General features: G+C 63.6%; 55 protein-coding genes and 3 pseudogenes (2 of these 58 only partly in view). 30 read left to right on the top strand and 28 right to left on the bottom strand.

The window, feature by feature from the left end; translation table 11 throughout:
* From lptG to NL528_RS20180, 9 genes are all read left to right on the top strand, one after another.
* On the top strand, positions 1-330 hold the end of the coding sequence (lptG, locus tag NL528_RS20220; RefSeq protein WP_309184423.1) for an LPS export ABC transporter permease LptG. Its footprint begins 768 nt before the window's first position; 330 of the gene's 1,098 nt are visible here — the last part of the coding sequence; its start codon lies beyond the left edge, outside the window; its stop codon occupies positions 328-330.
* 98 nt (positions 331-428) lie between these two features.
* Positions 429-2,825: an LPS-assembly protein LptD gene (locus tag NL528_RS20215; RefSeq protein WP_309184422.1), complete on the top strand. Its 2,397-nt coding sequence runs from the start codon at positions 429-431 to the stop codon at positions 2,823-2,825.
* Positions 2,826-2,894: 69 nt separating this feature from the next.
* Entirely contained in the window at positions 2,895-3,836 is a 942-nt protein-coding gene (locus NL528_RS20210; RefSeq protein WP_309184988.1) for a SurA N-terminal domain-containing protein, read from the top strand.
* 3 nt (positions 3,837-3,839) lie between these two features.
* Positions 3,840-4,844 carry a 4-hydroxythreonine-4-phosphate dehydrogenase PdxA gene (gene pdxA / locus NL528_RS20205; RefSeq protein ID WP_309184421.1) on the top strand — a complete coding sequence of 335 codons (1,005 nt, stop codon included), beginning with the start codon at positions 3,840-3,842 and terminating at the stop codon, positions 4,842-4,844.
* Positions 4,841-5,719 carry a 16S rRNA (adenine(1518)-N(6)/adenine(1519)-N(6))-dimethyltransferase RsmA gene (gene rsmA / locus NL528_RS20200; RefSeq protein WP_309184420.1) on the top strand — a complete coding sequence of 293 codons (879 nt, stop codon included), beginning with the start codon at positions 4,841-4,843 and terminating at the stop codon, positions 5,717-5,719. The genes pdxA and rsmA overlap by 4 nt, the downstream gene beginning before the upstream one ends.
* 12 nt (positions 5,720-5,731) lie before the next feature.
* A complete protein-coding gene (locus tag NL528_RS20195; RefSeq protein WP_309184419.1) occupies positions 5,732-6,136 on the top strand; it encodes a hypothetical protein in 405 nt (134 codons plus the stop codon).
* Positions 6,137-6,244: 108 nt separating this feature from the next.
* The gene (locus NL528_RS20190; RefSeq protein ID WP_309184418.1) at positions 6,245-7,303 is read left to right on the top strand and encodes an alcohol dehydrogenase; all 1,059 of its coding nucleotides are present in this window, start codon (positions 6,245-6,247) and stop codon (positions 7,301-7,303) included.
* 66 nt (positions 7,304-7,369) lie between these two features.
* Positions 7,370-8,584, top strand: a complete 1,215-nt coding sequence (locus NL528_RS20185; protein WP_309184417.1) for an ABC transporter substrate-binding protein — start codon at positions 7,370-7,372, stop codon at positions 8,582-8,584.
* Positions 8,585-8,774: 190 nt separating this feature from the next.
* The gene (locus NL528_RS20180; protein WP_309184416.1) at positions 8,775-9,722 is read left to right on the top strand and encodes a hypothetical protein; all 948 of its coding nucleotides are present in this window, start codon (positions 8,775-8,777) and stop codon (positions 9,720-9,722) included.
* Between the two features lie 22 nt (positions 9,723-9,744).
* Here NL528_RS20180 and gmk read toward each other — a convergent pair whose 3' ends face one another.
* The 7 genes from gmk to fabD form a co-directional block, all read right to left on the bottom strand.
* The gene (gmk, locus tag NL528_RS20175) at positions 9,745-10,398 is read right to left on the bottom strand and encodes a guanylate kinase (protein WP_309184415.1); all 654 of its coding nucleotides are present in this window, start codon (positions 10,396-10,398) and stop codon (positions 9,745-9,747) included.
* Between the two features lie 4 nt (positions 10,399-10,402).
* Positions 10,403-11,290, bottom strand: coding sequence for a YicC/YloC family endoribonuclease (locus NL528_RS20170; protein ID WP_309184414.1), 888 nt, complete (start codon positions 11,288-11,290; stop codon positions 10,403-10,405).
* 94 nt (positions 11,291-11,384) lie between these two features.
* Positions 11,385-12,650, bottom strand: coding sequence for an endolytic transglycosylase MltG (gene mltG, locus NL528_RS20165; RefSeq protein WP_309184413.1), 1,266 nt, complete (start codon positions 12,648-12,650; stop codon positions 11,385-11,387).
* A 236-nt stretch (positions 12,651-12,886) separates the two neighbouring features.
* On the bottom strand, positions 12,887-14,152 hold the full coding sequence (gene fabF, locus NL528_RS20160; protein ID WP_309184412.1) for a beta-ketoacyl-ACP synthase II: 1,266 nt from the start codon (positions 14,150-14,152) through the stop codon (positions 12,887-12,889).
* A 97-nt stretch (positions 14,153-14,249) separates the two neighbouring features.
* Positions 14,250-14,489 carry an acyl carrier protein gene (locus NL528_RS20155; RefSeq protein ID WP_027536714.1) on the bottom strand — a complete coding sequence of 80 codons (240 nt, stop codon included), beginning with the start codon at positions 14,487-14,489 and terminating at the stop codon, positions 14,250-14,252.
* Between the two features lie 306 nt (positions 14,490-14,795).
* Positions 14,796-15,533 (bottom strand): 3-oxoacyl-[acyl-carrier-protein] reductase, encoded by a 738-nt coding sequence (gene fabG / locus NL528_RS20150; RefSeq protein WP_309184411.1) that lies wholly within the window; start codon positions 15,531-15,533, stop codon positions 14,796-14,798.
* Between the two features lie 10 nt (positions 15,534-15,543).
* Positions 15,544-16,503, bottom strand: coding sequence for an ACP S-malonyltransferase (gene fabD, locus NL528_RS20145; protein ID WP_309184410.1), 960 nt, complete (start codon positions 16,501-16,503; stop codon positions 15,544-15,546).
* Between the two features lie 176 nt (positions 16,504-16,679).
* Between fabD and NL528_RS20140 the strand changes: the two genes are divergently transcribed.
* Positions 16,680-17,537 (top strand): hypothetical protein, encoded by an 858-nt coding sequence (locus NL528_RS20140; RefSeq protein ID WP_309184409.1) that lies wholly within the window; start codon positions 16,680-16,682, stop codon positions 17,535-17,537.
* On the opposite strand, the gene NL528_RS20135 is transcribed toward NL528_RS20140, so the two are convergent.
* Positions 17,534-18,559 (bottom strand): fatty acid desaturase family protein, encoded by a 1,026-nt coding sequence (locus NL528_RS20135; RefSeq protein ID WP_309184408.1) that lies wholly within the window; start codon positions 18,557-18,559, stop codon positions 17,534-17,536. The two genes, NL528_RS20140 and NL528_RS20135, sit on opposite strands and share 4 nt — an antisense overlap.
* Before the next feature lie 114 nt (positions 18,560-18,673).
* On the opposite strand from NL528_RS20135, the pseudogene NL528_RS20130 reads away from it, so the two are divergent.
* Positions 18,674-19,789, top strand: a pseudogene (locus NL528_RS20130) (integrase core domain-containing protein); the annotation flags it as partial.
* A 148-nt stretch (positions 19,790-19,937) separates the two neighbouring features.
* Here the strand turns inward: NL528_RS20130 and NL528_RS20125 are convergent.
* Positions 19,938-20,654, bottom strand: coding sequence for a TetR/AcrR family transcriptional regulator C-terminal domain-containing protein (locus tag NL528_RS20125; RefSeq protein ID WP_309184407.1), 717 nt, complete (start codon positions 20,652-20,654; stop codon positions 19,938-19,940).
* Positions 20,655-20,952: 298 nt separating this feature from the next.
* Between NL528_RS20125 and rpsF the strand changes: the two genes are divergently transcribed.
* The 4 genes from rpsF to rplI all read left to right on the top strand — a co-directional run bounded on the left by rpsF (position 20,953) and on the right by rplI (position 23,454).
* Complete coding sequence (gene rpsF, locus NL528_RS20120) at positions 20,953-21,450, top strand: 30S ribosomal protein S6 (RefSeq protein ID WP_309184987.1); 498 nt, start codon at positions 20,953-20,955, stop codon at positions 21,448-21,450.
* 5 nt (positions 21,451-21,455) lie between these two features.
* On the top strand, positions 21,456-21,695 hold the full coding sequence (gene rpsR, locus NL528_RS20115) for a 30S ribosomal protein S18 (RefSeq protein ID WP_002711478.1): 240 nt from the start codon (positions 21,456-21,458) through the stop codon (positions 21,693-21,695).
* A 124-nt stretch (positions 21,696-21,819) separates the two neighbouring features.
* Positions 21,820-22,791, top strand: a complete 972-nt coding sequence (locus tag NL528_RS20110) for a DUF2232 domain-containing protein (RefSeq protein WP_309184406.1) — start codon at positions 21,820-21,822, stop codon at positions 22,789-22,791.
* 63 nt (positions 22,792-22,854) lie between these two features.
* Positions 22,855-23,454, top strand: a complete 600-nt coding sequence (gene rplI, locus NL528_RS20105; RefSeq protein ID WP_309184405.1) for a 50S ribosomal protein L9 — start codon at positions 22,855-22,857, stop codon at positions 23,452-23,454.
* 133 nt (positions 23,455-23,587) lie between these two features.
* Here rplI and NL528_RS20100 read toward each other — a convergent pair whose 3' ends face one another.
* From NL528_RS20100 to NL528_RS20090, 3 genes are all read right to left on the bottom strand, one after another.
* On the bottom strand, positions 23,588-24,052 hold the full coding sequence (locus NL528_RS20100; protein ID WP_309184404.1) for a PaaI family thioesterase: 465 nt from the start codon (positions 24,050-24,052) through the stop codon (positions 23,588-23,590).
* Positions 24,049-24,657, bottom strand: coding sequence for a TetR/AcrR family transcriptional regulator (locus tag NL528_RS20095; protein ID WP_309184403.1), 609 nt, complete (start codon positions 24,655-24,657; stop codon positions 24,049-24,051). The genes NL528_RS20100 and NL528_RS20095 overlap by 4 nt, the downstream gene beginning before the upstream one ends.
* A gap of 89 nt (positions 24,658-24,746) precedes the next feature.
* Positions 24,747-25,772 carry a hypothetical protein gene (locus NL528_RS20090; RefSeq protein WP_309184402.1) on the bottom strand — a complete coding sequence of 342 codons (1,026 nt, stop codon included), beginning with the start codon at positions 25,770-25,772 and terminating at the stop codon, positions 24,747-24,749.
* Between the two features lie 252 nt (positions 25,773-26,024).
* Between NL528_RS20090 and NL528_RS20085 the strand changes: the two genes are divergently transcribed.
* Positions 26,025-27,275, top strand: coding sequence for a cyclopropane-fatty-acyl-phospholipid synthase family protein (locus tag NL528_RS20085; protein ID WP_309184401.1), 1,251 nt, complete (start codon positions 26,025-26,027; stop codon positions 27,273-27,275).
* A gap of 9 nt (positions 27,276-27,284) precedes the next feature.
* Here the strand turns inward: NL528_RS20085 and NL528_RS20080 are convergent, their stop codons facing one another.
* A complete protein-coding gene (locus NL528_RS20080; protein WP_309184400.1) occupies positions 27,285-27,494 on the bottom strand; it encodes a transcriptional regulator in 210 nt (69 codons plus the stop codon).
* Between the two features lie 134 nt (positions 27,495-27,628).
* Between NL528_RS20080 and NL528_RS20075 the strand changes: the two genes are divergently transcribed.
* From NL528_RS20075 to NL528_RS20060, 4 genes are all read left to right on the top strand, one after another.
* A complete protein-coding gene (locus NL528_RS20075; RefSeq protein WP_309184399.1) occupies positions 27,629-27,751 on the top strand; it encodes a hypothetical protein in 123 nt (40 codons plus the stop codon).
* A gap of 313 nt (positions 27,752-28,064) precedes the next feature.
* Positions 28,065-29,564, top strand: coding sequence for a replicative DNA helicase (locus tag NL528_RS20070; RefSeq protein WP_309184398.1), 1,500 nt, complete (start codon positions 28,065-28,067; stop codon positions 29,562-29,564).
* A gap of 45 nt (positions 29,565-29,609) precedes the next feature.
* The gene (alr, locus tag NL528_RS20065; RefSeq protein WP_375144030.1) at positions 29,610-30,863 is read left to right on the top strand and encodes an alanine racemase; all 1,254 of its coding nucleotides are present in this window, start codon (positions 29,610-29,612) and stop codon (positions 30,861-30,863) included.
* Between the two features lie 16 nt (positions 30,864-30,879).
* Positions 30,880-31,650 (top strand): exodeoxyribonuclease III, encoded by a 771-nt coding sequence (locus NL528_RS20060; RefSeq protein ID WP_309184397.1) that lies wholly within the window; start codon positions 30,880-30,882, stop codon positions 31,648-31,650.
* A 3-nt stretch (positions 31,651-31,653) separates the two neighbouring features.
* On the opposite strand, the gene NL528_RS20055 is transcribed toward NL528_RS20060, so the two are convergent.
* On the bottom strand, positions 31,654-32,022 hold the full coding sequence (locus NL528_RS20055; RefSeq protein WP_309184396.1) for a GFA family protein: 369 nt from the start codon (positions 32,020-32,022) through the stop codon (positions 31,654-31,656).
* A gap of 216 nt (positions 32,023-32,238) precedes the next feature.
* On the opposite strand from NL528_RS20055, the gene NL528_RS20050 reads away from it, so the two are divergent.
* The 10 genes and pseudogenes from NL528_RS20050 to NL528_RS20005 all read left to right on the top strand — a co-directional run.
* Positions 32,239-32,964 (top strand): sulfite exporter TauE/SafE family protein, encoded by a 726-nt coding sequence (locus NL528_RS20050; RefSeq protein ID WP_309184395.1) that lies wholly within the window; start codon positions 32,239-32,241, stop codon positions 32,962-32,964.
* Positions 32,965-33,106: 142 nt separating this feature from the next.
* A complete protein-coding gene (locus tag NL528_RS20045) occupies positions 33,107-33,991 on the top strand; it encodes a prohibitin family protein (protein WP_074277395.1) in 885 nt (294 codons plus the stop codon).
* A gap of 159 nt (positions 33,992-34,150) precedes the next feature.
* Positions 34,151-35,312 (top strand): annotated as a pseudogene (locus NL528_RS20040) (pyridoxal-phosphate dependent enzyme).
* Positions 35,313-36,111: 799 nt separating this feature from the next.
* The gene (locus tag NL528_RS20035) at positions 36,112-36,774 is read left to right on the top strand and encodes a hypothetical protein (RefSeq protein ID WP_309184394.1); all 663 of its coding nucleotides are present in this window, start codon (positions 36,112-36,114) and stop codon (positions 36,772-36,774) included.
* Between the two features lie 550 nt (positions 36,775-37,324).
* Complete coding sequence (locus NL528_RS20030; protein ID WP_309184393.1) at positions 37,325-37,675, top strand: hypothetical protein; 351 nt, start codon at positions 37,325-37,327, stop codon at positions 37,673-37,675.
* A 304-nt stretch (positions 37,676-37,979) separates the two neighbouring features.
* Positions 37,980-39,443 carry a DNA repair protein RadA gene (gene radA / locus NL528_RS20025; protein WP_309184392.1) on the top strand — a complete coding sequence of 488 codons (1,464 nt, stop codon included), beginning with the start codon at positions 37,980-37,982 and terminating at the stop codon, positions 39,441-39,443.
* Between the two features lie 157 nt (positions 39,444-39,600).
* Positions 39,601-40,230: a CvpA family protein gene (locus NL528_RS20020; protein ID WP_309184391.1), complete on the top strand. Its 630-nt coding sequence runs from the start codon at positions 39,601-39,603 to the stop codon at positions 40,228-40,230.
* 21 nt (positions 40,231-40,251) lie between these two features.
* Entirely contained in the window at positions 40,252-41,769 is a 1,518-nt protein-coding gene (gene purF, locus NL528_RS20015; RefSeq protein WP_375144029.1) for an amidophosphoribosyltransferase, read from the top strand.
* A gap of 164 nt (positions 41,770-41,933) precedes the next feature.
* Entirely contained in the window at positions 41,934-42,677 is a 744-nt protein-coding gene (locus tag NL528_RS20010; RefSeq protein ID WP_309184390.1) for an SDR family NAD(P)-dependent oxidoreductase, read from the top strand.
* 221 nt (positions 42,678-42,898) lie between these two features.
* Positions 42,899-43,528: pseudogene (locus NL528_RS20005) on the top strand (hypothetical protein); the annotation flags it as partial.
* A 197-nt stretch (positions 43,529-43,725) separates the two neighbouring features.
* On the opposite strand, the gene NL528_RS20000 reads toward NL528_RS20005, so the two are convergent.
* The 14 genes from NL528_RS20000 to NL528_RS19935 form a co-directional block, all read right to left on the bottom strand.
* Positions 43,726-44,973, bottom strand: a complete 1,248-nt coding sequence (locus NL528_RS20000; RefSeq protein ID WP_309184389.1) for a TCR/Tet family MFS transporter — start codon at positions 44,971-44,973, stop codon at positions 43,726-43,728.
* On the bottom strand, positions 44,970-46,355 hold the full coding sequence (gene der, locus NL528_RS19995; RefSeq protein ID WP_309184388.1) for a ribosome biogenesis GTPase Der: 1,386 nt from the start codon (positions 46,353-46,355) through the stop codon (positions 44,970-44,972). Before der ends, NL528_RS20000 begins: the two co-directional genes overlap by 4 nt.
* Before the next feature lie 53 nt (positions 46,356-46,408).
* Positions 46,409-46,999, bottom strand: a complete 591-nt coding sequence (locus tag NL528_RS19990) for a hypothetical protein (RefSeq protein ID WP_309184387.1) — start codon at positions 46,997-46,999, stop codon at positions 46,409-46,411.
* 29 nt (positions 47,000-47,028) lie between these two features.
* Entirely contained in the window at positions 47,029-47,682 is a 654-nt protein-coding gene (locus tag NL528_RS19985; protein WP_309184386.1) for a tetratricopeptide repeat protein, read from the bottom strand.
* Between the two features lie 170 nt (positions 47,683-47,852).
* Positions 47,853-49,463, bottom strand: coding sequence for a class I adenylate-forming enzyme family protein (locus NL528_RS19980; RefSeq protein ID WP_309184385.1), 1,611 nt, complete (start codon positions 49,461-49,463; stop codon positions 47,853-47,855).
* A gap of 11 nt (positions 49,464-49,474) precedes the next feature.
* Positions 49,475-50,314 (bottom strand): 3-methyl-2-oxobutanoate hydroxymethyltransferase, encoded by an 840-nt coding sequence (panB, locus tag NL528_RS19975; protein ID WP_309184384.1) that lies wholly within the window; start codon positions 50,312-50,314, stop codon positions 49,475-49,477.
* 3 nt (positions 50,315-50,317) lie between these two features.
* Positions 50,318-50,902: an NnrU family protein gene (locus NL528_RS19970; protein ID WP_309184383.1), complete on the bottom strand. Its 585-nt coding sequence runs from the start codon at positions 50,900-50,902 to the stop codon at positions 50,318-50,320.
* Positions 50,903-51,103: 201 nt separating this feature from the next.
* Positions 51,104-51,715, bottom strand: coding sequence for a hypothetical protein (locus tag NL528_RS19965; RefSeq protein WP_309184984.1), 612 nt, complete (start codon positions 51,713-51,715; stop codon positions 51,104-51,106).
* A gap of 64 nt (positions 51,716-51,779) precedes the next feature.
* Entirely contained in the window at positions 51,780-51,914 is a 135-nt protein-coding gene (locus tag NL528_RS19960; protein WP_309184382.1) for a hypothetical protein, read from the bottom strand.
* 159 nt (positions 51,915-52,073) lie between these two features.
* Positions 52,074-53,693 carry a peptide chain release factor 3 gene (locus NL528_RS19955; protein WP_309184381.1) on the bottom strand — a complete coding sequence of 540 codons (1,620 nt, stop codon included), beginning with the start codon at positions 53,691-53,693 and terminating at the stop codon, positions 52,074-52,076.
* A gap of 99 nt (positions 53,694-53,792) precedes the next feature.
* Entirely contained in the window at positions 53,793-54,797 is a 1,005-nt protein-coding gene (locus NL528_RS19950) for an anion permease (protein WP_309184380.1), read from the bottom strand.
* 11 nt (positions 54,798-54,808) lie between these two features.
* On the bottom strand, positions 54,809-55,453 hold the full coding sequence (locus NL528_RS19945; protein ID WP_074278755.1) for a DUF47 domain-containing protein: 645 nt from the start codon (positions 55,451-55,453) through the stop codon (positions 54,809-54,811).
* Positions 55,454-55,606: 153 nt separating this feature from the next.
* Entirely contained in the window at positions 55,607-56,575 is a 969-nt protein-coding gene (locus NL528_RS19940) for a branched-chain amino acid ABC transporter permease (protein ID WP_309184379.1), read from the bottom strand.
* 1 nt (position 56,576) lies between these two features.
* Positions 56,577-57,134 carry the 3' portion of a branched-chain amino acid ABC transporter permease gene (locus tag NL528_RS19935; RefSeq protein WP_309184378.1) on the bottom strand. The gene runs 336 nt beyond the window's last position, so 558 of the gene's 894 nt are visible here — the last part of the coding sequence; its start codon lies beyond the right edge, outside the window — the gene reads right to left on this strand; the stop codon is at positions 56,577-56,579.

Below are 57,134 nucleotides of genomic sequence, written 5' to 3'. Positions count from 1 at the left end.
CTCCCGAGCTATATCCGGTCTTCCGAAAGCTCGGGCTTTGCGACCGCAGGCTACCGGCTGCAGTACCATAAGCTCATCGCACAGCCGTTTTTGCTGGCTGCGATGGTGATGCTGGCCGCTTCCGTCAGCCTTCGCTTCTTCCGGTTCGGCGGCGTGCAAAAGATGGTTTTGAGTGGCGTGGGTGCAGGCTTTCTGCTCTACGTTCTGTCGAAAGTTACTGAGGATTTGAGCAAGGCTGAGTTGATGCATCCCATCGCTGCCGCGTGGTTGCCCGTGTGCGTGGGCGGCCTCACCGGCTTTTTGGCCTTGCTGTACCAGGAGGACGGGTAGTGGCCGTTGTCGCCGCCCTCCAGAGTCTGACGCCTGCGTTCAGGCGGCGCACACGCGTGCGCCGCTATCGGAACCGCTTGGGCGCGGTCAGCGGGCCCATGATCGCCCTGCTCCTCGGGTTCGCGGTCGCGGGCGCGATCGGCGTTGCCGCGACGACGCCTGCCGGCGCGCAAAGCTTCACCTACAACCCGCGACCGCCCAAGCCGACGCCACCGCCAGCCAAGAACGACGGGCAGATGCTCGTGCAGGCCGTCGAGGTGGACTACGACTACAACAATTCGCGCGTGTCGGCGGTCGGCAACGTGCAGATGTTCTACAACGGCACCAGCGTCGAGGCCGACAAAGTCATCTACGACCAGAAGACCAAGCGGCTGCATGCCGAGGGCAACATTCGCATGACCGATGCGGAAGGCAAGGTCACCTACGCCAACATCATAGATCTGAGCGACGACTACCGTGACGGTTTCGTCGATTCGCTCAGGGTCGACACCGCGGACGCGACCCGAATGGCGGCGACGCGCGCCGACCGCACCAGCGGCAATTACACCGTGTTCGAAAACGGCGTCTATACTGCTTGCGCGCCCTGCAAGGACGATCCGAAAAAGCCGCCTTTGTGGCAGGTCAAGGGTGCGCGCATCATCCACGACCAGACCGACAAGATGCTGTACTTCGAGAACGCACAGCTCGAGTTCTTCGGCGTGCCGATGGCGTATCTGCCCTATTTCTCGACGCCCGATCCGACCGTGAAGCGCAAGACCGGGTTCCTGATGCCGGCGATCAGCACGTACACGGCGTTCGGCTACGGTGTCGAAACCCCGTTCTACTGGGCGATCGCGCCGGACTACGACGCCACCTTCAGTCCGCGCTTCACGACCCGGCAGGGTGTGCTGTTCCAGGGCGAGTTCCGCCAGCGTCTTTTGGACGGCGCGTATCAGATCCGCGCCTATGGCATCGATCAGCTCGATAAGAACGCGTTCGTCGGCCAGCCCGGCGACCGCCAGTTCCGCGGCGGCGTCGAAAGCAAGGGCCAGTTCGCGCTGAACGACAAATGGACCTGGGGCTGGGACGGCGTGCTGCTGTCCGACTACTACTTCATGTCCGACTATCGCCTCGCCCAGTACAAGGATCCGCTCGGATCGTTCCTGAGCCTGCCGACGGAAGCGATCTCGCAGCTTTATCTGACCGGGGTCGGCAATCGCAGTTTCTTCGACGCGCGCACGATCTACTATTTGAGCTTCTCCGGTAACCAGCAAAACGTTCCGGTGATCCATCCGGTCATCGACTACTCCAACGTGATCAACAGCCCGATCTTCGGCGGCGAGTTCAGCTACAAGACCAATTTCACCAGCCTGACCCGCGAAACCGCGGTGTTCGACCCGATCACGACATTGGCCAACACCGCCAGCCTGTGCACGACGACGTCCGCCGATCCACTGGCACGGACGCCATCGCAATGTCTGTTGCGCGGCTTCCCCGGTACCTACACGCGCCTCTCTGCCGAGGCACAATGGCGGAAGTCGTTCACCGATCCCTTCGGCGAGATCTGGACGCCGTTTGCGATCGTGCGCGCCGACGCCATCGATTCCTCGGTTTCGAATCAGCCGGGTGTTTCGAATTTCCTCCCCGTCGGCGACACCCAGGCGCTGCGCGTGATGCCGACGGTGGGCCTCGAATACCGTTATCCCTTCATCAATGTTCAGCCCTGGGGCACCACCACGATCGAGCCGATCGCACAGGTCATCATTCGTCCCAACGAAACCTATGCCGGCAAGCTTCCGAACGAGGACGCGCAGAGCCTGGTGTTCGACGCCAGCAACCTGTTCTCGGTCGACAAATTCTCCGGCTATGACCGCGTCGAAGGCGGCGGCCGCGCCAATGTCGGCGTGCAGGCGACCACGCAGTTCGATCGCGGCGGCAGCGTCAACGTGCTGTTCGGACAATCCTACCAGCTGTTCGGCCTGAATTCGTTCGCGGTCGCCGACGTCACCAATACCGGCGTCGATTCCGGCCTGCAGAACTCGCAGTCCGACTATGTCGCCCGCGTCAATTATTCGCCCAACCGCACCTATACGTTCAGCGTGCGCGCCCGCATGGATGAGGCGACCTGGCAGGTCAACCGCTTCGAAGCCGAGGGCCGCGCTTCATTCGACCGCTGGTCGGTCAGCATGATCTACGGCGATTATGCCGCGCAGCCGCAACTCGGCTACCTGACCCGCCGCGAAGGCATCCTTAGCAGCGCCTCGGTCAAGGTGGCGTCGAACTGGGTGGTGTCGGGCTCGGCGCGCTGGGATCTTGAAGCCAACAAGATCAACCAATACGTCGTCGGAGCGGGCTATGTGGACGACTGTTTCGTGCTGGCCGCCAACTATGTCACCTCCTACAGCTACTCCGCCGGCTCCACGCCGCCGGTGCTCAGTCACGCGTTCATGCTGCAGATCGGCCTGCGGACCATTGCCACTTCGTCCTCAACGGCCGGCAGCACCGGCATTCAGTAACGCGCGTTGACCTTGCTGGAAAATACCCGCGGCATCGCGGATGGAATGGGTTGATCGGCTGACATGACCATGACGACCTCCAAGCTCCGACCTCATCGCCTTCGGTCCCTGATCGCCGGCTGCGCGACCGCGCTTGCCGTTCTGACCTGCGGCGGCTCGCCCCTGCGGGCGCAGTCGGTCGCCGTCATGGTCAACGGCGACCCCATCACCAATTACGATATCGAGCAGCGCACCAAGCTGAACTTCCTGACCACCCACAAGCAGATGCCCCGGGAGGAAGTGGTCAACGAACTGATCGACGAGAAGGTGAAGATCAAGGAAGGCAAGAAATTCGGCGTCGATCCCACCGCCACCGACATCGACCAATCCTACGGCCAGATGGCTTCTCGGATGCGGATTGCGCCCGACCAGCTCACAAAATCGCTCGAGAGCCAGGGCATCCGCCCGGACACCCTCAAGGCCCGCATCAAGGCCGAGATGGTCTGGACCAGCCTGGTGCGCGGCCGTTTCAAGGAAAGTCTCCAGGTCGGCGAGAAGGACGTCGCCGCCGCGGCCCAGGAGGGCGGCGACGGCGCCCAGGTCGAGGCTTTCGAATACAAGATGCAGCCGATCGTCCTGATTGTGCCGCACGGGTCCGCGCCCGCCGTCATCGAATCGCGCCGCAAGGAAGCCGATGCGCTGCGCGAACGCGTGCAGACCTGTGACGAGGCCAATTCCTACTTCAAGTCGATGCAGAACGCCGCGATCAGGGAAACCGTAACGCGGACCTCGGCGGATATTCCGGGCCCGCTTCGCGAGGTGCTCGACAAGACGCCGATCGGTCATCTGACCGCGCCCGAGATCACCAAGCAGGGCGTCGAGATGGTCGCGCTGTGCGGACGCAAGCCGACCACGATCGATTCGCCGAAGAAGAAGGAAATCCGGGAGAAGATGTACGCCCAGAAATATGAGGCGAAGTCGAAAGCCTATCTGCAGGAAGTCCGCAAAGCCGCGATGATCGAACATCGTTGATGCATGGCAAAGCCCCTCGCGCTGACATCCGGCGAGCCCGCGGGCATCGGCCCCGACATCGCCATCGCAGCGTGGCTGCGGCGCAATGAACTGGGGCTTCCGCCGTTCTACCTGCGCGGCGATCGCGATTTTCTCGCCGAACGGGCAAAAATTCTCGGACTGAAAGTCGAACTCGCCGACAGCAGCCCCGAGGATTCGCTCGCGGCGTTTTCGAGCGCATTGCCGGTGGTCGCGACCGGTGAGCCCGCGACCGCCCGCCCGGGCCAGCCCGACGCCACCAGCGCGAACGCCGCTCTCGCCTCCATTCGCCAGGCCGTCGGCGACGTCATGGCCGGCCGAGCCGGCGCGGTCGTCACCAATCCGATTGCCAAAAGCGTGCTCTACCGCGCCGGATTCCTTCATCCCGGCCACACCGAATTTCTGGCCGAGCTTGCGGCCAATGGCGGCCGGGCGCCGCAGCCGGTGATGATGTTGTGGTCGCCGGCGCTTGCCGTCGTACCGGTGACGATCCATGTTTCGCTGCATGAGGCGCTCGCACAGCTCTCGAGCGATCTGATCGTCAGAACGGCGCGCATCGCGGTCACCGATCTGAAGGCCCGCTTCGGCCTTTTCCGTCCGCGTCTGGCCATCTCGGGACTGAACCCGCATGCCGGCGAAGACGGCTCGCTCGGCACCGAAGACATCGAGATCGTCGCGCCGGCCGTCGAAATCCTGTGCGGCGAAGGCATCGACGCCAGGGGGCCGCTGCCGGCCGACACCATGTTCCACGCCGCGGCGCGCCAAAGCTACGACTGCGCGATCTGCATGTACCACGATCAGGCGCTGATCCCGATCAAGACGATCGCCTTCGAGGATGCCGTCAACGTCACGCTCGGATTGCCGTTCATCCGCACCTCGCCGGATCACGGCACGGCCTTCGACATTGCCGGCACCGGCAAGGCCAATCCGTCGAGCCTCGCCGCGGCGCTGCGGCTTGCTGCGCGCATGGCGGCGGCGCGACCGGCATGACCGCGATCGACGATCTGCCGCCGCTTCGCGATGTCATTCGCGAGCACGGATTGTCGGCGCGCAAATCGCTGGGTCAGAATTTTCTGCTTGATCTCAATCTCACGGCGCGGATCGCCCGCAGCGCGGGCCCGCTCGAGGACGCCACCATCATCGAGGTCGGACCAGGCCCGGGCGGCCTGACGCGCGCGTTGCTGGCGCTCGGTGCGCGGCGCGTCATCGCGGTCGAGCGCGACGAGCGCGCGTTGGGGCCGCTGCAGGCGATCGCGAGGCGATATCCGGGCCGGCTGGAAATCGTCCTCGCCGATGCGCAGCGGTTCGATCCCCGTCCCATGCTCGGCGGCGAACGGGCCAAGATCGTCGCCAACCTGCCCTACAACATCGCCACCGCATTGCTGGTCGACTGGCTGTCGATCGAACCGTGGCCGCCCTGGTACGACATGATGGTGCTGATGTTTCAGCGCGAGGTGGCCGAGCGGATCGTCGCCCGGGAGAACGACGAGGCCTACGGACGCCTCGCGGTGCTCGCCAACTGGCGCGCCGAGACCAAAATCTTGTTCGACATTTCGCCCGCCGCTTTCGTGCCGCAGCCAAAAGTCACCTCTTCGGTCGTGCGATTGACACCGCGCAGCGCGCCCGAACCGTGCGAGCGCCGGGCGCTGGAACAGGTGGCCGCCGCGGCATTCGGTCAGCGCCGGAAGATGCTGCGGCAAAGCCTCAAATCGCTGTCGATCGACCCGGCGCGGCTCGCCGCCGCCGCGGCTGTCGATGCCACCCGGCGCGCCGAGACCATTCCGGTCTCCGGCTTTGTTGCCATGGCCCGTGAATTGACCGATATACGAAGCACAAAATTGAACGGGTCCCGGGGAGAAATGTGAGCCGAGGTCAAAATGGTGACAATCCAGCGGCAAACTCGCGTCGTAATGATCGCAGCGGCTGCTGTCTGCGCGGTCTATTTTCCAACCGCATCGATCGTCGGAAGATCTTACGCGCCCCGCCCGGTCCCACCGGGCGCGGTGAAGGGAATTTTCGGATTCGAAAGATTGTCGGCCAACGGTTTTGCATATCTGTGCCGACAGCCGAATTTCAGCCTGCTTCCCGAGGTCGTCATTTATGAGAACGACAAGCCGCTGCCGGGACCGGGTAACGCCACGATGCGCGACATCGACGGCATCGGCCTCGGAAGATATTCGCAGGAGAACGGCAAGGGTTTCGTGATCTCGGCCAGCGACAACAGCAATCCCCGCGGCAATGGCAACGACTATTGGATTGTGATCCCGCCACAGCGTCGCTAGACCGCGATGCTGCGACCGCCCGAAGTGAGGTTCGAATTGAGAGAGCGCCCGCTGAACGAGTGATGAACTGCCCTAATCAAGTGCCCATAATCAAAGGAAGCCGTTTCCATGCCGCTGATGCGCCGCCAGTCCCTGGTCAAATTCGATGCGCCGTTGTGCGAAACCATCGTCGACACGCCGAAGCCGCACGGCAGAGAAGTGCTCGTCCGCATCGAGCGTTGCGGGCTGTGCCATTCCGACCTGCATATCCAGGACGGCTATGCCGATCTCGGCGGCGGCAAGCGGCTCGACACCACGCGCGGCATGACGCTGCCGTTCACGCTCGGCCATGAGATCGCAGGCATCGTCGAGGAAGTCGGCGCGGACGCCCCGAAGGAGCTGATCGGAAAAAAGCAGGCGGTGTTCCCGTGGATCGGCTGTGGCCAGTGCCGCGATTGCCAGAACGGCGACGAGAACCTCTGCGTCAAGCAGCGCTTTCTCGGTGTCTCGATCGACGGCGGCTTTGCCAGCCACGTGCTGGTGCCCGACGCGAAATATCTCCTGGATTACGATCCGCTGCCGGTCAATCAGGCCGCAACCCTGATGTGCTCGGGCGTCACCGCCTATGGTGCACTGAAGCGGCTGGTCGAACGTCCGCGGCAGCGCAACCTGCTGCTGATCGGGCTTGGCGGCGTCGGCATGATGGGGCTTTCGTTCGCGCAGGCGATGTTCAAGCAGAACATCGCGGTGGCGGATCTGAGCCCCGCCGCGCGCGAAAGCGCCCTGAAAAACGGCGCGGCGGTGGCCTACGATCCCAGCGAACCCGACGTGGTCAAGCGCATGATCAAGGAGACCGAAGGCGGTTTCGATGGCGTGGTCGATTTTGCCGGCAACGAAAAATCCATGGCCTTTGCGGTTTCTGCGGTGGCGCGCGGCGGCAAGATCGTGGTCTCCGGCCTGATGGGCGGCAATTTCAGCCTGCCCATGGTACAGTGGGTCTACAAGCGGATGACCATCGAAGGTTTTATGGTGGGAACGCTGGCGGAGGCCAAGGAATTGATGGCGCTGGCACGCACCGGCAAGATCAAGCCGACGCCGATGAAGGAAGAGCCGATGGCCGACGTCCAGAAATGGATCGAGGAATTGCGGGCCGGAAAAGTCGTGGGACGTATCGTACTGAAAAACTGAGGCTGAGCATCTTATAAGCCTCGCCAACAGGGGCAGTGCCATCCTCGCTTAACAGGAAGGACACTTATGGCCTGGAGAAAGAGCTCAACATTGGTCGCCTTGGCGACGGTGGCATTTGCCGTTGCCACCTCGCCTGCCATCGCGCAGAAAAAATATGGTCCGGGCGTTACCGACACCGAAATAAGAATCGGCACCACGACCCCCTATAGCGGCCCGGCGTCGGCCTACTCGGCCGGCGCCGTGTCCGCGACCGCCTATTTTGCGATGATGAACGAACAGGGCGGCGTGAACGGCCGCAAGATCAATTTCATCAGCCTCGATGACGCCTACAGTCCGCCGAAGACCGTCGAGCAGATCCGGCGCCTGATCGAGAGCGACGAAGTATCGTTTCTGGTGAACCCGGTCGGCACCGCGACCAACATGGCGGTGTTCAAATACATCAACCAGAAAGGGGTGCCGCATCTTTTCATCGGCACCGGCGCCACGGTTTTCAACGACCCCGAGCACTATCCCTGGACGATGAGCTGGACGCCGCATTACGCCTCCGAAGGCGAGATCTACGCCCGCTACATTCTGTCGGCCAAACCCGACGCCAAGATCGGCATCCTGGCGCAGAACGACGACCTCGGCCGCGACTATCTGATGGGCTTCAAGCGCGGACTTGGCGACAGGGCCGCTGCGATGATCGTGTCGACGCAGGCCTACAACACCACCGATCCGACCGTCGACTCCCAGGTGGTTTCGCTGAAGTCTTCGGGCGCCGACGTCTTCGTCATCATCACGATCCCCAAATTCTCCGCCCAGGCGATCCGCAAAGCCTACGACATCGACTGGCACCCGCAGGAATTCGTCGTCAGCGTCGGTTCGTCGATTGCCGGTGCGATCAGGCCGGCCGGTTTTGAAGCGGCAAAGGGCATCATCTCGGCGGCCTATCAAAAGGACCCTGCCGATCCGCAGTGGCAGGACGATCCGGTTATGAAGGCCTGGAATGTGTGGATGGACAAGTACAACCCGCGCATCAACAGGAGCGACTACTACGCGCCCTATGGCTACAATATCGGCTACGCGGTCGTGCAGCTGCTCAAGCAGTGCGGCGACGATTTGACGCGCGAGAACATCATGAAGCAGGCCTCCCATCTCGACATGGAGTTGCCGCTGCTGCTGCCGGGCATCCGCCTGAGGACCACCCCGGCCGATCTGCGCCCGATCAAGCAGATGCGGCTGGTCCGCTTCAATGGCGAGCGCTACGTGCTGTTTAGCGACGTGATCGAGAGCAACTAGGCGGGGCGACGCGGCGCACTTTGCCAGACGTCGCGCATATGCCTGTTTTCTAGGCTGCCGGCCGCCCAATGTGAGGCGGCCGCCGAGCCCGAATTAAGCCCCATCCTCTCCGGAATTGCGGCCCATTGCGACCCAAGTCTTTAACGAGATTTAGGGTTTGAAGCGTCGCGTATCAGCACTGGGGAAAGCCATGTCAAACCGTACAGCGAAATTCGTCTCGGCAATATTCGCCAGCGTTTTGGCAGGCGCCAACTTCGCCGCCGTTGCGGAGAATGCGGCAAAGCCGGCGGACAGCTGCCTGTCCGGACCGAAAGGTGCGGTGCCCGCGGGCAGCCATTGGTATTACCGCGTCGATCGCGCCACCAAGCGTCACTGCTGGTACGTCGGCGAAGAGAAAGACAAGACGGCGGCGGCCGCCCCGCAGGATGCCGCGGCATCCGCCGCAGCCCCGGCGGCGGCTCCGGCTCCGCCAACAGATCTCGTTCCACCGCAGGCGAAGGCAGGCGTGCGCAAATCTGTCGCCGACGCTCGCGCCGAACTGCCCTCCCCGCAGGCGCGTGCCGACCAGGATGCCGGTGTCAACGTTCAACCAGGGAACAGCGCCGCTGCGGCGGTGCCGGCAATCCAGAATAGCCAGGACGCCGTCGCGCCGGATGCCGGCGCACCGCCATCGATCGTGACGTCGCGCTGGCCCGATTCTTCGGGCGTAAGTTCGTTGAACAATCCTCAGGTTGCCGCGGCGGATCCGCCGGCAAGCGCGCCGGCGAATGCCAGGCCGGCGCCGCAGCCCGCAGCTTCCCCGATCGCCCTGGCGGCTGCGGATTCCACTTTGCAAAAACAATCCGGCTCGACGCAGATGCTGTTGATGGTCATGGCCGGCGCGCTCGCGCTGGCGGGCATCACGGCCAGCCTGGTTTTCAGGTTCGCGCGCAGACGGGTCGTTGAGCCCGAAGTCTGGAGCGACCGGCGCGCGATCTGGGATTCGGTCGATACCGGCCGCTCGTCGCCATCGCTGTTCCCGAACGAGACCGTGCCGAGATGGCGCGACAACGTTACACGCGATCCGCGCGCGCCCGACGATCCGGAGCGGCGCGTCCAGGAAATGCTGGCGCGGTTGGCAAGGAGTGCGGCTAACTGACGTTGAGTGCGGCGAGCTGACGTTATTTTTCCAGCTGGCGCTGCAAGCCGCGAACGAACTCGGTCAGCCCCGTGCGGCGTTCGCGCTTGAGCCGTTCGGCTTTTAGGACCGACTGCACTTCGGCAAACGCGTCATCGACGTTCTGGTTGACGACGATGTAGTCGTATTCCGCCCAATGGCTGAGTTCATGGGTCGCGCGGCTCATTCGCCCGCGAATGACCTCATCCGAATCCTGGGCGCGGGTGTGCAGCCGTTTTTCGAGGTCGCCGGCCGACGGCGGCAGGATGAACACGCTGACCACATCGGCGCGGGCCTTTTCCCGCAATTGCTGGGTCCCCTGCCAGTCGATGTCGAACAGCACATCCTGCCCGGCCGACAGCGCGGTTTCGACCGGCGCCCGCGGCGTGCCATAGCGGTTGTCGAACACGGTGGCCCATTCGAGCAGTTCGCCCTGAGTAGCCATGGCTTCGAAGCGGCTTTTGTCGACGAAGAAATAGTCGCGGCCGTCGACCTCGCCGGGCCGCATCGGCCGCGTGGTGGCGGACACCGACATCTTCAGACCCGGCGTCCGTTCAATCAGCATGCGCGACAGCGTGGTCTTGCCCGCGCCCGACGGCGACGACAGCACGAACATCAGCCCGCGCCGCTCAACTCCGTCGAAACCGCCAATCGCCATTCGATCACTCCAGATTCTGGACCTGCTCGCGGAACTGCTCGACCACGTTCTTCATCTCGAGCCCGGTATTGGTCAATTCGAGATCGTTCGACTTCGAACAGCAGGTGTTGACCTCGCGGTTGAATTCCTGCGCCAGGAAATCGAGCCGCCGTCCGACCGGGCCGCCCTTGCCGATCATCTCGCGGGCCTGCGCTACGTGCGAGGCGATCCGGTCGAGCTCCTCGCGGATATCGGCCTTGGCCGCGATCAGGAGCGCTTCCTGGTTGAGGCGATCGGGGTCGAAACGATCAGAGGTATCAAGTAACGCCGCGACCTGTTCGGCCAACCGAGCCTTGATCGCCTCGGGCTTGCGGCCGGGCGCGGCCTCGGCCCTCTTCGCCAGTTTTTCGATTTCATCCATCCGCTGGGAGAGGATCTGTCCGAGCGTGACGCCCTCGCGGCGGCGCATCTCGACCAGATGGCCGAGCGCCTGCTCGAACGCCGCAGCCGCAGCGTCCCGCGCAGCCTTGTCTTCCTCGTCGTTGCTTTCGGGCTCGACGACTTCGATCACGCCCTTGATGCTCAGCAGCCCGTCGATGCTCGGCGCCACCGCATCGATCTTGCCGGCGAGGACGCCTGCGACCTTCACGATCGACGACAGCACGTCCTCATTGATGCGGATGGTCGAGACCGCGTTGGCGCGCTTGACGTTGAGATTGGCGTACACGGTTCCCCGCGACAGCACTTCGCCGGCGCGCTTCTTGGCAAAGGCCTCGAGCTCATCCCATCCGGGCGGCAGCCGCAGCCGCAGGTCAAAGCCCTTGGCATTGACCGATTTCAATTCCCATTCGAACGTATACGGGCCGCTGGCGCCGTGGCTCCGGGCAAAACCGGTCATGCTCGATAGCGCCATCGCGTAAAACTCTCTGACAGGGGGATGTGAGACTCGCAAGCGAACTGCGCGACCTTAAAACGAATTCCGTGAAAGTGGAATCACGTTCCGGGCTTCAGCGCTGAACCACCGGCGGCGTGGTGGTGGATTGCGCCGCGCCCTGGCGGGCACCGGCGGGGGCTGCAGGACGCGCAGGCTTTTTCGGCGCCGCAGGCTTTGTCGTCGCGGTCGGATTGGTGTCGGCCGGTGCGGCGGCGGCCGGCGGCGGCGCGTCGTCGGCCGGCTCAACCGTGTCGTTCTGGATCTGCTTTTCCATCGAGCGCAGCTTGGCGACGTTCTTCTGATGCTGGTCGTAGGTTTCGGTAAAGGCGTGGCCGCCGGTACCGTCGGCGACGAAGAACAGGTCGCGGGTGCGCGCCGGATTGGCGGCCGCCTCCAGCGAAGCGCGCCCGGGATTGGCGATCGGCCCCGGCGGCAGGCCATCGATCACATAGGTGTTGTAAGGCGACGGCTGCTGAATCTCGGAGCGCTTGATCGGCCGGCCGAGCGTCCCCTTGCCGCCGACCAGCCCGTAGATGATGGTCGGGTCGGACTGCAGCTTGATCTTCTGCCGCAGCCGATTGACGAACACCGCAGCGACCCGGCTGCGCTCGTCGGCCTTGCCGGTTTCCTTCTCGACGATCGAGGCCAGCACGACGAGCTGCTCGGGCGACTTGATCGGAACGTCCGGATTGCGGCGTTCCCAGATTTCCGCAAGCACGCGCTTCTGGGCCTGCTGCATGCGCTGGATCACCTGGTCGCGCGTGGTGCCGCGCGGGAATTTGTAGGTCTCCGGCAGCAGCGTGCCTTCGCGCGGCATTTCCCGCACCGAGCCCGCGAAAATGTCGTTGTCGGTGAGCCGCGCCACGATCTGCTCGGAGGTCAGGCCTTCGGGAATGGTGACGGCGTGCTGCACCACCTTGCCTTCGACGATGGTGCCGATGACGTCGCGCAGGCTGGCATTCTTCTGAAAAGCGTATTCGCCGGGCTTGAGCTCCGAGCGCGCCTTCAGGGCGAACACCGCGCCGATGAACGCCCAGCGATTATTGTCGATCACGCCTTCACGCTGCAGGATATCGGAAATGTCGGTCATTCCCGCCCGCGCCGGAATATTGACGATCTTGTCTTCCGTCAGCGGACCGGGCGCCTCCAGCTTCTGCCTGCCGTAGTAATATCCGCCCCCCGCGCCGATCATCAACACGATGAGAATGGTGATGATCGCATTGCCGACCACGACGAACGGATTGCGGGCGCGCTCCGACCGCTTCGGCGGCGGCGGGACCTGCTCCGGCTCCAGCGCGGCGCGCGGACTGCGTGGTGAAATGGGCGGCCTCTCACTCATCGATGCAACCTGAATCCTGCCGGTTCAATCGTGGCCTGACAAACCCCTGCCCGGCCAATAGCATACGCCCACGCTTCGCGCATGATCCGCCAAAGTGTTGGCGGTTTGGCGACAAGATCATGCGCCTCTTATAGTTCGGAGCGCGATCGGACGCAAAACCGGTTCCCACTTTTGCTGATCGCGCTCCGGAGTCATCGCCGAATACGGCAAAACGGTGGAGACGCTCTTAACACCCGCTAACCAGTCACGCGCTGAACGATCACGGAAGCGTTGGTGCCCCCGAAACCGAAGGAATTCGACAGCGCGATATTGATCTCGCGTTTACGCGCCGATTGCGGCACCAGATCGATCGTCGTTTCCACCGACGGATTTTCGAGATTGATGGTCGGTGGCGCGATGTTATCGCGAATCGCAAGAATGCTGAAAATCGCCTCGATCGCGCCGGCCGCGCCCAGCAGATGCCCGGTCGACGATTTGGTCGACGACATCGACACCTTCGAGGTTGCGTTGCCGAGCAGCCGCTCTACCGCACCGAGCTCGATCTCGTCGCCGATCTGCGTCGAGGTGCCGTGCGCATTGATGTAGTCGATATCGGAAGCCGTGATTCCGGCGCGCTTCAGCGCCGCACTCATGCTGCGGAAACCGCCGTCGCCGTCCGGCGCCGGCGAGGTGATGTGATAGGCGTCGCCGGACAGTCCGTAGCCGGTCACCTCGGCGTAAATCTTCGCACCGCGCTTCTTGGCGTGCTCGTATTCCTCGAGCACCACGATGCCGGCGCCCTCGCCCATGACAAAGCCGTCGCGATCCTTGTCGTAGGGACGCGAGGCCCTTTGCGGCGTTTCGTTGAAACCGGTCGACAGCGCCCGCGCCGCGCAAAATCCCGCCATCGCCAGCCGGCAAATCGGCGATTCCGTTCCGCCCGCCACCATCACCTCGGCATCGCCGAGCGAAATCAGCCGGCTCGCGTCGCCGATCGCGTGCGCCCCGGTCGAACACGCGGTCACCACCGAATGATTGGGGCCCTTGAGGCCGTGCTCGATCGAAACATAGCCGGAAGCCAGATTGATCAGACGCCCCGGAATGAAGAACGGCGAGACCTTGCGCGGTCCACGCTCCTTGAGCAGCAGGGCGGTATCGGCAATGCCGGACAGGCCGCCGATCCCCGAGCCGATCAGGGTGCCGGTCGCGCACTTGTCCTCTTCGGTGGAGGGATGCCAATCGGCATCATCGAGCGCCTGGCGCGCAGCGCACATCGCGAAGATGATGAAATCGTCGACCTTGCGCTGGTCCTTCGGCTCCATCCACTGGTCGGGATTGAAGCTGCCGTCAGAGCCGTCGCCACGCGGAATCACGCAGGCAATCCGGCTGGAGAGATCGGCGACCTCGAAAGTCTCGATCTTCCTGGCGCCGCTCTGGCCGTTCAGGATACGCTTCCAGGTTGCGTCGACGCCGCAGCCGAGAGGCGTAACCATGCCCAGCCCAGTGACGACGACCCGCCTCATATCAAAAACTCCAGCCCGCAAAAGGCCGCCCATAACAAGAAACCGGGGGACCGTTCGACCACGGCCCGTCCGGCTTCAATGCGCACCGCGCGGGGCGTCAGCTTTTTGCGTTCTTTTCGAGAAACTTCGTCGCGTCGCCGACGGTCAAAATCGTCTCTGCGGCGTCGTCGGGAATTTCGCAACCGAACTCTTCTTCAAATGCCATTACAAGCTCGACGGTGTCGAGACTGTCGGCGCCGAGGTCGTCGATGAAACTTGCAGCGTCAACCACCTTGTCTGGTTCGACACCGAGGTGCTCGACCACAATCTTCTTAACCCGCTCGCCAATCTCACTCATCGTTCAACCTCGTGCTTGTTCCATTGGACCCGACCCCAAGACGCCACTAGAGACGATACGAGCCATCGTGGTCGTTAAACTTCCTTCGCAATCGCGCATAGACTTGATTCGGCCCGGTGGTAGCCGACAAAGGCCCGGCGAACGGCAGGTGTCGCCACGCCAATATACAGGGATTCAAATTCCTGCAATGGCCTTGTTTGCCCATCCGCTGATGGTTCGGTTATCATACTTCCCTGACCTTGACTACACGCCTCGCTCGGTTGCCCGAAACGGCCGTTCGACGGATCGAAGCGGCCGGTAACCGGCTCAAAACATGGCCATTCCGCCATTGACGTGGATCGTCTGCCCGGTCACGTAGGCTGCCTCATTGGAGGCGAGATAGACCGCCGCCGCGGCGATATCCTCCGGCGTCCCCAGCCGCGCTGCAGGAACCTTCGAGAGGATGGTTTCGCGCTGCTTGTCGTTGAGCGCGTCCGTCATCGGCGTCTTGATGAATCCCGGCGCAATGCAATTGGCGGTGACGTTGCGCTTGGCGTATTCGGCGCCCAGCGTCTTGATCAGGCCGATGATGCCGGCCTTGGAGGCGGTGTAATTGGCCTGCCCCGGATTGCCGGTCACGCCAACGATCGAGGTGATCGCGATGATGCGGCCGAACCGCTTGCGCATCATCAATTTGGTCGCCGCGCGAGCGAGGCGAAAGGTCGCGGTCAGATTGACCCTGATGACGTCGTCCCAATCCTCATCGCGCAACTGCACGAACAGATTGTCTTTGGTGATTCCGGCATTGGCGACGAGAATATCGACCTGCCCCATCGCCGCTTCGGCTGCGGGCACCAGGGCCTCGACCTCGGCACTGTCGGAGAGATTGCACGGCAGCACGTGGACGCGCTCGCCAAGCTTGCCGGCGAACGTATCCAGCACCTCGCGGCGCGTGCCCGAGATCGCCACCGTCGCGCCCTGCGCATGCAACGATTGCGCGATGGCGCCGCCGATGCCGCCGGTCGCGCCCGTCACCAGCGCCGTCCTGCCCGTCAAATCGAACATCAATGTCTCCTTATGCGGAATGCGCCGCCGCCAGCGCATCCTTTGCCGCGGCAATATCGTTCGGGCCGCCGACCGACACGCCCACCGCGCCGTCGGCGATGCGCTTGACCAGCCCGCTCAGCACCTTGCCGGCACCGATTTCCAGGAATCGCGTGACGCCGTGGGCGGCCATATAGGCAACCGACTCGCGCCAGCGCACCGTGCCCGTGACCTGCTCGACCAGGCGGCGGCGAATCTCGTCGGGATCGGTGATCGCTGAAGCCAGCACGTTCGACACCAGCGGGGCTGCCGGCGGCTTGATCGTCACATCCGCCAGCGCCTTCGCCATCGCATCGGCGGCGGGCTGCATCAGCCTGCAATGGAATGGCGCCGACACCGGCAGCAGCATCGCGCGCTTGGCGCCCTTGGTCTTGGCAATCTCGAGCGCGCGTTCGACGGCTGCCTTGTCGCCGGACACTACGACCTGCCCGCCGCCATTGTCGTTGGCGGCCTGGCAGACCTGCCCCTGGGCCGCTTCGTCAGCGACCGCCACCGCCGCCTCATAATCGAGCCCGAGAAGGGCGGCCATGGCTCCGGCGCCGACCGGCACCGCTTTCTGCATGGCCAGCCCGCGGATACGCAGCAGCCGCGCGGTATCGCTGACGCTGAGGCTGCCGGCCGCGGCCAATGCGGAATATTCGCCGAGCGAATGCCCGGCGACGTAGGCGGCATCGCGCCCGACCGAAAAACCGGCCTCCGTCTCCAGCACGCGCAGGGTCGCGATCGAGACCGCCATCAGGGCCGGCTGGGCGTTTTCGGTGAGCTGCAGGGTCTCGGCCGGGCCATCCCAGATGATCGCCGTCAGCTTCTCGCCCAGTGCCGCATCGACCTCGTCGAACACGGCCCGCGCGGCCGGATAGGCCTCCGCCAGAGCCTTGCCCATGCCGACGGCCTGCGACCCCTGGCCCGGAAAAGTAAATGCTGCCGTCATTTTTGCTGAAAACTCCCTCAAGTGCAGCCGTAAGACACCGGCTTTCGCCGCGCTGTCAAGCCGGACGGACGGTGCAATCGCACAAGCAATCGCCTTGCAGGCAGAATGTTTACGCTGTCCGGAACTTCGCCGTTGCGCTTAAGCGGTCTTAAATACCGGATGCCGAAACTGGGACAATGGCGTCTGTAGTCCCACCGACATCGACAGCTTCCGTTCCTGCCGCGCAACCGCAGCGGCTTTGGTTTCAATTGCAAGGCTGCGTCGACTGGTTGCTCGCCGGCCCGCTTCCGCTGCCCGACGATATCCGCAACGAGTTGCTCCAACAAAGGACGAACAAGACCAGGACGTTCGTGCTGGCCGTGCTGGCATCCTTGCTGATCGCATCGATTGCCGCCGCATTGACCGGCGCCGCATGGGCCTATGCCTGGATGCTGGCGGAGCTCGTTCTGGGCAGCACCCGAATCTACCTGATGATGAAAGCCCTCGCGCAGGCGAAAGCCGACCGGCGGATCGCGCCGAACATCACGCCGATCTGGGCCGGGCTGACATCGGTCATCCTGATTTCCGCCGGCTGTTATCAATGTGTCGGATCGGGGATCTTGCCGCTGGCCTTGATGGCAGGCATCGGACTTGCGAATTTGGTCGGCGGAATTGCCTCGCGCAACGCCGGAACGCCGCGCTACGGAATTCTCCTGATTTGCATCCTGACACTTCCCTTTGCCATGGCCACGATCCTGTCGCCGGTCCCGTTCCTGTTTCTCATCGGCTTGCAAACTCCGGTCTACACCGCGGGGATGATTTTCCTGCTGCTGGAAAATCACAAGATCCTGCTCGACCTCCACCACTCCGAGCGGAGCATCGGCCTCGCGTCTGCGCCACGTGACGGGATTACCGCCGACGAATTGCTGAGCGCCGCCGACCGCGCGATGTACGAGGCCAAACGCCGCGGCAAGGGCGGTTTCGTGATCCACACTTCCGGCGTCGAATTGGTGACTCTTGCCCCCATGGCGAAGGCTCCGGCGCTGGCTTGCTAGAATCCGCCCGCCTTTTGATCCCCGCCAACCTCGGCGCCGGCGCGTGCGCGGCGCACGCTGCTAGCCAATTCTCCCGGCCGATCCTCGTGGTCGGGCTTGGCGGTCGCCAGCCGCAGCACGGCAGCGTAGTTGGGCTGCACCTCCATCCGGTCCGCGTACCGGCTTTCGCTGAGAATCCGGTGGACGCGCGGCAGGTTGTAGCAGGGCACATAGAACAGCAGATGATGCTCAAGGTGATAATTGACGTAATACGGCGCGATGAACAGCCGCTCCAGGAAATTCGCGTGCGTGGTGCGCGTATTGCGTAAGGGATCGGCCGAGTCTGGAACGACGGCATGTTCGGCGATGTTGCGGATGCGGGTGATGACCATCTGCCAGGTAAGCAGCGGCAAAAGCCATAACAGCGGATAGGCCCACCACACGCCGGCGGCCGCGAGGCCTGCGAAGAGCACGGCGTTGACGGCAAACTGCGGACCAAGCTTCTCGCGGAAATGCGCGGCGCGCTGCGTGATCGGCCATTCCTTCGGCCCGAGCGCATTCAACAACTGCGCCTTGCGCTGCTGGTAGCCGGTCTGCCCGGTGATATCGCGGACGAACTTGCGGCGATAGCTCATCCCGGTGATCGGAAACGGCGCCGACAGTACGAGATCCGGATCGTCATCCTGCTGCGTGCGCGCATGGTGCTGCAGGTGATAGCGGCGATAGGCGCGGGTCTCGGCAAAGATCGGATAGGCGCAGAACCATTGGCTCAGCGTCAGGTTGACCTTCTCGTCCGCCGACAGACAGCCATGCGCGCCGTCATGCATCAGGATCGCGAGCCCGAGCTGGCGCGAGCCAATGATGCCCACCGCCAGCAGAAAGGTCAGCGGATTGGGCCACCACGCCACCAGCGCGATCGAGCCCAATATCAACGCCCACGCATGCGCGATCAGGGCTGCGCCCTTCCACGTCACGCGCCGGCGGACGGCGATCAATTGATCCTCGTTCAGAAAGTCGCGGGCCCGCATGCGAAGCGCGGTCATGATGATCTCTCCCCGTCGGGTGAATCTGAATCGGTCCAAACCGGCTACATAGGTAACACAATAGACCGGCGACATGGGTAACAGGTCAAGTGATCGGCAGGGAGGGCCTTGCCGATGGTTTGGATGGAGACCTGTGCGGTGGACGAGCGGATGCGCTTTGTGATTGCGGCGGAGGAGCACGAGGAGTCGTTTGCGGCGGTATGCCGGCGGTTCGGCGTGAGCCGAAGGGTCGGATACAAGTGGCTTGAGCGTTATCAGGAAGCCGGTGTTGAGGGTCTGTGGGACCGCCCACGTGCGCCGCTGCATCATCCCCAGGCGATTGGCGAGGAGATCGCCGAACGCTGCCTTGCGGTGCGGCGGGCGCATCCGAGTTGGGGACCCCGGAAGGTTCTGGCTTTTCTGGAACGTCGGGCGCCGGCGCTCGAATGGCCTGCGGCGAGCACGATCGGAGCCTTGTTCGACCGCCAGGGATTGACGGTAAAGCGGAAGCTGCGCCGCCGCAGCCCGCCCTCGAGCGCACCGTTTGCGGAATGCACGGCAGCCAACGAGGTGTGGTGCATCGACTTCAAGGGCTGGTTCATGACGGGGGACGGCAAATGCTGCGAACCGCTGACGCTGACCGATGCCCATAGCCGGTATCTGCTGCGCTGCCAGGCGATGACGCGTACCGATACCGCGCACGTCTGGCCGGTCGTGGAGGCCGCCTTCCGCGAGTTCGGCCTGCCGCATCGGCTGCGTTCCGACAACGGTCCGCCCTTTGCGTCGCGCGGTGCCGGCGGGCTTTCGCAACTGTCGGTCAAGGTGATCAAGGCGGGCGTGCTGCCGGAGCGGATTGCGCCCGGCAAACCGCAGCAGAATGGCCGCCACGAGCGGATGCATCTGACGCTGTTGCAGGACACCGCCAGTCCACCGGCGCACAGCCTGCGCGAGCAGCTCAAGCGCTTGCGGAACTTCCAGCGCATCTACAACGAACAGCGTCCGCACGAGTCGCTCGACGATGACACGCCGGCCGATCACTATACCTCCTCGCCGCGCCGCTTCGACGGCGTCTTGCGCGAGCCGGAATACGGTGACTGCGAAGTGCGGCGGGTGCGTCATAACGGCGAGATCAAATGGCAGGGCCAAACGATCTACATCAGCGGGGCCTTGATCGGCGAGCCGGTCGGCCTCTGCGAACACGATGCCGCTGGATGGACGGTCTGCTACGGCCCGATCGTGCTCGGCACGATCGCCCACCGCGACGACCGCCTGCGAAAACCCAAACAGGCCTGTGGACTTGTGGACGATGCAAGAGCATCGCCCACAGGGTCCACAGCCACAAAAACAGCAGACCTGAACGAAACGAGAATTGTGTTACCTATGTCGTCGGGCTGAACTGTTACCTATGTCGTCGGTTGCAGAAATCGGAGGCGTCGCGGTCGCCAACGAGGCGCAGCCCGGCCGCCTCGCTTGCGGGTTTTGCCGTCGCCTGATCGCCCAGCACGCGCAGCATCTCGCCGCACATTTCCTCGGCCGAACGGCCCATCGCATGGCCCTCGACCATCACGCCGATCGCGACCGCCCAGAACCGCCGCGAACTTGCGTCGGGGTCGCGCAAGCTTTTCCAGCCGTGCCGCTCGATCTGGCCGGCATAGGCGCGCATCCCCTCGCCGTGCAGCCGCTCGATGGTGCGCTCCACCAGCGGCGCGAGATCCTGGCGGCGCCGGGTCAGCGTCAGCGCCTCGGTAAAGAAGGCAACCGAATCCGTCCCCGTGACGGTCTCAACCAGCGCACGCGTGTAATCCCGCGGCGTGAGGGCCTGCGATGCTGCCTGCTCGGCCGCGCGCGCCACGTACAGCATCTCGCGGCAGGCGGCCTCGACGAACAGCGCTTCCTTGGTCCGGAAGTAATAGGTGATCTGGCTCGGAAACGCGTCGGCCGCCGCCGCGATATCCGAGATCGAGGTTCCGGCCAGGCCACGCTCCCTGAACAGGCGGCTGGCGCCGTCGAGCAGGCGCGAGCGCATCTGGCGCCCGGCGGTCCGGGTCGCGCGGGTGGCGTGTCTGGGATCGTCGGCCGGCATTTCCGGAGCGGATTGGACGGACTTGGGAGCCATTTTACCCCTCTCGTCCATTATTTGTATGACATACAAACAAATAAATCAAGATCGGAGATTCGAAACCCTCTCCGTCCTTGCCATGGCGCTCAAAATCCTTATAAACCGCGCCATCCGTGGATCCCGGCCGGGAGCTGAACGGACGGTCTCAGCAATTTCACCTTTTCGGTGATGTTGATGTGGCAGGGCCAGTCGGCCCGTCGTCCCGTGCTTCCGCCTTCTGAGCATTATCGAGTCCTTTCCGGAGGTCTCGAAGGGCTTGCCGCCGGGAACCGCGCCAACACAGGAAAGGACACCCATGCCTCTTTATGAGCATGTTTTTCTCGCGCGTCAGGATGCGAGCACCCAGCAGGTTGAAGAACTGACCACCCAGATGACCGGCATCGTCGAAGGTCTCGGCGGCAAGGTCGTGAAGATGGAAAACTGGGGCGTACGCTCGCTCACCTATCGCATGAACAAGAATCGCAAGGCGCATTTCGTGCTGCTGAACATCGACGCGCCGTCGGCTGCGGTCACGGAGATCGAGCGCCAGGAGCGGATCAGCGAAGACGTGATTCGCTATCTCACCGTTCGCGTCGAAGAGCACGAGGAAGGTCCCTCGGCCATGATGCGCAAGGCCGATCGTGACCGCGAGCGCGACGATCGCGGCGGTGGTTTCCGCGGCGACCGCGATGGCGGTTTCCGGGGCGACCGCGAAGGTGGTGGTTTCCGTGGCGGCGACGGCGGCGGCTTCCGCGGCGACCGTGGCCCGCGTCGGCCACGTGACGACGAAGCAACCGCAGCGGTTGAGGAGTAAGAATCATGGCTGAAGCTGGTGCACGCCGTCCGTTTTTCCGCCGCCGCAAGACCTGCCCGTTCACGGGTCCGAATGCGCCGAAGATCGACTACAAGGATTCCAAGCTGTTGATGCGTTACGTGTCCGAGCGCGGCAAGATCGTGCCGAGCCGGATCACCGCCGTGTCCGCCAAGAAGCAGCGCGAACTCGCGCGCGCCATCAAGCGCTCGCGTTTCCTCGGTTTGCTGCCTTACGTCATTCGCTAACGAATACCCTGGTCCGCGGCGTACGCGCCGCGGACCAGATTCTTCATAAGGCTTCCGGGTCGTCCGGTCGCCGATGGTTGGGGTTTTAAGAACCTCTAACCGCTCGAAAGGAGCGGGACAGCTGATGATCGCGATTCTTGTCATTGCGCTTGCGGCCGGCTCTGCGTCGGCGCTGATGTTCGCCTCGATCATCTCGGGCGCGCTGATCTCAGTCCTGCTGTTCTATCTGGCGCCGCTGCCCTTGATGGTGGCGGCGATCGGCTGGGGACCGCTGTGCGCGACCATCGGCGGCATTGCCGCGGCATCCGGCCTCGGCGCGATCTTCGGCCTGCCCTATTGCATGGCCTTCGTCGTCATGGTGGCGCTGCCCGCCTGGTGGCTCGGGCACCTCGCTTTGCTGGGACGACCTGCGCCCAGTGACGGATCGGGCAACGACGCCGCGCCGGTCGCACCGGTTCTGGAATGGTACCCGGTCGGCCGCATCCTGCTGTGGATCGCCGGGTTTGCTACGGTAACCACGATGGCGGCCCTGTTCACGCTCGGCAGCGACGCGGATGCGATCAGCGGCGCGCTGCAACGGGGCCTGCTGCGGATTCTAGCTCCGCGGGACGAGGCATCGTCAGGCGATATCCAACGATGGGTTGACGCTGTGGTGATCATCGCGCCGGCGGCGGCGGCCGTCGTCGCCATGATGACGCTGACGCTCAATCTCTGGCTCGCTGCCAAGATCACGGCGACCTCCGGACGGCTGCACCGGCCCTGGCCGGACCTGAAGAGCACAGCGCTGCCGCCGATGACGCTGGTTGCACTGTTGGTCGCCATCGCATTCAGTTTTGCCGGTGGATTGCCGGCGATGCTGGCGCAAATCGTCACCACGGCCCTGATGATGGCCTATGCGCTCACCGGCTTCGCGGTCCTGCACACGCTGACGCTGGCGCTGAAGAGCCGCACGTTCCTGCTGAGCTGCACCTACGTCATGGTCGTGATGTTCACCTGGCCCGTTCTGGCGATGGTCGCGCTTGGCCTCGCGGATGCGGCTTTCGGATTACGCCAACGCTACTTGCGCAGGAGGCCGCCGCCCATTCCTGCGTCGTGATTCTACCCATCCACTCAAACTTGCACACAAACCGAATACCACCACTTCAAAAGGAGAACGAATATGGAAGTCATTTTGCTGGAACGCGTTGCCAAGCTCGGTCAGATGGGTGAAGTCGTCCGCGTCAAGGACGGATTTGCCCGCAACTTTCTCTTGAAGCGCGGCAAGGCGCTGCGCGCGACCGCGGACAATCGCGCCAAGTTCGACGGCATGAAGGCCGAGCTCGAAGCTAACAACATCAAGGCCAAGGGCGAGGCAACCAAGGTCGCCGAGAAGATCGACGGCCGCAATGTCGTCCTGCTGCGTCAGGCCTCGGAATCCGGCCAGTTGTTCGGGTCGGTGAATGTGCGCGACATCATCGCCTCGTTCGAGGCCGACAAGGTCACCATCAGCCGCAGCCAGGTCATGCTGGACGCGCCAATCAAGACCATCGGCAAGCACAAAATCGCCATTGCCGTGCATCCGGAAGTCGAAGTCAGCGTCAGCGTCACCGTGGCGCGCAGCGCCGACGAGGCCGAGCGCATCAACCGCGGCGAGGACATCTCGACCCGTCAGGAAGACCAGGATGCCGCCGCCGAGGCGCTCAAGGCCGCCGGCGAATTCTTCGATCCGGAAGCCCGCCACGACGACGAGGAGCCGGCTGCCGCGGCCGACGAAAAGTAAGCCTTCTCGTTACGTCTGATAGCTCAAAGCCCGGCCGGGAGTTCTGGTTCTGAAGCAGAACCAGAGCTCCCGATTCTTTTTTGACGCGTTTTCTTTACGCGAACCGGTACCCACTTCGCTTGAAAACGCTTTGTCAGGCCGGGCTTTGGATTCGTGCTGCAGCTTTGTCGTCGAGCATTGCGATCGAAGCCAATGCCGTTGCGGTGTGTTTCTCGACCCCGTCGATCACGCAAAACACGTCCGCGGCGACGACCGCGACCTGACGTCCGGGCTTGATCACGCGCGCCCGGCAGATCAAGCGTTCGCCGGCCGCCGGCGACAGCAGGTTCAATTTGTATTCCGCCGTCAATGCCGGCTGGCCGCGCGACGTCGCCGCCGCGATCGTGGTCGCATTGTCGACCAGAAACGCCGTCACGCCGCCGTGGAACAGGCCGTGCTGTTGCAACAGCTCCGGCCGCCGGTCGACCGCGAGCGTACAGGTGCCACGCGCCAGTTCGGAGAGCTCGGCGCCGACATGAGTCATGAATCCCTGGCGGCCGACATTGTCGCGGATGCGGGTTGCGATCGGTGCGAAGTCGGGGTCGGTATCAGCCATCATGTCGTTTCTCCAGTTATGCCGGGCGCATCGGTTGCCACCACCGCGCGGATCGCGCATGCGATCAAAATTTCGGTCTGCTCTCTCGGATCGGCGCGGTCGCGGCCCGCGAGATAGGCGCGACAGAAAATCTGCGCCGGTCCGATGATCTGGCTGAAGAACAGCGCCGGCGACATCGGCAGCAATTCGCCGCGCGCGATCAGCGGCGCGCGCCATCCTTCGACGCCATCTGCAAGGCGCGAATTCTGCGCGCGTTGCGCGACGCGGATCTCTTCGCTCCATTCGCTGCGGGAAATCTCGAACAAATAGCGCGCCTCGCGCCGGTTGTTGACCACCCAGTCCAGATGCGCCTGGATCAACCGCGCGACCCCTTCCCTCGCGCCGAGGTTTTCCCCGATCGCCGCGAGGACGGCGCCGTGGTAGCGCTGCAGAATTTCCAGAAACAAGGTGCCGGCCAGCTCCTTCTTCGATCCGAAGAAATGGAAAAAGCTGCCGTTGGACGCCCGCGCCCGGGTTCGAATGGCGGCAACGGTCGCGCCCTCAAAGCCGTCGCGGTCGAACACCGCCAATCCCGCCGCCAGCAAATCCTCGCGCGCCGTGGTAGCCATCCATGCCCTCGCCGACTAGATCAATACTCTAGAGTGTTACTCTAGAGATGGTCAAGCCCGGGCGGGCGCCGCGATGGCGATCGCGAAATCTACTGGGAGATCGGAGGTACTGGCGGTCCCGCCGGGACGACCGGCGGCAGCGGCGGCGCCGAGGCCGTTACTGCCGGGGGCGTGGGTGGGGCTGCCGCCGGCATCGGCGAAGCAGCAGCAGCTGGCGATGGGCTGGCGGCCGGCTCGGTAGTACCGGTGCCGGTGGCCGTCGCCGCTGGGGGCGCCGGTGTGACCGGCGGAACCGGATCGGGGCGTAGCGCGGGAGGCTCGCCGCCAACGCTCTCTTTGGGCGCCTCGACCTTGGCGGTCTCGGACTTGGCGCTCTCGGACTTGGCGCTCTCGGACTTGGCTTCGTCGGCCGGCTTGGCGGCCTCGGGCTTGTCGCCCTCACCCTTGGCGGTATCGCCCTTCGCGGATGCGTCGTCCTTCGCGGCCTCGCCCTTGGCCGGCTCTTCCATCTTCGGCGGCTCTTCGGCGCCCGGCTTGCTACGCTTGCTCAGCCTCTGCCTGGCGCCCATTTTGGGCTCGGTCGCAGCGGGGGTCTGGCCTTCCGCGGGCTCGCTCGGCCGGGCCAGCCGCTTGCGGCCGGGACGGCCGGGTTCGGCTGGCGGCGAAATTCCATCGGTGTCCGGCTTGGCAACCTCCTGCGCCGGTGCGGCCGGATGTTGCCGGCGGCCAAACCGATCGAGCTGGTCCGGCGGACCGGCGGGCCTAGCCTCCTGCGTAGGCTTGGCCTCCTGCTTGCCGTCCTTGCCCTGTTTCGGCTGATCCTTCGCCTGGTAGCGGGTGTCGGTCGCGCCATTCGACACCAGGAACGAGGCCAGCACCGAGGCCATGTCGCCGCTGGTGGTATAGTGCTGACGCAAAAAGCCCGGTAGCGACGAGGCCGGTATGGTCTTCAAGAGGCCACGGGGGCTCTTGTGGCAGGCGGTACAGGTGCCCGAGAAAATCTGGGAAGGGCTTTTGCCGGCTTCGAGATTTGTCGCCTGGGCATGCACCTCGCCCACCGCCAGACAGCCGATCAGAAGCATCACCGTCGCTAAACTGAGCGCTCGGCTCAACATCTAAAATTCTCCAGATTCGGAAATCGCTGCCCGGCGTCGCAGGGTTGCGGCGGTCACCTTTTAGCCGATTATCGCGCGAATGGAAGCACGCTTGTGACGCAACTGCGTGATTGTCACATTTTGGAATATCCGCTTTGAGTACAACGCCGTAGCGCGCAGACATCGCCACTCCTATGATCTTTTGGACGTATTGGAACCATCGGTTCCGCCGTGCGTCAGATGTAACGGCTGGTCCGCTCCATTGGTGCTTCGATGGATGGTTTGTTGCGTTATTTCCTAGGGCAATTCGTTCGTCGCGGTTCGATGACCTTCACGACCGCGAACGGGACGACATTTACCTGCGGAGATGGGACCGGCCGGCCGGTGTCGGTGCGGTTCATGACCGCCCGTACGGAACGGCGGATTCTCCTCAATCCCGAACTGGCGCTCGGCGAAGCCTTCATGGACGGCACGTTCGTGGTCGAGGACGGCTCGATCGCCGACACGCTGGCGATCCTGTTCGATCAGCCCGAGATGGTGCCGCGCTGGGCGCGGCTGCAATGGTGGCTGCGCTATTTCGCGCGGCACATCAGGCAGTTCAATTGGCGCGGCCGCGCGCGGGACAATGTCGCCCATCATTACGATCTGGACGGGCGGCTCTATTCCCTGTTTCTCGACGCCGACAAGCAATATAGCTGCGCCTATTTCGAAACCCCGGATATGAGCCTTGACGACGCCCAGCTCGCCAAGAAGCGGCACCTCGCCGCCAAGCTCCTGATCGGTCGCGGTGCCCGCGTGCTCGACATCGGCTCGGGCTGGGGCGGGCTTGGCCTCTATCTGGCTGAAATGACCGGCGCCGATGTTACCGGCATCACGCTGTCGACCGAGCAGCTGGGGGTCGCGAACGCGCGCGCGGCCGAGAAAAACCTGACGCGATCGGCCAAGTTCCTGCTTGAGGATTACCGCGACATTCCAGGCTCCTTCGACCGCATCGTGTCGGTCGGCATGTTCGAGCACGTCGGCGTCGGCTTCTACGAGACCTATTTCAGGCGATGCGCCGAGCTTCTCAGCGATGACGGCGTTATGGTGCTGCACTCGATCGGCCGTTCGACCGGCCCCGATGTGACCAGCCCCTGGGTCACCAAATACATCTTCCCCGGCGGCTACATCCCGGCCGTCTCCGAAGTCATTCCGGCGATCGAAAAAGCCGGGCTTCTGGTCTGCGACATCGAGATTCTAAGGCTGCATTATGCGGAAACGCTGCAGGCCTGGCGCGAGCGCTTCATGGCGCGGCGGGAAGAAGCCGTGCGGCTCTACGACGAGCGCTTTGCACGCATGTGGGAATTCTATCTGGCGGCGTCGGAAATGTCGTTCCGCAAGCAGAACCTGATGAATTTCCAGATCCAGCTCACCAAACGCCAGGGCGTGGTGCCGAATACCCGCGATTACATCGCGCAGGAGGAAGCAAGGCTGCGCGGGGTCGAGCAGCGACAACAGCCGCGGCTGCAGTTGGCGGGCGAATAGCGAAGATTCTCAGTTTCGCAGGCTGTAAGCGGAGCCGTAATAGCCAAAGCCGGAGGCCGGACGGGCAAGCTGCTCGCGCAGCGCGGCGAGCACGATGGGATCGCAGGGCACCGCGCGCAGTTCCGGGCGGGAAACCTCCTCCATGGCGTCGATCAACGCCGACAGCCAAAGGGTCTGCTCGGCTCCCGTTCGCCACGTCCTGAGTTGCTGCTGACCCATCGTCGTTTCCTTGCCAGACCAATTCCAACCCGGAAGTGGCCCGCCTGTTCCCATCCACCATGCCGCGAAGAAAAAATTCGGCGGATGTGATCTGCTTCACATTGGCCAACCGCGGCTTGTCGTAGACCTCCGCCATGGCCGAGAAAACTTACCCAGCTTCGTTCGATCCGCAGCGCGACATCGGGACCGATTACGCCTTGATCGCCACCGGCGTGGCCGCCGCACTGATAGCGTTGATCTATCTGATCCTGATTTGATCAATCGCTAACATCGGGCCCGAAACGCCGACAGCGCTTGGATTAGGTATGTCCAAGTGGCGACAAGGTTCAGGCCGTCCTAAAATATTGCCCGACATTTTTATGATGCTCCGCGGTACTCCGGCCCGCCGGTCGCCCGGTTTTGGCCAAAACCCGTCAAGGAGAATGCGCGGCCCGATCCGGGATTCACACTTCACGTTGTGTGAATCGTGCATAAGGCATGTCAGCACTTCCGCCGGGCTCGGGGGTGGCGCTTTATCGCCGCCCCGCTTGTCGGGATTCCCAACAACCGACCCGAAGCATAAAATTGTCCATGGCCCTGACTGATTCGAACGTCCTCAAGCTTGCGCCCGATCCGGGAACTCCAGCCTATCGGAGCGCACCGCACAACATCGAGGCGGAACAAAGCCTGCTGGGCGCGATCCTGGTCAATAACGACGCGTTCTATCGGGTTTCGGACTTTCTGGAGCCGAAGCACTTCTTCGAACCGATCCACCAGACCATCTACGAGACCGCCGGCAGCCTGATCCGGATGGGCAAGGTCGCGACCCCGGTCACGCTGAAGACCTTCCTGCCGGCCGATACCGATATCGGCGGCATGACGGTCGGCCAGTACCTCGCCCGCGTCGCGGCCGAAGCGACCACGATCATCAACGCACAGGATTACGGCCGCACGATCTACGACATGGCGCTGCGCCGCGACCTGATCCGGATCGGCGAGGACATGGTCAATGTCGCCTTCGACGCGCCGGTGGATTTTGCGCCGCGCGCGCAAATCGAGGATGCCGAACGTCAGCTCTACGAACTGGCGGAGTCGGGGCGTTACGACGGCGGTTTCCAGCGCTTTTCGCAGGCGCTTACGGTGGCCGTCGACATGGCGGCAAAGGCCTTCCAGCGCGACGGAAGATTGTCCGGCGTCGCTACCGGCCTGCGCGATCTCGATACCAAGATGGGCGGCCTGCAGGCGTCCGACTTGATCATCGTCGCCGGCCGTCCCGGCATGGGCAAGACCGCGCTTGCGACCAACATCGCCTACAACATCGCCAAAGCGCATCGCGCCGAGGTTCAGCCCGACGGCACCATGAAATCCGTCAACGGCGGCATTGTCGGCTTCTTCTCCTGCGAAATGTCCGCCGAACAGCTCGCCACGCGTATTCTCGCCGAGCAGACCAGCATCGCCTCCAGCATGATCCGCCGCGGCGGCATCACCGAAACCGACTTCGAGAAAATCCGCGACTATTCGATCGAGCTGCAGTCGCTGCCGCTCTATGTCGACGAAACCGGCGGCCTGTCGATTTCGCAGCTCACCGCGCGGGCACGCCGGCTGAAGCGGCAGAAGGGCCTCGATCTCATCGTGATCGACTACATCCAGCTGTTGCAGGGCTCGGGAAAGAAGGGCAACGACAACCGCGTGCAGGAAGTGACGGAGATCACCACCAACCTGAAGGCGCTGGCGAAGGAGCTCAACGTTCCGATCATTGCGCTGTCGCAGCTCTCGCGTCAGGTCGAGAACCGCGACGACAAGCGCCCGCAACTGTCCGACTTGCGCGAATCCGGATCGATCGAACAGGACGCCGACGTCGTGATCTTCGTGTATCGCGAGGAATATTACCTCGCCAACAAGGAGCCGCGCATCGGCACGCCCGAATATGAAAAATGGCAGCTCGACATGTCGCTGGTGCACGGCAAGGCCGAAATCATCATCGGCAAGCAGCGCCACGGCCCGACCGGAACGGTGGAAGTGCAGTTCGAGGGCCAGTTCACGCGGTTTAGCGATCTGGCGCCGGACGGCCATTTGCCCGACCGGATCTGAACGCGCCCGGGTTGAACCGCCCTGGCGCGGGGCGTAAAAAGCGGTATGAACATCGCCCCAGACCCGAAATCGATCCCGGAAAGCACCCTGCTCTCGCCCGAGGCGAACCGGGCCGCCGCGCTTGCCAGCGCCGTCGGCGTGCTGACCGTCGATCTCGACGCCATCGTCGCCAACTGGCGCAAGCTCGAGAAAACCGCCGTACCGGCCGAATGCGCCGGCGTGGTCAAGGCGAACGCCTATGGTTGCGGCGCCGAACAGGTCGCGCGCGCACTGGCCTGGGCCGGCTGCAAGACGTTTTTCGTCGCCACGATCGAGGAAGCGCGCGTGGTCCGCGCCGCGGCGCCGAATGCTGCGATCTATGCGCTCAGCGGCTTCTTCCAGAATACCGGCGAGGAATACGCCAAGATCGATTGCAAGCCCGTGATCGGCGACCTCAACGAACTCGCCGAATGGGACGTGTTCTGCCGCCGCTCCGGCTGGTCGGGCGGCGCGGGCATTCATATCGACACCGGCATGAACCGGCTGGGGCTGACGATATCGGAAGCGCAAGGCATCATCCCGCGCATCAATGCCGGCGATCACGGCATCACGCTGGTCATGAGCCATCTGGCCTCCGCCGAACAGCTCAACAATCCGCTCAACGCCAGGCAGCTCACGAGCTTCCGCGAGATCGCCAGCCTGTTCGCCGGAGTGCCGGCCTCGCTGTCGAATTCTTCGGGCATTTACCTGGGCGCCCAGTTCCAGTTCGACCTGGTACGGCCGGGCGCGGCCCTCTACGGCATCAATCCCACGCCCGAGGCCGACAATCCGATGCAGCCGGTGGTCGAATTGAAGGCGCGCATCGTGCAAACCCGCAATGTCGAGAAGGGCGAGACCGTGGGTTACGGCGGCACCTGGACCGCGCGGCGGCCGACCAGGATCGCGATCGTCTCCGCCGGCTACGCCGACGGCTATTTCCGCGCCGCCAGCGCCAATGACGGTACCCGCGGCGCGGAAGTGGTGGTCGCGGGCAAGCGCTGCCCGATCGCGGGCCGCGTTTCGATGGACCTGATCGCGGTCGACGTCACCGATATCGAGAAGAACGCCGCGCGGCGCGGTCATTTGGTGACGTTGATCGGCGACGGCATCACCGTCGACGAGCTCGCCCATCATTTCGGCACCATCGGCTATGAAGTGCTGACCAGCCTCGGCCGGCGCTTTGCGCGGATGTACAAGGGCGGCAATCCGACGGCGGAGCCGGTTGCGCCGCCGCCCGCTGCGGCCGAACCCTCGACTCCCGCACCCGCGACGCCGTCCTGACGCTTTTCGTCAGGTCATGAAGATCGCCACCTTCAACATCAACAATGTCAACCGTCGGCTGCCGAACCTGTTGCGCTGGCTGCGCGCGGCGAAACCTGACGTCGTGGCCTTGCAGGAACTGAAATCGACCGACGCCGAATTTCCGATTGCTGCGATCGACAAGGCCGGCTACGGCGCGGTGTGGCGCGGCCAGAAGACCTGGAACGGCGTCGCCATTCTGGCGCGCAACGCCGAGCCGGTGTTGACGCGGACGGCGCTACCCGGCGACGCTGACGACCGTGAGGCGCGCTATATCGAAGCCGCCGTCCGCGGCATCATCGTCACCAGCCTTTATCTGCCGAACGGCAATCCGCAGCCCGGGCCGAAATTCGACCACAAGCTCGCCTGGTTCAAGCGGCTTCGCGCGCACACGGCAAAATTCATCAAGCAGGACATTCCCGTCGTGCTGGCCGGCGACTACAACGTCGCTCCAACTGAACTGGATATCTATCCGACAAAATCGTGGGACAAGGACGCGCTGATCCAGCCGAAGAGCCGCGCCGCGTTCAAGGCGCTGATGGCGCAAGGCTGGACCGATTCCATCCGCACGCTGCATCCGTCACAGCCGATCTACACGTTCTGGGACTACAAGCGAAACCGCTGGCCGCGCGATGCGGGCCTTCGGCTCGATCATCTGCTGCTCAGCCCCGCGCTGGCGCCGCGCCTGACCAAGGCCGGCGTCGACCGCAAACTCCGCGGCGAGGAAGGCGCCAGCGATCATGCGCCGGCGTGGATCGTGCTGAAGTAAGCTTCACCACAAATTCTTGCCGTCGATCACGGTCACCGGCACCGCATCGAGATCGAAATCGTCGAACAGCCGCGCATTGACGCCGACCTTGGGATTTTCGAAGTCCGGCTTGCCGGTCGACCAGTCCGGCGATTCCGAATAGGTGCCGCAGCCGCAATTGGCGCAGAAATGATGCTTGACGGTGCGGCTGCCCCAGCGATAGGTCGCGACATTATCGGGCGGCGAGGTCAGGCGGAATTGCGCCGGCGTATAATAGGCCCACAGCGCGCCACGCTTCGAACAAAGTGAACAGGTGCAGCGGGTCACGCCGGCCGGCGCCTCGCTGACCTCGAATTGCGTGTTGCCGCAATGGCAGCCTCCCTTGATGCTCACGATCCGCTCCCTTTCGAATGATCCGCTATCGCCGGACGTCGTAACCCGAGCCTGCTGCCAGCATGGTGTCAGCAGCCGCTCGGCATGCGGCTGCAATCCAATCAATGGCCATTGGGTCCGGGACTCGGATAACCTCCGCCTGAAAAAAGAAGCGGAGGAATGCGCGCCGGTCGGTGCCGGATCGCAGAGCCAATCCTTGACGCTGAAAGGGCCGTCGTGGGTTTTCTGTTCGTCCTCGTCGTCGGCCTGATCGCCGGCACCATCTCGGGCATCGTCGGCACCGGATCGTCGATCATGCTGATGCCGGTGCTGGTGTATGAGTACGGACCGAAGCAGGCGGTGCCGATCATGGCGGTTGCCTCGGTGATGGCGAATTTTTCACGCATTCTCGCCTGGTGGCGCGAAGTCGACTGGCGCGCCTGCGCGGCCTATTCCGTCACCGGCATTCCGGCCGCGGCGCTTGGCGCGCGCACGCTGCTGGCGCTGCCCTCGCATGCCGTCGACATCGCGATCGGCCTGTTCTTGATCGCCATGGTGCCGGTGCGGCACTGGCTTGCCCGGCATCAACTCAAAGCAAAACTCTGGCATCTGGCGATCGGGGGTGCAGCGATCGGCTATCTCACCGGCATCGTGGTGTCGACCGGCCCGCTCAACGTGCCGCTGTTCCTGTTCTACGGGCTGACCAAGGGCGCGTTTCTTGCCACCGAAGCTGCGAGTTCGCTCGGGCTTTACCTCAGCAAATCGGTGACGTTCGAACGCTTCGGCGCGCTGACGTCGGACGTGTTCCTGAAAGGCCTGATCGCCGGCTCCTCGCTGATGGCCGGCGCCTTCATCGCCAAGCGTTTTGTGCTGCATCTCGAGCCCAATGTGTTCCGGCTGTTGATGGACGCCATGATGCTCGCGGCCGGCGCTTCGCTGCTGTGGTCGGCGGCATTTTCATAAAACTTTGCCGTTACCGGCTTGCCGGCCTGAACCAACCGCAGCGATTGGCCGACCAAGGGACGCAAGTCACATCGAATTCGTAACGGGCCATGAATGATCGTCCGGCTTTTAGGCCGCATTCAAAACCGCCCAGGAGGAACACATGCCAAGGGGAATTATCGCCGCGGCCATCATTGGCCTGGTCGCGCTCGCCGCCATTTTGGGAAGCTGGTACACGGTCGATCAGACCGAGCGCGGCGTGTTGCTGCGCAACGGCGCCGTCGTCGGCACCGCGCAGCCGGGCCTCGGCTTCAAGATCCCGGTGATCGACAGCGTCGAGAAGATCAGCGTCAGGACCACGACCTATACGTGGGACAAGATGAACTCCTATTCCTACGATCAGCAGCCCGCCGACCTGAAGATCAGCGTCACCCTGCGCGCGTCGCCCGACAAGGTAGCTGACCTCTACGCCAAGTTCGGCCGGCTCGACACGGCCGTCAATCAGGTCGTCAACCCCGTGGTGAACCAGCAGGTCAAGGTCGTGTTCGGCCGCTATACGGCGGTGAAAGCCATTCAGGAGCGCGGCGCGCTCAATAGCGCGATCAAGGACGCCATCACCGAGACGCTGAAATACGATTCGATGATCATCATCGAGAGCGTCCAGCTCGAAAACATCGATTTCAGCGCCAACTATCTGCATTCGATCGAGCAGCGCATGCTGGCCGAGGTCGAGGTGCAGAAGCTGCAGCAGAACGCCGAACGCGAAAAGGTGCAGGCGCAGATCACCGTGACCCAGGCCAATGCGAAAGCCAACGCCGTCCGCGCCGAAGCGCAGGCCAACGCCGACGCCACCCGGCTGAACGGCGAGGCCAAGGCCTCCAACATCAAGATCACCGGCGAAGCCGAAGCCGCCGCGATCGAAGCCCGCGCCAAGGCGCTCGGCACCAATCCGAATCTGGTCACGCTGGTGCAGGCCGAACGCTGGAACGGGGTGCTGCCGACCACGATGGTGCCGGGTTCGGCGGTGCCGTTCGTTTCGGTGAAGTGAGGTCGAATGCGCAAGCGATAATGCCGGAGGTCGTGATCTCCGGCATTGTCAGTCGAGGCGCCCCTGTCTCGATACAATAGGGAGCGTTGACTCGCACGGCGTCGGCGGCATACGGCATCGGACAATTGATTGTCTCGCAGCCGGATGAGGGACCCGTTGATGCCCCAATCCAGACGAAAGCCGGAAGCATCCTTCTACGTCGAGCCCCGAAGCGGCGACCGCTATCCGCTGGATATTCCGCGCTGGTGCGCCGACCGGCAAATGCCGCTGCTGATCAGTCCGCAGCCCGGCATCGCGCGCGATGAAATCGACCGCCGCGTGCGATCGCTCTGGCGATATCAGGCATCGCTGCCCGTGGAAATCTCCAAACCGATTTCGCTGGGCGAAGGCTGCACCCCGCTGGTGCAGAAGGAATGGGACGATTTCCGGCCGTTCTTCAAGCTGGAATGGTTCAACCCGACTTGCAGCTTCAAGGATCGCGGCACCACCGTGATGCTGTCGTATCTCCGGCAGCTTGGCGTCGATGCGGTGCTGGAGGATAGCTCCGGAAATGGCGGCGCATCCGTTGCGGCGTATGGTGCGGCCGGCGGAATGCGCGTCAAAATACTGGCGCCGGCCTATACCTCTCCTGCAAAGATCGCTCAGGTTCGTGCTTACGGTGCCGAGGTGCAACTCGTCGAGGGACCGCGCGAGGAGTCCGAGAAAGAGGCGATACGCCAGTCCGGTCAGATCTTCTACTCCAGCCACAACTGGCAGCCCTTCTTTCTGCAGGGGACAAAGTCGATGGCATATGAGCTTTGGGAAGATTTCAATTTCGAGGTGCCCGACAACATCATCATTCCGGTTGGCGCAGGCAGCAATCTTCTCGGTTGCCGCATCGGTTTCTCGGAATTGCTCGCCGCCGGTCAGATACGGAAGCTTCCGCGGCTGTTCGCAGCCCAGCCGTTCAACTGTTCACCCGCTCGACGCGAGCTTCAAGGCCGGCGTCGACACGCCGGTACAACGCGCCGTCCACAAGACCATCGCCGAGGGTACCGCAATCGCGCATCCCCTGCGGCTTCGGGAAATGATCCAGGCCCTGAAAGAGACCGGTGGAGAAACGGTTGCGGTCTCCGAGGACGAGATCGTGACGGCCTTGAAGCGCCTCGCCCGGCTCGGACTGTTCGTGGAGCCCACCTCGGCTGGCGCCGCGGCTGCGCTGGCAAAGCTCATCGAGCGGAATGTCATCACCGCCCGCGAGCGCACCGTCGTGTTGATTTCGGGCACCGGCATCAAAACGGCGTCCGCCATCGCCGAGCTTCTGGATCAAGGCCATCAATGACCGTTTCATCGTGAGATGCGCCAACTATTTAAAGTAATCGCAGCCTACGTTCGTCATCTCGCCGGCGCCGCCGACGCTGACCACGCCGCCAAGGCGGATGATCAGGAAGTAGGTTCTTAGCAAGCGGCAGTGCTCCCGATGCAGCGGAAATGGCTGGGCGCTCTCCGCCAAGTCATTGTCCGTATTGCAAATTAGTGGACCGCAACTGTCCGGCAGAATAAACTAGCCAAGATTTCTGACAGCTTTCCTTTCCCATCAAAGAAGTTCAAGTCATTTGAGATGAATCAAGTCCGTTCGCTGTGGCTCCCCTAGTTAAATGTAAGAGAGCATCAGGGCATACTGCTTCAGAGGAGGCAGGCTATGGCGCAACGATCTTTCGGTGGGAGTGCCAAGGACAACGGCGGCGAGGATGAGGACCCCGGTAGGAGCGAGGCCCGGTCTACCTTCGATCGCCTGTTGCGAGAGTATTTCGAACTGTTCGACGGAGAATTCCCAGCGACGAGCGAAGAAACCCGATCGTCCGATCCTCCTTCTGACGCACGCAACAAAGAGCCCGTCTCGACGAGGGACGCCGAAGGAAAGTCTCGATGCGTTTCGCGCCGCAGCACGGCTGGCTTGGTCTGCTAAGCAGTTGAATGTGCTCGAATGGGGGCCGACCTGAACCTTTGGGCCGTCGAGATGTCTAAATCTGTAAGCGGTGCACTCCACTGCTGCCGCACATGCTCAAATTGATCTGAAACAGCGTCGAATTTGGATTGCCAAGTCTCCCTAGGTTGAAACATTTGTGCTGGAGATTCACATGTTTCTCACTGCATCACGCGCCCTCATTCTCGCTGTTGCCGCTTTCGCGATAACGGGATCGGCATCTGCCCGGACAACGCCTCCCCCTCACGTCCCACCGCAGAAAACCATTGGCGCCGCGAAGCCCGAAGTGGTGCCATCGCTTTTCGTACTCAACTCAAGGGGCGCGGCGCTGCAGGGTGGCAAGCTGTTAGTGACCGGAGTCTCGCCGAATGCCATCGTCTTTTCCGACCGTCCCGTGCGGGCGGCGGGCCATGATCTCACCAGCCGTATCGTCGAGGATTGGGGATCGGGCAGCGACAATTTCTCAAAGGATCCACGCAACGCCACCGTCTCCTTATTCCAAAGAGAGGGCAACGGGGTGCGCGATGCGGTGGTCGCCTTGAAGAATCCGGAGCTGGAAGGTGAAAATCTCGCTTTTGACGTAGATGTACTCGAGGGTGACATCAAGGGAGAGGACGGTGCAGCGTCGCTCTTCATCGATATCATCGGACGTCCGTTCACGCCGATGTCCTTTGCCGGCGTAGCGCAACGCACGGCATGGCGGGGTGCTACTACGCAGGAGGCGCAGCAGCAGTTGGAGCCGCCGCCTACGGCGCATACGCTTATGGTGCACCTCGCTGCGGCTACTATCCGTATCCGCCTTGTTACTGAACGCTAGTTGCTATTGTGACTGAGCAACGAGCCAGCCGCGCAATCGTCCGGCGTCGTCGGCCATCGAAGGAGGTCCGTCTCATGAGGATGACGTGCTTAGTTGCTGTACTTTGTGCCCTTGAGGTGGCCGTGGCAACGGCCGCCTTTGCGAAGACGTCGCGCACAAAAGTCGTGACGGCCTCAAACGTTCGCCAGGCCGCACCTCTGGTGGATAGTTGCCGGGGCGGCTTTGTCTGCAGGCAAGACTTATTTGATCGCAACAACAGGAACAACCTGCGATCCGACTGGCCTGGTCCTCCGGCTCAACCAGGCCAGTTCTGACGCAGTTGGCTTTCGTGGCATTTCAGCGCGGTTCAATTCGTAGGGCTTGAAGGAGGTCAAGATGAAGATAGCGATGCAGAGTGGGTGAAGTCGCGGTCAACTGCGACGCGGTTGAGGGGAGCAAGCAAGAGTCGAAATTCACAGTGATCCGGCTCTCGTTTCGAGAGCGCGGCTCACTTTACGGGCAGCCCATTTGTTAGGGCCTCCCTGACTATCTGGACGAAGGAGTGACATGTATGAAACGCTTGCCGCTTGTTATGGCCGTGCTGACGACAGCACTTGCGCCAACTCTTGTGTCGGCCCAATCGGTTAATCTCACCGGCATCTACAAATGCGTTCAGATGTGCCGGGGAAACCTGCCAGCTCACATTACCCAAAACGGGACTGAACTTAATCTCCTGACGGAGGCTGGTCAGCCGTCCCGCGCGTGGCCGGACTGGTACTGGCCGGCAAGCCGGATTTGGATCGACGCATTTAACCAGAGTGCGGTCTATTCGCCGGATGGCATGCTCATTCAGTTCGATAATGGCACGATCTGGCAGCGCGACATTCCGGCGGTTCCGCCGCTCCTGCGCCGGCGACGATAGGATATTGGCGAACCGGGGACGGAAGATCCATCGACGAAGCCTCGATGAATCGGGTTGGCTTGTTACGTCACGAATACGAGCGTTTGGCGCAAAGTGGGCCTCAGGCCAAAGCGCGAGTTCAGCTAAGGGTCCAAAAGCGGAATTGTAGGGAACAACCGCTTATTGCTCGAAGCGGAAATTCGATGAAGAGGGATTTCGATCAATTGCGTTACGCATGGCCTAAAGGAGACCGTCTATTAGGGCGGCCTCGCGCCGCATTCCGTGCTATGGGGAGGGATTCGAACCCACCACCGATTACCCCTCCATGGCCAAATCCACCCTCTCCTTTGTCTGCCAGAACTGCGGCGCGGCGTATAATCGCTGGCAGGGCAAGTGCGAGTCCTGCGGCGAGTGGAATACGCTGGCCGAGGAGGACACCACCGGCGCCACCTCGATGCCGGTCTCGATCCGCTCCAAACGCAGAGGGCGAACGTTCAAGCTGGAATCCCTGACCGGCAAGAGCCAGGACGCTCCTCGCCTGTCCTCCGGCATGGTCGAACTCGACCGCGTCACCGGCGGCGGCTTTGTGCGCGGCTCGGTGCTTTTGGTCGGCGGCGATCCCGGCATCGGCAAATCGACATTGTTGACGCAAGCCACCAGCCTGATGGCCCGCGCCGGCCATCGCGTGGTCTACATATCAGGCGAAGAGGCAGTGGCGCAGGTGCGGCTGCGCGCCGAGCGGCTCGGACTTGCCGATGCGCCGGTGCAGCTCGCCGCCGAAACTTCGGTCGAGGATATCGTCTCGACGCTGTCCGAAGGCACCGTGCCGCGGCTGATCGTGATCGATTCGATCCAGACCATGTGGACCGACACGGTGGAATCAGCCCCCGGCACCGTGACGCAGGTCCGCGCCTCGGCGCAGGCGCTGATCAGATTTGCCAAGAAATCGGGAGCGGCGATCATCCTGGTCGGCCACGTCACCAAGGACGGCCAGATCGCGGGTCCTCGCGTGGTCGAGCACATGGTCGACGCGGTGCTGTCGTTCGAGGGCGAAGGCTCGCAGCAATTCCGGATCCTGCGCGCGGTTAAGAACCGATTCGGCCCGACCGACGAGATCGGCGTGTTCGAGATGACGGGGCTGGGGCTGCGCGAGGTCTCCAACCCCTCCGAATTGTTCCTGTCGGAACGCGATCTCGGCAGTCCGGGCACGGCGGTATTCGCGGGCATCGAGGGCACCCGCCCGGTGCTGGTGGAATTGCAGGCCCTGGTGGCGCCGACCACGCTCGGCACGCCGCGCCGCGCGGTGGTGGGCTGGGATCCGAGCCGGCTGTCGATGGTGCTGGCGGTGCTGGAGGCCCATTGCGGCGTAAAACTGTCCGGATACGACGTCTATCTGAACGTGGCGGGCGGCCTGCGGATTCAGGAGCCCGCGGCCGACCTCGCCGCGGCCGCAGCGCTGGTGTCGTCGCTGGTCAATGCGCCGCTACCGACGGATGCGGTCTATTTCGGCGAAATCTCCCTGTCCGGCGCGGTGCGGCCGGTAGCGCAGACCTCGGCGCGGCTGAAGGAAGCCGCAAAACTCGGCTTCGGCCGTGCCGTGCTGCCCGAATCGGCCCGCGGAGAGGTCGGCGGCGACGCCGGTCTCGCCCTCAATACCGTGGGCGGATTGACCAGCCTGGTCGCGGATATCGCCGCTCGCGGCAGCCCGAAAGGCGCCAAAGAGGGCTCGCGGGAGGGCGCGGCTGAGAAAAATGCCACACCGGCCCGATTCCGTCGCGAGAACGGTTAAAGCGGCGTGACGGGACCTGCCCCCGCCGCTATACATCCGGCGCGCGGGACAGCGTCATTCCGGTCTTGCCGGATGCGCCATATGACCGTCACCTAGGACGGCACCGACACGCCGATTCGCAAGGTTTTGAGAACGTACGAGCGGACCTGACCAGCCGATGCCGATAACAATACTCGACCTTGTCCTGCTCGGAGTGATGCTGATTTCGGGGCTGCTCGCGATGGTGCGCGGCTTCATGCGCGAGATTCTGTCGATCGCGGCCTGGGGCGCGGCGGCTTTGGTCACGCTATATGCCTTCTCGAAGCTCTTGCCGACCGCCAAGACTTATTTCAATAACGACACGGTCGCGTCCGTGGTCGTCGTGGCCGGCGTGTTCATCGGTACCTTGATCGTGGTGTCCATCATCACGGTGCGGATTTCCGACATGATCCTGGATTCCCGAATTGGCGCGCTCGACCGCACGCTCGGGTTCCTGTTCGGCCTCGCGCGCGGGCTGTTGATCGTCGTCGTCGCTTACCAGTTCTTCGTCTGGTTGGTTCCGGACAAATCTCGGCCCGATTGGGTCACCGGGGCGAAGTCCCGGATGGTGCTGCAGGGAACCGGGGAATGGTTAATGGCGCTCTTGCCTGACGACCCCGAGAACACCATCTTAAAGAAATTCAAGAAGAATAAACCCGAAGACGATCAAACTGACACCGAGCAGGCAGCCCCTGCATCCGGTGATGGCTACAGCAAGCCTGCGCGCGACAGCCTCAAAAAGCTGATCGAGAAACCCGCAGGCAAGTAACTCAAGGCCAAACGAGAGGCGATGGACGAGATGCAAAACCCTTCCGATCCCGCCGAGCAACTTGACCGAAACTCCGGTCCGATCGAATTGCAGGACGATCTCGAAGGCGACACGTTACGCGAGGAATGCGGCGTGTTCGGCATTTTCGGCCACCCCGAGGCCGCCGCCATCACCGCACTCGGATTGCACGCCCTTCAGCATCGCGGCCAGGAAGCCGCCGGCATCGTCTCCTTCGACGGCAGCCGCTTCCACTCGGAGCGCCGGCTCGGCCTCGTCGGCGACACCTTCTCCCGCCGCGAAGTGATCGAGCGCCTGCCCGGCAACGCCGCGGTTGGCCATGTCCGCTATTCCACCACCGGCGCCACCATCCTGCGCAACGTGCAGCCGCTGTTCGCCGAACTCAATGCCGGCGGCTTCGCGGTCGGCCACAACGGCAACCTCACCAATGGTCTGACGCTGCGCCGCGAGCTCGTCCTCCACGGCGCCATGATGCAGTCGACCACCGACACCGAAGTGATCCTGCATCTGGTCGCGCAGTCCAAGCGCAGCCGCTTCATCGACCGCTTCATCGAGGCGCTGCGCACCATCGAGGGCGCCTATTCGCTGGTGTCGCTGACCAACAAGAAACTGATCGGCGCGCGCGATCCGCTCGGCATCCGTCCTTTGGTGCTCGGCGATCTCGACGGCCACCCGATCCTGGCGTCGGAAACCTGCGCGCTCGACATGATCGGCGCGAAATATGTCCGCGACGTAGAGCCTGGCGAGATATTGGTGTTCGACGAACAGGGAGCGCACAGCCACAAGCCGTTCCCGCCCAAGCCGCCGCGGCCCTGCATCTTCGAATACATCTATTTCTCGCGGCCGGATTCCATCGTCGGCGGCCGCTCGGTCTATGAAGTCCGAAAGGCCTTCGGCGCCCAGCTCGCACGTGAAAGCCATGTCGAGGTCGATGTGGTGGTACCGGTGCCGGATTCCGGCGTGCCTGCCGCGCTCGGTTACAGCCAGCATTCCGGCGTGCCGTTCGAACTCGGTATCATCCGCAATCACTATGTCGGCCGCACCTTCATTCAGCCGACCCAGAGCGTGCGCGAACTCGGCGTGCGCATGAAGCATTCGGCCAACCGCGCTGCGATCGAGGGCAAGCGGATTATCCTGATCGACGATTCGCTGGTGCGCGGCACCACCTCGAAGAAGATCGTGCGCATGATGCGCGACGCCGGCGCCCGCGAAGTCCATTTCCGCCTCGCCTCGCCGCCGATCCTGTACCCGGATTATTACGGCATCGACCTGCCCGACCGCGGCGGCCTGTTGGCCGCGACCCACAGCCTCGAAGAAATGCGCGAGATCATCGGCGCGGATTCGCTGGCATTCCTGTCGATCGACGGCATGTACCGCGCCATGGGCGAGCCCGGCCGCGATCCCGCCAATCCGAAATTCGCCGACCACTGCTTTACCGGCGCCTATCCGACCCACCTCACCGACCAGACCCAGGTCGAACCGTCACCCCGGCAGTTGTCGCTGCTGGCGGAGGCGAGCTAACTGTCGTCCCCGCCTAGGGCGCAATTGCGCTCCGGCGCGGGGACCCATAACCCCGGGCGTCAGTTGTTCGCGCGAAATTAGACATAGACACCTTCCCCGATTACAGCCGTCACGGCGTATGGGTCCCGGCTTTCGCCGGGACGACGTCGAAGAGAATTACCTGAATGCCCCTTCCCCTCGCCTCCCGTATCGCCCTCGTCACCGGCGCCTCGCGCGGCATCGGCTATGCCACGGCGCGCGCGCTCGCCAAGGCCGGCGCGCATGTCGTTGCCGTCGCACGGACGCAAGGCGGGCTTGAAGAGCTCGATGACGAGATCAGGAAGGACGGCGGCGGCAGCGCCACGCTGGTGCCGCTCAACCTTACCGATTTCGACGGCATCGCCCGCCTCGGCGCCGCGCTGCATGAACGCCACGGCAAGCTCGACATCCTCGTCGGCAATGCCGGTGTGGCCGGCCCGTCCTCGCCGCTCGGGCATATCGAATTAAAACCCTGGAACGACGTGATGGCGATCAACGTCACCGCGAACTTCCAGCTGATCCGCTGCATGGAGCCGCTGCTCAAGCAGTCTGACGCCGGACGCGCCGTGTTCGTGACCTCGGGCGCCGCCAACAAGGCGGCCGCCTATGTCGGCCCTTATGGCGCATCGAAAGCAGCACTCGAGACGCTGGTGCGGACCTGGGCCAATGAGACCGCGTCGACGCCGATCCGCGTCAATCTGTTTAACCCCGGCCCGATCCGCACGCGCATGCGCGCCACCGTATTTCCGGGCGAAGACCCGATGACGCTGGATACGCCGGAACAGGCCGCCGAGTTCATCGTGCCGATGTGTTCGCCGGCGTGGGCTGAGACCGGCAGATTTTACGATTACAAGACGCGCACACTGATGAGCTTTCGGGCGCCGGCGTAAGCTCATTCCACGTCATTGCGAGCCAACGGGTCGCGCGAATGCGCGCCCGATGACAGGCTCCGCGAAGCAATCCATTCTATCTTTATGCGGCGCGATGGATTGCTTCGCTTGCGCTCGCAATGACGGTGTCAAACCGTTGACTCCCCGGCCTCCCCACGATTGACTGCTCCCCCAAGCGGGAAAACCCGCCAATAAAATCAAGGGAGGAAGCCAAGATGCGGATGTTCAATCGCGCGCGCCCGATACCTGCCGTCACACGTCTCACCAAAACGCTTTACGCCTGCATCGCTGCCGCCGGGCTGGTCGGCGCGCCCCAGCTTTCGCACACCGCGCAGGCCGGCGAGATCCCGACCTTTGCGGTCGACGCGGCGTGGCCAAAGCCGCTGCCGAACAACTGGATCCTCGGCCAGGTCGGCGGCATCACCGTCGACTGGCAGGGCCACATCTGGGTGATCCATCGCCCGCGTTCACTGACCGACGACGAGAAGGGTGCGACGCTCAATCCGCCGCGTTCGAAATGCTGCGTGTCGGCGCCGCCGGTGCTGGAGTTCGATGTCGACGGCAATCTGCTGCGCTCGTGGGGCGGCCCCGGCGAAGGCTATGAATGGGTCGGCCGCGAGCACGGCATCGAAGTCGACGAACGCGGCTTCGTCTGGATCGGCGGCAATGCCGACAACGACAACGCGATCCTGAAATTCACCCTCGACGGCAAGTTCGTGTCGCAGATCGGCAAGATCGCACCGAGCAAGGGAAGCAACGACACCACCCAGCTCGGCAAACCCGCCGAGGCCGCGATCGACAAGGACGCGAACGAAATCTACGTCGCCGATGGACGCCAAGGGCAACGTTTATACCGCCGAAGTCGATACCGGCAAGCGGATCCAGAAGTTCAAACTGACCTCGGACGCGCTACGATAGGCGGATTGCCGGGAAACCCCGGACCAACTAACACACGCGCCCGATGAATAAACTCAGCGTGCACACCACCTCTCGTGCAGTGAGAACGGTGGGCACGGCGCAAGTGCGCCTTTGCCCACCCTACAATTTCCTACGATCTCTTGCCCGCCAGCGTCCGCAGCGCGATCACCAGCGCCAGCAGCAGCAGCGCCGATGCGAGATAGAACGGCGCGCCTGGTAGTTTGAACGGCGCGTTCGCGCCGATGAACCAGGCAAATATCAGCGTGAACAGAAACGGCCCGATCAGCTGCGAGACGCTCTGCACGCTGTTGGTGGCGCCCTGCAACTGGCCCTGCTGATCGGGCGCCACCAGTTGCGTCGTCAGCGCCTGGGTCGCAGCACCCGCAATGCCCCACAATGCCATTACGGGAATGCCGGCCCAGAACAGCGGCCCGCTCGGCGCCGCACCGAAGATGAAGAAGCCGACGGCGCCGCAGGCCAGGCCGAACATCAGGGCGCGCCGTTCGCCGAACCGCCTGACGATTGGGCCGATGGTCGTGCCCTGCACCACCATCGCGCAGATGCCGACCAGCGCCAGCGTGGCGCCGACCGTGGTCGTATTCCAGCCGTAGCGATAGGTCGCGTACAGCACGAAGGTCGAGGGCAGCACCACATGCGCGAGCTGGGCAAAGAAATTCGCCAGCGACAGGCCGGCAAGCACCCGGCTCGAACGCAGCAAATGCAGCGCGCCAATCGGGTTCGCGCTTTTCCAGCGGAACGGCGAGCGGCGCGCCGGGGGCAGCGATTCCGGCAGGATCAGCAGGCCGTACATCGCATTGGCAAAGCTCAATCCCGCCGCGACCCAGAATGGCAGCCGCGGATCGAAGCCCCCGAGCAGCCCGCCGAGCGCAGGCCCCAGAATGAATCCGGCGCCGAAGGCGACGCCGATCTTGCCGAATACGGTCGCGCGTTTTTCCGGCGGCGTGACGTCGGTGATGTAGGCAAACGCCGTCGAGATGCTGGCCGAGGTGATGCCCGAAATCACCCGGCCGACAAACAGCCAGATCAGCGACGGCGCCAGCGCCATCAGCACGTAATCCGCCCCGAGGCCGAAATTCGACAATAGCACCACCGGCCGCCGGCCGAACCGGTCCGACAGCCCACCCAGGATCGGCGAGAATAGGAACTGCATCAGCGCCCAGGCGGTGCCGAACAGGCCGAAGATGCGCGCGGCGTTGGCGGTATCGTTGTTGACGAAGCTTTCGATCAGTTTGGGCAGGATCGGAATGATGACGCCGAGCGCCAGCGTATCGAGCAAAATGGTGACGAAGATAAAAATCACCGCCGCGCCGCGCGCCGGAGGGGTTTCAACCACACCGTTCGCGGCCTGCTCGCTCATGACGGCCGTTTGCGCTTGTGGGCGAACGGATTTTCCTTCTCGCGCAGCGAGATCCGCACCGGCGTGCCCGGCAATTCGAAGAATTCGCGCAGGGTATTGACCAGATAGCGCAGATAGGATTTCGGCACGGCGTCGGCGCGCGAGCAGAACAGGATGAAGCTCGGCGGCCGCGCCTTGGCCTGGGTGATGTAGTTCAGCTTCAGGCGGCGGCCCGACACCGCCGGCGGCGGGTTGGCGTCAACGGCCTGCTCGAACCAGCGATTGAGCGCCGCCGTCGGCACGCGCCGGTTCCACACCGCATAGGCTTCCTGGATCGCGGTCATCAGGCGGTCGATGCCCTCGCCCATCAGGCCGGACACCGCGACAACCGGCGCGCCCTTGACCTGCGGCAACAGATGATCGACGTCAGTGCGCAGCGTCGAAATCAGACTGCCCTTCTGCTCCATCAAATCCCATTTGTTGACGGCGATCACCAGCGCCCGGCCCTCGCGCTCGATCAAATCGGCGATGCGCAGATCCTGTTCCTCGAACCGGTTCTGCGAATCCATCATCAGCACGACGACTTCGGCAAAGCGTATCGCGCGCAGCGCGTCCGCCACCGAGAGTTTTTCCAGCTTTTCCTCGATCCGCGAGCGCCGCCGCAATCCGGCGGTATCGAACACCCGGAAATCGCGCCCCTGCCAATTGATCTCGACGGAAATGGAATCGCGCGTGGTGCCGGCTTCGGGGCTGGTCAGGAGCCGCTCCTCACCGAGCAGATGGTTGATCAGCGTGGATTTGCCGGCATTGGGACGGCCGACGATGGCGACGCGAATCGGACGCGTGGCGAGATCCTCGTCGGATTCGATGACATCGTCATCGTCGAATTCCTCGCTCTCTTCGACCGGCTCCGGCATCAGCACGCGCAATGCGTCGTAGAGATCGCTCAAGCCCTCGCCATGCTCGGCCGATATCTGCACGGGATCGCCGAGCCCCAGCGCATAGGATTCCATCGCGCCGACTTCACCATGCCGGCCCTCGCTCTTGTTGGCGACCAGCACCACCGGCTTGTTGGCGCGGCGCGCGAAATCGGCAAAGGCGCGATCGTTCGGCGTCAGACCCGCGCGGGCGTCGATCACGAACATCAGCGCGTCGGCGAGCGCAATCGCGGTTTCGGTCTGCTCCTGCATCCGCGCCGTCAGCGACCCCTTGGCGCCCTCGTCGAGGCCGGCGGTGTCGATGATGGTGAATTCGAGATCGCCGAGACGGCCCGCACCCTCGCGGCGGTCGCGGGTGACGCCGGGCTCGTCATCGACCAGCGCGAGCTTCTGCCCAACCAGCCGATTGAACAGCGTCGATTTTCCGACATTGGGCCGGCCGATGATGGCGAATGTGAAAGACATAAGAAATCCGTTCGCCCGTCAGGACGCGGGTGTCAATGAGCTGAAAACAAAACCTAGCGCGTGAAGGTGCCGCTCGGCATCGGTGCCGGGAACGGCGCGGCGGATTGTTGCGACGGTTGCGCCGGGTTGGCCGGTTGTGCGGCCGGCTGGGCGGTCTGATCAGGCGGCGGCGCGGTGGTGCGCTTGCGCGCGATCTTTTTGGGCTTGGGTGCCGGCGGTGCGGCGGCGGTTCCGGCTTCTTCCTCCGGCACGGCGTCGGCAGCGGCCGCGGTGGCGGCGGGCGCAGCCGCAGGCTCGGTGCCGGCCGTCGCGGGCGGCTTGCCCTTGCCCTTCGATCGCTTGCCCTTCGGCGCCGGCGCCGGCTCGGGCGGCGGGGCCTCGGCAGCCGCCGCCGCGGCGGCGTTCTGCTGGTCGATCTGCTCCTGCCGGGAGCCCTTGTACAATTCCTTCGGCACGCCCTGCTCGAGGCCCGGCACGCCATCCGGGAATACCGGCTTGCGCTCACCGGGCAGCTTTTTCTTGGTGTCGAGGAAGTCGAGCAGATCGGACGGATCGAAATTGCTCAGGCTGCTCGAACAGCCCGCCAGCACGCCGGACAGCGCGATGACGACGGCGGCTGCGATCAAACGTTGTGAGCGGCGCATGGTCGATCTCTCACTCAACTCGTTTGCGATCAGCTCTTGGCGACGGGCGGAAGCAGGGCCTGCAGCGCCTCGGCACGCGAGCGCAGGCTCGGCGGCGTCTCGCCGTCATTGGCAATCTGATCCAGCCATTGCCGCGCCGCGGTCATGTCATTGGCGCGCCAGGCCGACAGCGCCAGCAATTCGCGCGCGGTATGACGAAAGGTCGCGCCCGGGGCAGCCGCGGCCTCGAGCCGCTGCAACAGGTTGGGATAGGTTGAGGTTTCCAGCAGCAATTGGGCGGCGCGGACCCGCGCCAGATCCTGCTCCGGCGTGCCGACACTGCGATCGGCGGCGATATCGTCGAACATCTTCGCCGCGGCCTGCGGATCGCGGCTGGCGACTTCCGCCGCCACGCGCAGCCGTGCCAGCACGCGGTAACCCGACGGCGCCTTGGCGGCCAGATCGGCAAACGCCGCCTCAGCCTCGGTATGCTTATTCTGCTCGGAGAGTTCGACGGCCTTGTCGAAGGCCGCACCGGCCTCGGCCGCCTTCTTGGCCTCCAGATACTCATAGCCGCGCCAGCCGCCGACCGAGGCGATGATCAGCAGCGCGCCGGCGACGATATAGATCGAATACTGGTCCCACAGCTTCTTGAGCTGGTCGCGACGGACATCCTCGTCAACTTCGTCAAATAATTCAGACACTTAAAGCTATCCCATCCCCTGGGGGCCGCACCTTTCGGCGGCAGCGCCATGCGCCTGATCCCCCCGCACAGCGGCGGCGTTACCCTAACGATATGGCGCTGGCAAGGCAAAGCCACCCGGATCAAAGCGTTAACGGGGTCGCGGCGGGCGGCCGGGTGGCCACAGCGGAATCAGGCCTGCTCCCGGGCCTGAGCCGCGACAAACGCCTCCCGGAGCTGCCGCTTGATCACCTTGCCGTTGGCGTTGCGCGGCAACGGCTCTGACGTCAGCGCCATCGTCTCCGGAACCTTGTAATCCGACAGCCGCTCGGCGCACCAGGCGCGCAGCGCTTCGCCGCTGACCGCGTTGCGGGTCACGATCACGGCATGGACGCGTTCGCCCAGCACCGGGCACGGTTTGGCGATGATCGCGCTTTCGATCACGGCGGGGTGGCTGGCCAGCACCGACTCGACCTCGGCGGAATAGATCTTCAGCCCGCCGCGGTTGATCATGTCTTTCTGGCGGTCGAACACGCGGACGAAATTCTGCGCGTCGATCGAGCCGAGATCGCCGGAATGCCAGAAGCCGGCGGTAAAACTTTCGGCTGTCGCCTTTGGATTATTCCAATAGCCTTTGATGACCGAGGCGCCATGGATCCAGATTTCGCCGATCTCGCCGCGCGGCAGCTCATGACCGTCGGCATCCACGACGATGATCTCGGCGCCCGGGCACGGCAATCCGACGCTGTCGATATGACTGGCGGTCAATTCGCCGGGCATGATGGTCGACGGCGACGTGGTTTCGGTCGAGCCGTAGCAGTTGATCAGCTTCAGGCCTGGAATCTCGGCATCCAGCTTCTCGATCGTGGCGACCGGCATCGGCGCGCCGCCAAAACCACCGATGCGCCAGCTCGACAAATCGTGGCTGTCGAAATCGGGCTGCAACAGGCAGAGATTGTACATCGCCGGCACCATTACCGTGTAGGTGACGCGCTCACGCGCCGCGACCTTCAGATATTCGGCGGCCTTGAACTCGGCCATGATGATCAACGTGCCGGCGCAGCGGACCATGGTCATGATGTTGGCGATGACGCCGGTGACATGGGCGAGCGGCACGGCGGCGATCGAGCGGTCCGCCGCCGTCAGCTGCAGGCAGGACGCGAACACCATCGCCGAATGGATGACGTTGCAATGCGCGAGCATCGCGCCCTTCGGCCGGCCCGTCGTGCCCGACGTGTACAGGATCATCGCGGTATCTTCTTCGCCGACCTCGGCCGGCGCGTGCGACGGGGCGCTGTCGCGTAATTTGGCGAATGGCGACGCGCCCTCGTCGCTGACGGAGATCCGGTGCTTCAGATCAGGGACATCGGCCGCATCCGGCAGGCGATCGGCGAGCGTCGCCTCGTGGATCAGCAGCTTTGCGCCGCAGTCGGTCAGGACGTAGGCGATCTCGGGCTTTTGCTGGCGGGTCGAGAGCAGCACCGTCACCAGGCCGGCATGGGCCGCGGCAAACAGCGTCAGCACGAATTCGATGCGGTTGCCGAGCAGCACCGCGACGCGGTCGCCGCGCTGCAATCCCAGTTTTTGCAATCCCACCGCGATTTGTGCGGATTGCTCGGCAACCTCGCGCCATTTCATGCGCCGCTCGCCGCACACCAGCGCTTCGGCGTCGGGATTTCTGGCCACCGCATCCGCGACCGTCGCCCAGATGCTTTTGGGCCGCGCGCAAAATGCCGGCACGATCCGGTCGCCGAAGCGTGACTCGAGCCGCATCGCGGGAATGGGATGTTTCGACCAATCCATCGTTCGCCCCGTCAGCTCTTGGCTTTCGGATCTTTGGTTTTCATATCGTAGACATGTTCGGGCCCGGGGAATGCGCGCGAGCGGACATCGGTGGCGTAGCCCTCGATGGCGGCCTCGATCGCAGGCCCGAGATTGCCGTAGCGGCGAACGAATTTCGGCGTCCGCGGCGACAGGCCGAGCATGTCCTCCAATACCAGTACCTGGCCGTCACAGGCCGCACTGGCGCCGATGCCGATGGTGGGAATCGCAATCGCCGCGGTGATCTTCCTCGCCAGCGGCTCGGCGACCGCCTCGATCACGACCGAAAACGCGCCGGCGTCCGAAATCGCCACGGCGTCGTTCTCGATCGGCTCCCAGCTGCCCTGCTCGCGGCCCTGCGCGCGAAACGAGCCGAGCGTGTTGATCGATTGCGGCGTCAATCCGATATGGCCCATCACGGGAATGCCGCGGTCGACCAGAAACGCGACCGTCTCCGCCATCCGCACGCCGCCTTCGAGCTTCACCGCGCCGCACTGCGTCTCCTTCAATATCCGCACCGCGGAATGAAACGCCTGCTCCTTGGAAGCCTCATAGGAGCCGAAGGGCATGTCGACTACGACCAGCGCGTGGCTCGAGCCGCGCATCACCGCCCGCCCCTGCAGGATCATCATATCGAGGGTCACCGGCACGGTGGTCTCGAACCCATGCATGACATTGCCGAGGGAATCGCCGACCAGGATGGCGTCGCAATAGCGATCGACCAGCGCCGCGGTATGCGCGTGATACGACGTCAGCATCACGATCGGCTCGCCGTTCTTGCGGGCGCGAATGTCCGGCGCCGTCTTGCGCCGGATGGCAGATTGAACCGACATGACTTAAGCTCCGACCACGGGAACGCCGATCACGACCGGGTGGAACGCGAAGGCCAGCGCGAGATAGGCGACGATCCCGACCGCGATCGCGATCAGATCGTTGCCGGGACCGCCGACGGGGATCGGCGGTGCGCCGGCGTCGGGACGATGTTTCAGCGAAATGCGGTCGAACACCGCCCATCCCAGAAACGAGCCGAACAGGATGATCGAGCCGATATCGCCATTGGCGAGCAGATGCGCCGCCGCCCACAGCTTGATGCCGGCCAGCATCGGATGTTTCAGCGCCGCGTAGATCCGGCCGCGGATATAGGACGCCACCACCAGGATGACGGCGGGAAGCATCAGCGCCACGGTGATATGCTTGAACGCGGTCGGCGGCGACCAGACATCCCACATGCCGGCCGCGCGATAATCGGCAAAACCCCGGACGATCAGGGCCAGGCCGGCGATCGAGGCCAGCGCATAGCCGATCTTGTAACCACCCTCGCCCATCGAGACGACGAACCGCGCGCGCAAATCGCGCTGGGTGGTGAGCGTATGGACACCGACGAACAGGATGAGGCCCAGGATCATCACCAGCAGTCCCATGACGTCCTCTCCCTGTGTGGCCGGCTTTTCCGGATATCGCCTATCACTTTAGAGGCCAGGGCCGCAATGCGCCAAAATGCAAGAGCCGTCATTCCGGGATGGTCCGAAGGACCAGACCTCACGTCAGATGCGCAATTGGGCATCGGGGAATCTCGAGATTCCGGGTTCGCGCTTTCGTGCGCCCCGGAATGACGTGGTAGCTCACGGCTTCTGCGCCTGCGTCCCCAGATCGCGGTTGTCGACATAGCGGATCGCGATCGGCCGCCCGGCCAGCGAGCCACCGAGGCCAGCGGTGAATTTCAGCGGCAGGCAGGCATAGAGCGACGCGTTGATGGCTTTCAGGTAGGTGGCGCGGGTGTCCGCCGCGGCGCCTGACGTGGAAAAGGTCATGCGCGGCGGGGCGATCATCTCGCCGCTGCGCTTGAAGCTGAAGCGCACCGACATCTGCATGCCCGCGCGCGCGGCCTCCGCCGGCGGCGGCGACCAGCAGGATCGCAGCGCCGCGAACAAGTCGCCGATGGTATCGAGGTCGTGATCGGGCTTTTGATATTTGGCAGCCTGATCCTGCGGCGGCACGGTTTCGATCGTGAGTTGCAAGTCCTCGCCGTAGGGGTAATCGATTTCGGGGATGCAGGGACCGTGATTGAACACGCTGCAGAAATACGGCGTACAGGGCCGGCCATCGAGCACGCTGCACGGCGCATGCGCAAACGGCGTGGCGTCGATATGGCGCCGCTGCCCGGCGTCGGCGCTCCCCGAGACACTGATGGCCACGAATGTAACGAACAGGCAAATGACGATGCGCCGGAACATCAAGCAAAACCTCCAGTCCGGCCAACATGATGCGCGCATCAGCCGGGTTCAAGCCTGACCGCAATCACATCCCCGCGTTCATGGCCGACAGTTCCGCGATCAGCGCCTTCTCGCTGGGCTGGTCGAGCACGCCGGTGGCATGGAGGGAAAGTGAAAACAGGTTTTGGTTGCCGCGCGACGGCGCCCAGGTGCTTTGCACGCGGCGGCGACGCGCCCACGGCTGTCATCGCCCGGCTTGACCGCGCGACCCAGTATCCCAGAGGCGTTAGCGATCAATCGACAGGGCGCGGCGTACTGGGCCCCCCGGTCAAGCCGGGGGACGACGAGGTAGTAAGCGCGGCTAAGAGTGCCCCCACCCTTACGCCTTCTTCTTCACGTCCTTGACGCTGTTAAAGTTGATGCCCTCGGCACGCTCTTTGGTGTAGCCGAGGTAAAATTCATTCTTGGCCAAAAACACCGGATCGCCATCGACGTCGTCGGCAACGCCGGAACCATTGGCAGCGATGAAAGCTTCCAGCTTCTTGCGGTCGTCGGACGAAATCCAGCGCGCCAGCTGGAATTCCGAGACTTCGAATTCCACTGGCAGCGAATATTCCGCGTCGAGCCGCGCCTTCAGCACGTCGAGCTGCAGCGGCCCGACCACGCCGACCAGCGCCGGCGCACCGTCGCGCGGCCGGAACACCTGCACCACGCCCTCCTCCGACATCTGCTGCAGGGCCTCTTTCAGCTTCTTGGCCTTCATCGCATCCGTCAGCCGCACGCGGCGAACGATCTCCGGCGCAAAACTCGGCACACCGACGAAGGTGATATCCTCGCCTTCGGTCAAGGTGTCGCCGATCCGCAACGTGCCGTGATTGGGAATGCCGACGACGTCGCCGGCAAAAGCCTCGTCCGCCACCGAACGATCCTGGGCGAAGAAGAACTGCGGGCTCGACAGCGACATGTTCTTGCCGGTGCGCACCAGTTTTGCCTTCATGCCGCGGCTGAGTTTTCCCGAGCACAGCCGCGCGAACGCGATGCGGTCGCGGTGGTTTGGATCCATATTGGCCTGGATCTTGAACACGAAGGCGCTCATGCGCGGCTCCGCCGCCTCGACCTTGCGCAGATTGGAATCCTGGGCGCGCGGCGGCGGCGCAAACTTTCCAAGGCCCTCCAGCAAATCGCCGACGCCGAAATTGCGCAGTGCGCTGCCGAAATAGACCGGCGTCAGATGGCCCTCGCGAAACGCGTCCAGCTCGAACGGCTTGCAGGCTTCCGACACCAGCGCGAGTTCGTCCTTGATCTCGCCGACGTCGAGATTGGCGTTGCGGCCAGCGAGCTCGGCGATGTCGATCTGTTGCGTCGCCCCGGTCTTGGCGCCGCCGCCTTCGAGCAGGCGGACGCCGCCATTGATGACGTCGTAGGTGCCGAGAAAATCGCGACCGCGGCCGACCGGCCAGGTCATCGGCGTGGTATCGAGCGCCAGCGTCTTTTCGATCTCGTCCAAGAGATCAAAGGTATCGCGGCTCTCGCGGTCCATCTTGTTGATGAAGGTGATGATCGGGATATCGCGGAGGCGGCACACCTCGAACAGCTTTCGGGTGCGCGCCTCGATGCCCTTGGCGGCGTCGATCACCATCACCGCGGAGTCGACGGCGGTCAGCGTCCGATAGGTGTCCTCGGAAAAGTCCTCGTGGCCCGGGGTGTCCAAAAGGTTGAACACCAGGCCTTCGAACTCGAAGGTCATCACCGACGTGACGACCGAAATGCCGCGCTCGCGCTCGATCTTCATCCAGTCGGAACGGGTATTCCGCCGTTCGCCCTTGGCCTTGACCTGCCCCGCGAGGTTGATCGCGCCGCCGAACAGCAGCAACTTTTCGGTCAGCGTGGTCTTGCCGGCGTCGGGGTGGGAAATGATGGCAAAGGTCCGCCGCCGCGCCACTTCATCTGATAGCGGCGACCGGGCTGGCGATTCGGCTGTAACGGCAATGTCGGACATGGGGTTGAGCGTTTGGCAGGGAAAGCGGGCCGGATCAAGGAGCAAAAAAGCACCCTGGATATAGGGACTTACCGGCCCGGCTCCAACCGGCCGATCGGATTATCGCAGCAGCACCACCGCCCAATAGGCCAGCGCCGCCACGATGGCTGAGGCCGGAATGGTAATCACCCAGGCATAGACGATCGAACTCGCCACGTTCCAGCGCACCGCCGAGGCCCGCCGCGCCGCGCCGACACCGACAATGGCGCCGGTAATGGTGTGCGTGGTGGAAACCGGAACCCCAAGAAAGGTCGCCAGGAACAGAGTGATCGCGCCCCCGGTTTCGGCGCAAAACCCCTGCATCGGCGTCAGCCGCGTGATCCGCAGTCCCATGGTGCGGACGATCCGCCAGCCGCCCATCAGCGTACCCAGCGCCATCGCGGCCTGGCACGCCAGGACCACCCAGAACGGGATCTCAAAGTGGTTGCCGAGGTGGCCTTGCGAGTAGAGCAGCACCGCGATGATGCCCATGGTCTTCTGCGCGTCGTTGCCGCCATGGCCGAGCGAATACAATGAGGCCGAGACGAATTGCAGGATGCGGAAGGCGCGGTCGACCGCGAACGGCGTCGAGCGTACCGACAGCCACGACACGATCGCGACCAGCACCAGCGCCAGCAAAAATCCGACCAGCGGCGACAGCACGATCGCGAGCAGCGTCTTGCTGAGGCCGCTCCAAACCGCGGCGGACAATCCCGCCTTGGCCATACCGCCACCCACCAGCCCGCCGATCAGCGCATGCGAACTGGACGACGGTATCCCCAGCGCCCAGGTGATCAGGTTCCAGACGATGGCGCCGACCAGGGCCGCGAAGATCACGGTGGCGTCGACCACGCTCGGTTCGATGATGCCGGTGCCGATGGTATTGGCGACGTTAAGCCCGAACACCGCGAACGCCACGAAGTTGAAGAAGGCCGCCCAGATCACGGCGTATTGCGGACGCAGCACCCGGGTCGACACGATCGTGGCGATCGAATTGGCGGCGTCGTGCAGCCCGTTGAGGAAATCGAACAGCAGCGCGACCGCGATCAATGCGACCAGAACGGGAAGACCAAGCGCGGCGTCCACTCGTCCCTGCCCTATACCTGTTCGATCACGATCGAATTGATCTCGTTGGCAACGTCGTCGAAGCGGTCGGCGACTTTCTCCAGATGGTCGTAGATCTCGGCGCCGACGATGAAATCCATCGTGTTGGCGTTGCGATGCTTGAGGAACAGTTCCTTCAGTCCGATGTCGTGGAGGTCATCGACCCGGCCTTCGAGCTTGGTCAGTTCCTCGGTGATCGCCGTCAGCATCGCGACGTTGTCGCCGATCGCCGATAACAGCGGCAGCGCGCGCCCGACCAGATTGGCGCACTCGACCAGCAGCGTCCCCATTTCGCGCATCGGCGGCTCGAACGTGCGCACCTCGAACAGCACCACCGCTTTCGCGGTCTGCTGCATCTGGTCGATGGCGTCATCCATCGCCGTGATCAGGTTCTTGATGTCGCCGCGATCGAACGGGGTGATGAAGGTGCGGCGGACCGCGGTCAGCACTTCGCGGGTGATGTTGTCGGCGTCGTTTTCGAACTGATTGACGCGCTGGCAGAACACCGGCGTTTCGTCGCCGCCGCGCAGCATCTCCTGCAACGCCTGCGCGCCCTGCACGCATGTCTGGGCATGCCGGGCAAACAGGTCGAAAAAGCGTTCCTCTTTGGGCAAAAAGGCACGAAACCAGCGCAGCATGGGCTTGTCCATCGTTCCGTAATGGCCGCATCCGACGACCCGTCACAAAACTGTCATAGACCATTCGCAGGGAAAGCGCGCCACGGCAGGCCCCCTGAAACCGGTCATCCACCGCTTTGTGGGGCCGTAAAACGGTTCCGGAAATCGGCCGCTTTAGAGCGACCGCCGGAAATAATGCGCGATTTCGCCGATCACGCCGCGGCGGAACGTCAGCACGCAGGCGACGAAAATACAGCCCTGGATCACCGTCACCCACTGGCCGAAGCCGGCCAGATATTGCTGCATGGCGATGATCACGAAGGCGCCGACCACCGGACCGAATACGGTTCCGAGACCACCCACCAGCGTCATCAGCACGATCTGCCCGGACATCGCCACTTCAACGTCGGTCAACGACGCGTTTTGCGCCACAAACACCTTCAGCGAGCCGGCCAATCCCGCCAGCGTTCCCGACAGGATATAGGCGAGCAGCTTGTACTGTTCGGTCTTGTAGCCCAGCGATATCGCGCGCGGCTCGTTCTCACGAACCGCCTTCAGCACTTCGCCGAACGGCGAGTTGATGGTGCGGAAAATCACCAGAAATCCAAACAGGAATCCGGCTAGGACGACGTAATAGAGGATCGTCGAGTTGGCGAGGTTGAAAATTCCGAACAGGTAGCCCTGCGGAACGCCCTGGATGCCGTCCTCGCCATGGGTGAACGGCGTCTGCACGTACACGAAAAACAACAGCTGCGACAACGCCAGCGTGATCATCGCGAAGTAGATCCCCTGCCGGCGAATAGCGACAAGGCCGGTGATCACGGCGAGCGCGGCCGCGGCGCCGGTACCGGCGAGAATACCGATCTCGGGCGGCACCGCCCAGACTTTCAGGGCATGGGCCGTGACGTAGCCCGCCGTCCCCAAGAACATCGCGTGGCCGAACGACAACAGTCCGCCATAGCCGATCAGGAGATTGAAGGCGCAGGCCAATAGCGCAAAGCACAGCGCCTGCATCACAAAGAACGGATAGATTCCGGTCAAAGGCACGATCGCCAGCAGCCCCGCCATCGCGCAGAACGCGATGATCTCGTCGCGCATCGCACGCGGAGGAACCCGAATCGTATCGTCGGTCATCGCTGTCATGTCAGGCCGCCCGTCCGGTCAGTCCCGTTGGCTTCACCAGCAACACCAGGACCATGAACACGAAGACCACGGTGTTGGAAGCCTCGGGATAGAAATATTTCGTCAGTCCCTCGATCACGCCGAGCGCAAAGCCGGTCACGATCGATCCCATGATCGAGCCCATCCCGCCGATCACCACCACCGCGAACACCACGATGATCAAATTTTCGCCCATCAGCGGCCGGACCTGGTTGATCGGCGCCGACAACACGCCGGCGAGCGCGGCGAGCCCGACGCCGAGCCCGTAGGTCAGCGTGATCATCCGGGGCACGTTGATGCCGAAGGCGCGCACCAGCGTCGGGTTTTCGGTGGCGGCGCGCAGATAGGCGCCGAGCCGGGTGCGCTCGATCAGGTACCAGGTCCCGATGCAGACCACGAGCGAGAAGATCACCACCCAGCCGCGATAGATCGGCAGGAACATGAAGCCGAGATTCATGCCGCCCTGCAATCCGTGAAATCCTCCGATCGTTGGATAGTCGGGGATCGCATAGGGCAGACCGGATGAGCCGAAATAATTCTG

Source organism: Bradyrhizobium sp. Ash2021, assembly GCF_031202265.1.
Classification (GTDB): domain Bacteria; phylum Pseudomonadota; class Alphaproteobacteria; order Rhizobiales; family Xanthobacteraceae; genus Bradyrhizobium.
This window is presented reverse-complemented; position numbering and strand designations above follow the sequence as displayed.

Bases quoted from the DNA above. Each gene is read 5' to 3' on its own strand.
- rpsR (WP_002711478.1), top strand. From the start codon at position 21,456: ATGGCTGAAGCTGGTGCACGCCGTCCGTTTTTCCGCCGCCGCAAGACC.
- rplI (WP_309184405.1), top strand. From the start codon at position 22,855: ATGGAAGTCATTTTGCTGGAACGCGTTGCCAAGCTCGGTCAGATGGGT.
- NL528_RS20185 (WP_309184417.1), top strand. From the start codon at position 7,370: ATGGCCTGGAGAAAGAGCTCAACATTGGTCGCCTTGGCGACGGTGGCA.
- NL528_RS20170 (WP_309184414.1), bottom strand. From the start codon at position 11,290: ATGGCGCTATCGAGCATGACCGGTTTTGCCCGGAGCCACGGCGCCAGC.
- NL528_RS20070 (WP_309184398.1), top strand. From the start codon at position 28,065: ATGGCCCTGACTGATTCGAACGTCCTCAAGCTTGCGCCCGATCCGGGA.
- NL528_RS20125 (WP_309184407.1), bottom strand. From the start codon at position 20,654: ATGGCTCCCAAGTCCGTCCAATCCGCTCCGGAAATGCCGGCCGACGAT.
- NL528_RS20045 (WP_074277395.1), top strand. From the start codon at position 33,107: ATGCCAAGGGGAATTATCGCCGCGGCCATCATTGGCCTGGTCGCGCTC.
- alr (WP_375144030.1), top strand. From the start codon at position 29,610: ATGAACATCGCCCCAGACCCGAAATCGATCCCGGAAAGCACCCTGCTC.
- NL528_RS20095 (WP_309184403.1), bottom strand. From the start codon at position 24,657: ATGGCTACCACGGCGCGCGAGGATTTGCTGGCGGCGGGATTGGCGGTG.
- der (WP_309184388.1), bottom strand. From the start codon at position 46,355: ATGTCTTTCACATTCGCCATCATCGGCCGGCCCAATGTCGGAAAATCG.
- rpsF (WP_309184987.1), top strand. From the start codon at position 20,953: ATGCCTCTTTATGAGCATGTTTTTCTCGCGCGTCAGGATGCGAGCACC.
- NL528_RS20155 (WP_027536714.1), bottom strand. From the start codon at position 14,489: ATGAGTGAGATTGGCGAGCGGGTTAAGAAGATTGTGGTCGAGCACCTC.
- rsmA (WP_309184420.1), top strand. From the start codon at position 4,841: ATGACCGCGATCGACGATCTGCCGCCGCTTCGCGATGTCATTCGCGAG.
- NL528_RS19990 (WP_309184387.1), bottom strand. From the start codon at position 46,999: ATGCGCCGCTCACAACGTTTGATCGCAGCCGCCGTCGTCATCGCGCTG.
- NL528_RS20000 (WP_309184389.1), bottom strand. From the start codon at position 44,973: ATGAGCGAGCAGGCCGCGAACGGTGTGGTTGAAACCCCTCCGGCGCGC.
- NL528_RS20110 (WP_309184406.1), top strand. From the start codon at position 21,820: ATGATCGCGATTCTTGTCATTGCGCTTGCGGCCGGCTCTGCGTCGGCG.
- fabD (WP_309184410.1), bottom strand. From the start codon at position 16,503: ATGACGGCAGCATTTACTTTTCCGGGCCAGGGGTCGCAGGCCGTCGGC.
- purF (WP_375144029.1), top strand. From the start codon at position 40,252: ATGGACGAGATGCAAAACCCTTCCGATCCCGCCGAGCAACTTGACCGA.
- NL528_RS20195 (WP_309184419.1), top strand. From the start codon at position 5,732: ATGGTGACAATCCAGCGGCAAACTCGCGTCGTAATGATCGCAGCGGCT.
- NL528_RS20190 (WP_309184418.1), top strand. From the start codon at position 6,245: ATGCCGCTGATGCGCCGCCAGTCCCTGGTCAAATTCGATGCGCCGTTG.
- NL528_RS20075 (WP_309184399.1), top strand. From the start codon at position 27,629: ATGGCCGAGAAAACTTACCCAGCTTCGTTCGATCCGCAGCGCGACATC.
- NL528_RS20020 (WP_309184391.1), top strand. From the start codon at position 39,601: ATGCCGATAACAATACTCGACCTTGTCCTGCTCGGAGTGATGCTGATT.
- NL528_RS20010 (WP_309184390.1), top strand. From the start codon at position 41,934: ATGCCCCTTCCCCTCGCCTCCCGTATCGCCCTCGTCACCGGCGCCTCG.
- NL528_RS19980 (WP_309184385.1), bottom strand. From the start codon at position 49,463: ATGGATTGGTCGAAACATCCCATTCCCGCGATGCGGCTCGAGTCACGC.
- NL528_RS20030 (WP_309184393.1), top strand. From the start codon at position 37,325: ATGAAACGCTTGCCGCTTGTTATGGCCGTGCTGACGACAGCACTTGCG.
- NL528_RS19945 (WP_074278755.1), bottom strand. From the start codon at position 55,453: ATGCTGCGCTGGTTTCGTGCCTTTTTGCCCAAAGAGGAACGCTTTTTC.
- radA (WP_309184392.1), top strand. From the start codon at position 37,980: ATGGCCAAATCCACCCTCTCCTTTGTCTGCCAGAACTGCGGCGCGGCG.
- NL528_RS20215 (WP_309184422.1), top strand. From the start codon at position 429: ATGATCGCCCTGCTCCTCGGGTTCGCGGTCGCGGGCGCGATCGGCGTT.
- NL528_RS20035 (WP_309184394.1), top strand. From the start codon at position 36,112: ATGTTTCTCACTGCATCACGCGCCCTCATTCTCGCTGTTGCCGCTTTC.
- NL528_RS19970 (WP_309184383.1), bottom strand. From the start codon at position 50,902: ATGGGACTGCTGGTGATGATCCTGGGCCTCATCCTGTTCGTCGGTGTC.
- fabG (WP_309184411.1), bottom strand. From the start codon at position 15,533: ATGTTCGATTTGACGGGCAGGACGGCGCTGGTGACGGGCGCGACCGGC.
- NL528_RS20085 (WP_309184401.1), top strand. From the start codon at position 26,025: ATGGATGGTTTGTTGCGTTATTTCCTAGGGCAATTCGTTCGTCGCGGT.
- NL528_RS20140 (WP_309184409.1), top strand. From the start codon at position 16,680: ATGGCGTCTGTAGTCCCACCGACATCGACAGCTTCCGTTCCTGCCGCG.
- mltG (WP_309184413.1), bottom strand. From the start codon at position 12,650: ATGAGTGAGAGGCCGCCCATTTCACCACGCAGTCCGCGCGCCGCGCTG.
- NL528_RS19955 (WP_309184381.1), bottom strand. From the start codon at position 53,693: ATGTCCGACATTGCCGTTACAGCCGAATCGCCAGCCCGGTCGCCGCTA.
- NL528_RS20180 (WP_309184416.1), top strand. From the start codon at position 8,775: ATGTCAAACCGTACAGCGAAATTCGTCTCGGCAATATTCGCCAGCGTT.
- NL528_RS20060 (WP_309184397.1), top strand. From the start codon at position 30,880: ATGAAGATCGCCACCTTCAACATCAACAATGTCAACCGTCGGCTGCCG.
- pdxA (WP_309184421.1), top strand. From the start codon at position 3,840: ATGGCAAAGCCCCTCGCGCTGACATCCGGCGAGCCCGCGGGCATCGGC.
- NL528_RS20080 (WP_309184400.1), bottom strand. From the start codon at position 27,494: ATGGGTCAGCAGCAACTCAGGACGTGGCGAACGGGAGCCGAGCAGACC.
- panB (WP_309184384.1), bottom strand. From the start codon at position 50,314: ATGTCGGTTCAATCTGCCATCCGGCGCAAGACGGCGCCGGACATTCGC.
- NL528_RS20100 (WP_309184404.1), bottom strand. From the start codon at position 24,052: ATGATGGCTGATACCGACCCCGACTTCGCACCGATCGCAACCCGCATC.
- fabF (WP_309184412.1), bottom strand. From the start codon at position 14,152: ATGAGGCGGGTCGTCGTCACTGGGCTGGGCATGGTTACGCCTCTCGGC.
- NL528_RS20135 (WP_309184408.1), bottom strand. From the start codon at position 18,559: ATGACCGCGCTTCGCATGCGGGCCCGCGACTTTCTGAACGAGGATCAA.
- NL528_RS20210 (WP_309184988.1), top strand. From the start codon at position 2,895: ATGACGACCTCCAAGCTCCGACCTCATCGCCTTCGGTCCCTGATCGCC.
- NL528_RS20090 (WP_309184402.1), bottom strand. From the start codon at position 25,772: ATGTTGAGCCGAGCGCTCAGTTTAGCGACGGTGATGCTTCTGATCGGC.
- NL528_RS19940 (WP_309184379.1), bottom strand. From the start codon at position 56,575: ATGACAGCGATGACCGACGATACGATTCGGGTTCCTCCGCGTGCGATG.
- gmk (WP_309184415.1), bottom strand. From the start codon at position 10,398: ATGGCGATTGGCGGTTTCGACGGAGTTGAGCGGCGCGGGCTGATGTTC.
- NL528_RS19965 (WP_309184984.1), bottom strand. From the start codon at position 51,715: ATGTTCCGGCGCATCGTCATTTGCCTGTTCGTTACATTCGTGGCCATC.